The sequence below is a fragment of the Microvirga sp. jy35 genome (genome assembly GCF_056148915.1).
Genome location: NZ_JBWBEW010000010.1, coordinates 112,042 through 167,824, shown reverse-complemented (window position 1 = coordinate 167,824; position 55,783 = coordinate 112,042). Strand labels below are relative to the sequence as shown.

Here is a 55,783-nt window from a genome sequence, read left to right as displayed (position 1 = left end):
GGCAGGGGCGGCGGAGGCATAGCGGGCGAGCAGGTCTTCCCGCCGGCCCGGAGCGGCCCAGCCCTCTACGGGCGCCGGACTTCTCTCGATGGCCACCACATTGACGAGCCTGCCGCCGGCGATGGGGTAATGCACCACATGGCCCCCCGACCCGAGCCAGAGGCCGGTCTCGTCGCCGGCGAGTTCGGCCGGGGCGGCGCTGCGCTCGAAGGTGGCCCGCCAGGCGATATGGCCGCGATAGGCAGGCGGCCTCCTGTCGCCAAGCTGCTGCCTGACCTTCGACCTGACCCCATCGGCCCCGACGATCAGGTCGGCCGTGAGGGTCTCCTGAGCACCGCCGGCGGAGATCCAGGTGAGGGAGGCCTGTGAGGGGCTGGTCTCGACGGTTTCCACCGTCCGACCCATGACAAGGCGGATCGATGGCTCCGAGCGGACGGCATCGAGCAGGAGCGTCTGGAGGTCGGCCCGATGCACCACCCAGTAGGGAGCTTCGAAACGCTCGCGGATGAAGGCGCCCAGGGCTACCTCGCCGATGGGCTTTCCCGACCTGATGGCGCGTACGACGACCCGTTGCGGCTCCGTCGCCACGCGGCGGAGGGCCGGGCCGAGGCCGAGCCTGATGAGGATCCGGCTGGCGTTGGGCGAGATCTGGAGGCCGGCCCCGACCTCGCTGAACCCGGTCCGACGCTCCACGAGCGTGACCGTGTGGCCCTGCCGGGCCAGGGCCAAGGCCGCCGTCAGGCCGCCGATGCCGGCGCCGACGACTGCGATCGACAGATTAGGCACTTATCGGGAAGAGGCGGAGTTCGCGAAATCGGGCTCCCAGACGCATTCGGCCGGGCGGGCCTCGTCGAACTTCAGGGAAGGGTCGTACTTGAACAGGGTCGAGCAGTAGGAGCAGATCGTCTCCGTGTCATAGCCCATGTCGATGAACACATGAGGATGATCGAAGGGCGGCGTCGCTCCGATGCACATGAACTCCTTCGAGCCCACGTGAATGACGGGAACGCCCGGATCGTTGTGGAAGTGGGGAGTGCCTTTGTCAGCCATTGCCGTTGCTCTGAAGCGATGAAATTTGCGCGCACCATAATGGCCGATCGGCCATGCGCCTAGAGCAAATTTCCGCAGATTGCATCTGGCTTCCCGGGTGCTTAGGTTGCGCCAGCTTTCTCTTCAGGCTCCAACCCCGGCCGGTCCGATGCGCTATTTCAATTCCAACGGCGTCAGCATCGCCTATATCGACGTGCCGCCCCATGAGGGGCAGGGCGATCCGATCCTGCTCATCCACGGCTTCGCCTCGAACCACGCGGTGAACTGGGTCAACACCCTTTGGGTGAAGACCCTGACGCGGGCCGGATACCGGGTCGTCGCCTTCGACAACCGGGGGCATGGGCAGAGCGAGAAGCTCTACGATCTGGAGGTTTACAATTCCTACCGTATGGCGGAGGACGGCTGCCGACTTCTCGACCATCTCGGCATCGAGCGGGCCGACGTGATGGGTTATTCCATGGGCGCGCGGATCACCGCCCACATGGCGCTCACCGCTCCGGAGCGGATGCGCTCCATGCTCCTTGGTGGCCTGGGCATCCATCTCGTCGAGGGCGTCGGCCTGCCGCTCGGGATCGCCGATGCCATGGAGGTGCCCTCCCTCGACAGCCTGACAGACCCCATGCAGCGCATGTTCCGGGCCTTCGCCGAGCAGACGGGCAGCGATCTCAAGGCCTTGGCCGCCTGCATCCGCGGGTCGCGGCAGGTGCTGACCCCGGAGGAGGTCGCCTCCATCACGCTGCCGACCCTGGTCTCGGTCGGCACCAGGGACGACGTGTCGGGCTCGGGGCCGGAACTTGCGAAGCTGATCCCGAACGCGACTGCGCTCGATATCCCAGGGCGGGACCACAACCTTGCCGTCGGCGACAAGGTCCACAAGCAGGGCGTGCTCGACTTCCTGGCGGAGCGTCCGTGAGGTGCGTGCCTCTGCTTTGTAGGGGTACTTTCCATATGCCTGCGGGCAGGAGCAACGAATGACCCGACTCGACTCTGTGATCAGGCGTCTGACCGCCCAGCGCGACCTCCTGAACTGGGCGGCTGAGGAAATCGGTCCGACCGGGCTTGTTCTCGAACTCGGCCTCGGCAACGGCCGCACCTACGATCACCTGCGGACCAAGCTGCCCGGCCGCGAGATCTACGCCTTCGAGCGCTCGCCGGCGGCCCATCCGGATTGCTACCCTCCCGAAGGCTACCTGATCGTCGGGGACATCTTCGAAACCCTGCCGGATTTCATCGAGCGCGTCGGGCACGGATCGGCGGCGCTGATCCACACGGATATCGGCACGGGAGACGAAGAGGCGAACCGCCGGCTCGCCCTGAGGCTATCGCCGCTGCTCGACTCCCTGCTCCAGCCCGGTGGGCTTCTGATTGCGGACAGGGCCTTCGAGATGCCCTCCTGCACCGACATTTCGTCCGAGACGAACGTGCCGGAGGGCCGCTACTTCGTGTATCGCCGGAACGCCTGAGACTATCGTCCGGTGAAGACAGGCCGGCGCTTCTGCAGAAAGGCCTCGCGCCCCTCCACCGCATCAGCGCTGTCGAAGCAGAGGTCGGCAAGAGCCAGGGGATCGGCATTCGGGTGCCCCACCCCGACCGCATCGTCGATGGCCGCCTTGGCGGCCCTGATCGTCAGGGGTGCGTTCTCCGCGATGCTCTCGGCAAGCGCCTGCGTGACCTGTTCCAGTTCGCCGTCGGGCACAAGCCGCTGCACGACGCCCAGGCGATGCGCCTCCTCGGCGCCGAGCCGCCGTGCGGTGAAGAACAGGTCCTTGGCGGCTGGCGCGCCGACGGCAGCGGTCACGAGCTTCATGGCACCGGGAGGGTATCCTACCCCGAGCCGGGCTGCCGGAATGCCGAATATGGCGGTCCCGGAGGCGATCCGCAGGTCGCAGGAGAGGGCAAGGCCGAAGCCTCCGCCGAGGCAGAAGCCGCGAATCATGGCGATGGTCGGCTTGGAGCAATGGGCGACGGCCCAGAAGGCCGCTTCGTTGGCGGCTTCGTAGAGACGCCCGCCCTCGGCATCGGCACGCACCGTCGCGAACTCGGCGATGTCCGCGCCGGAGGCGAAGGAATCCTGCCCCGCTCCCCTTAAGGTGACGACGCGGACTTCCGGATCCCTGTCGAGGGCCTCCATCAGCGGCGGAAAGGCCTTCCACATCTCAAGGTCCACGGCGTTGTGCTTGGGCGGATTGTCGATGGTGACCGTGGCAACGCCGTTGCTCAAGGAGACGACAAGCTTGGACGTTGCCGGCGAAAAAGAGTAGGTCATGGCTCGCTTGGATCTATGGTAAGGGGCATCGGCTTCTTATCTAGACCTGTGGCGATAACGAAGCCGGCAGGAGAGTACCATGACACAGACGCGCCTGAAGCCCGGAGCCACCGATGCCGTGGCCGGAAAGGTCGATCCGATCTGGGACCGCCTCCGCTTCGAGGCCGAGGCCGTCATCCAGGCCGAGCCGGCGATGGCCGGCTTCGTTCTCAGCGCCATTCTGCATCAGCCGAGCCTGGAGGCGGCGGTGATTCACCGGGTCGCTTCCCGTCTGGGCCACGCCGCTGTTCCGTCTGACATCATCGAGCAGATCTTCCTTGAGGCGGTGGAGAACGACAGCACCATCGGGGCGGCCATGCGGGCCGACATCAGCGCCGTGCTCGACCGGGACCCTGTGGTCACCCGGGCGATCGAGCCCGTGCTCTATTTCAAGGGATTCCACGCCATCCAGACCCATCGTCTGGCTCACTGGCTGTGGAAGAGGGGGCGGCAGGACTTCGCTCTCTACCTTCAGAGCCGCTCGTCCGAGACGTTCCAGACCGACATCCATCCGGCAGCCCGCATCGGGCGCGGCATCTTCCTCGACCACGCCACGGGGCTGGTGGTCGGCGCTACCGCCGTCATCGAGGACAACGTCTCCATGCTCCAGGACGTGACGCTGGGCGGAACCGGCAAGGAGCGGGGCGACCGGCACCCCAAGATCCGCCATGGCGTGCTCATCGGCGCCGGCGCTAAAATCCTCGGCAATATCGAGGTCGGCCATTGCGCGAGAATCGCCGCGGGGTCTGTCGTGCTCAAGCCCGTGCCCCATAATGCCACGGTGGCCGGCGTTCCTGCCAAGGTTGTCGGTACGGCCGGCTGCGAGGAGCCGGCCCGGTCCATGGATCACTGCTTCTCGGATACGGACGGAATCTGAGGAAGCGGTCCGTTCGGGACCTAACGTCGCTTGCTCGCGTTTGCCGGGCATGGCAAGTGCAGCATCCGTGACACCAAGAAAGGACCTGTAGTGGATAAAAACGAGATGGCTAAAGTCGAGCGCTACCTGCGCCAGACATTTGCGAACCACTCGATCCGCGTCGTCGGGCGGCCGAAGAAGACCGATTCGGCGGAAGTTTACATCGGTGAGGAATTCGTCGGCGTTCTCTTCGTCGATGACGAGGATGGGGACCGCTCCTTCAACTTCACCATGGCGATCCTCGATACGGATCTCGAGGACTAGGCGCTTTTTCGCAGCAGACCTTTCCCGAGGTTCTGCTGCTCTTCTCTGCTGGACCATCGATGCCTGTCTACAGCCTCGACGACGATGAACCGATCCTTCCCGAACCCGGCCGATTCTGGATCGCCCCGGATGCCTATGTGATCGGCAAGGTCCGGCTGGGGCAGGATGTGGGCGTCTGGTTCGGGGCCGTGCTGCGGGGCGACAACGAGCTGATCGACGTCGGAGAGGCCACCAACATCCAGGAAGGGGCGCTCCTCCATACCGATATGGGTACGCCCTTGACGGTTGGTGCAGGCTGCACCATCGGCCACAAGGCCATCCTTCACGGCTGCACCATCGGCGAGAACTCGCTGATCGGCATGGGAGCTACGGTCCTCAACCATGCGCGCATCGGCGCCAATTGCCTGGTGGGAGCGAATGCGCTCATCACCGAGGGCAAGGAGTTTCCTGACAATTCCCTGATCGTGGGAGCTCCGGCCAAGGCCATTCGCGTGCTCGATGCCGAGTCCATCGAGCGGCTTCGCTGGTCGGCCAGGAATTATGTCGAGAACTGGCAGCGTTTTGCCAAAAAAATGAGGCGGATCGACTGATCCGCCCCAAGTCTCCTCACATCGATAAAAGAAGTCAGAAACAGCGTCTTGCGCTGGTTCGGATTGTTAGCGGTTCGCGGTCGTTGTAGGCGACGAGACGATGCCGCCCAGCGACACCCAGCCGATCGCGTCCTGGCTCTCCCGCTTGATGTAGACATAGCCCGTGCGGTGCCAGGGGAGGACCGAGGAAGTCTTGTTGTCGAGAACGAAGTCGCCCCGGTTGGTGCGGACCATCAGCACCGCGTGACCTTCGCCGAGCTCATCGATCACAACCGTCATGCGCATGGCGCGGCGCGGCAGGCCAGCCTCGACCAAGAGGCGACGCTTCAGGAGCTGGAAGTCCTCGCAGTCACCCTTGCCGTCGTCCGGGAAGCCCCAGGTATCGACGACACCGAAATGATCCGCGTCCGTCACGGCCTTGATGCCCGAGTTCACGCGCTGGTTGACCGACACGATGGTCTTCCACGTCTGAGGCGTCAGCTCGATCCTGTCGGCTTCCGTCACATCGACAGTGCACTCGGAGCGGAACTTCTCGCAGAACTGCGACCAGCCGATGAGCGGCTTGGCGACCCCGACGCTGGAGATCGGGGCGCTGTTGACGGGCAGGGACGCCAGGGTTTGAGCCTGAGCGGCAGCGCCGAAAACCAGAAGGGAGAGTCCAAGGAAAACTGTTTTGATGAACTTGCCGGTAAGTGCCGACTTCTCATTTACGCCACAGAAAAGGCCGTTCTTGAAATAATCCTGCCGCATGCCCCACCAGCCGGTTAACGTTCTTTTAACCAAACTGACATGGTTACATTTTGGGCTCAAGCGGAAAGTAAAAGGTGAGTTAACGCGTCGCGCTCCAGTCGGTTCCGTTATGGTTAACAAAAATCTTGGAAGTCGCAAATCCGAAGGGGCGGGCTTCCTCTCCGTTAAGCTTGGCCAGTGCTAAGTTGTTGGTTTTTCTCGACTGGATGGCCAAATAGGGATTAGGTCGCAAACGCATTCAAGCTCGGTGACCTGAAAAGGCGTCATCGCCCGCCTCATACAAAAGTATTGCATGTCTCCACACCCGCCCCGTGCCCGTGAGCCGATCCTCAACCTTCCGGCCATCATAGCCCTTTGCCTTCTGGCGCTGATTGGCATCCATGCCGTCAGGCTGCTCCTGTCCGACGAATCGGATTTCATGCTGATCATCGATTGGTCCGTGATCCCGGCCCGATGGTCGGTGGCCTTTGGGAGCGTCCAGGTCGAAGAGGTCATGAGACCCCTGCGCGAAGGGGTGCCGGAAGACACGATCACCCCGCTGATGGCCCTGGCGCAGTACGTTCTGGAAGGAGAGGAGGGGCGGCCCTGGACGGCCTTGTCCTATGCTTTCCTGCATGGATCCTGGGCGCATGTGCTGATCAACAGCGTCTGGCTGGCAGCTTTCGGAACGCCCATTGTCCGTCGCTGCGGCGCCGGGCGGTTCCTCGTCCTGTGCGCGGTCTCCGCCATTGCCGGAGCGGTTCTCTACGTGGTCATCAATCCCCTGCAGGTACTGCCGATGATCGGCGCGTCCGGTGCTGTGTCCGGGCTCATGGCGGCGGCCTCCTGGTTCATGTTCGCGCCCACAACATGGCACTGGGAGGGGAGGCTGACGCAGCCCCATGAGCGGCCCCGGGAAACCCTGGGACACATGGTTCGAAACCGGCAGGTTCTGATCTTCCTCGGCATATGGTTCGCCGCGAACTATGTGTTCGCCTTCGTACAGCCTCTGGGGATGACGGATGCGAGCATCGCCTGGGAGGCGCATCTCGGCGGATTCCTCGCAGGCCTGGTGCTTTTCCCCCTCGTCGACCCGCTCCCCGCAAGGGCCAAGCGCATCTCGGCTTGAAAGAGAAGCTGTTTGCGCCGATGATTCCCTCACTGATGCAGGGTTGTCGCCCAAGGCCATGGGGGATGAGCCCGACTTCAGCCTGCGGATGCAAGGACTGACGGTCCTTCGCCGTTCGCGCAATGGGAGGGAAACCATGATCGTCAATCGCATTCTTTCGCTCAAAGGCCGTGACGTCGCGACCATTGAACCGAGCCGGACGTTAAGCGAAGCGGCCAAGGTTCTCGCCGAGCGCAGGATAGGCGCCCTTCTCATCGTGGATGGTCAAAGGCCCGTGTCGGGCATCATTTCCGAACGGGACATCGTGCGGGCGGTTGCCAGCCATGGCGCCAAGGCCCTGGAGGAGCCCGTCTCCCGCTTCATGACGGAGAAGGTTTTGACCTGCACGGGGGAGACCCCCATTCCTGACGTGATGGAGCTGATGACCCAGCAGAAGTTCCGGCACGTCCCCGTCGTCGAGGGCGGGCGCCTTGTCGGCATCGTGTCGATCGGCGACGTGGTGAAGGAGCGCCTCGAGGAGGTCGAGGCTGAGGCCGAGGCGATCAAGGAATATATCGCGACAGCTTAGAGCATCGGGTCCAAAGGCGGATTCCGCTTTGGGATCCATGCGATGCAATTTTTCCAACCTGCGCATGGTCGGGCGCGGCTCTCCGGGCCCGCACGATGCTCCAGATCAGCGCGGTTGCGACTCCTGCAGCAGTTCGAGAACATCGGGCAGGGCGCGCTCCGTGGCCTGCCGGCCCAGGGTGATGCATTCCTGGGCCCGGTGAAATTCGAACAGCCCCATCTTGGCGAGTTTCGGCGCGATCATGATGTCCGGGGGATCGCCTGCGAGCCGGGAACGGGCGATGCGGTCCTGGGTGATGTTGAAGGCGTCCACCATCACGGTGGCCATTCCCGGGGCATTCGGCTTGCGCAGCTTCTCCCCCCTGTTGCCTGGAAAGATGCCCCAGCGCCGTGGAGCATCCTCGATCACTTCCTCGATCTCCTTCTCGTCGCTCGTTCCGGCATCGTAGGACTGGATGACCGTGCCGCGGACGCGGACCTCGCCATTGAGGTTCACGCAGATCACGATATCCGCTCCCAGAGCGCGGGCCGCCGTGATCGGAATGGGATTGACCAGGGCGCCGTCCATGAGCCAGCGCCCGCCGATCAGGACCGGGTCGAACACCCCCGGAAGGGCATAGGACGCCCGCATGGCCTGAACGAGAGGGCCCCGCGTCAGCCAGATTTCGTGGCCGCTCACGAGCTCGGTCGCGATCGTGCAGAACTTGACCGGGAGGGCTTCGACCCGCTGGTCGGTCAGGTCGTGGTCGAGCAGGCGCTGCAGGCGCCCGCCGGCGATGAGTCCGGCTCCGCTGAAGTGGAAGTCGAGAAGGCCCATGACGCGACGCTTGGTGAGGGAGAGGGCGAAGGCCTCCAGCTCGTCGAGTTTTCCGGCCGCGTAGCAGCCGCCCACGACGGCGCCGATCGAGCACCCGGCGATCACGTCAGGAACAATGCCGGCTTCCTCGAGAACTCTGAGGACGCCGATATGGGACCAGCCCCGAGCTGCGCCTCCGCCGAGTGCCAAGCCGATCCGGGGCCTTGCTCGAGGATCGCGCTCGACAGGTGCCTTGATTTCCGTCAATCCTCCACCGCCCCCCAAACCGGCGCTGCGCCGGGCAATCCCGTCCCACAACATTGATCGACTCCAAGGCACACTGTCCATAATGCCGGCTTCTCATGAAACCCGCATGAACATGCCCTCAAGTTTCAATTAGGACTGGTTCATGAAAACTGAACAGTGGAGCGCTGAAGAGCCCGCTGCGACATTATGATGATGACGAAGGTGAAGACGATGAGCAGGCCCAGCATCGCGCGCAGGCTGAGCATTTCTCCGCCGAAGCCGATCAGCGGCGGCCCGAGCAGCAATCCGCCATAGCCCAGCGTCGCCACCATGGCGACACCCATGCTGGCCGGGATGCCCTTCATCTGGCCCGCCGTACTGAACAGCACCGGCACCGTGTTGGCCAATCCGATGCCCACCAGGGCAAAGCCGATGGAGGCGGGCAGGGGCGAGGGCAAGATCATCGCGAGGGCGAGGCCGAGGGCGGAGAGCAGGCCGCCGAGCTGGAGGGTGCGTGCGCGCCCGAGATGGCGCACGGCAAAATCGCCCATGAACCGGCAGACGGTCATGGTCAGCGAGAAGGCGGCGAAGCCCGAAACGGCCGCTTCCAGGCTGGCACCGGCAACGGTCTGGAGATAGATCGCCGACCAGTCGACGATGGCGCCCTCGACGATGAAGCAAAACATGGCGAGCACCGCGAGGAGGATGACCGGACCCCGCGGCCAGGCGAAGCCGTGGCCCTCCGATGTCCTCTCCGTCTCTCCCATGGTCCAGAAGCCCGTCACCAGGAAGAGCAGCCCCATCCCGAGACAGGAGATCAGCAGCGTCGAGACGATCCCCACATCGAGCGCGATGAGAAGGCCGGACACCGCCGCTCCCGCCAGTCCGCCGAGGCTGAAAAAGGCGTGGAACGACGACATGATCGCAGCCCCCCAGGCCTTCTCCACCACGGTGGCATTGGTGTTCATGGCAATGTCCATGGTGCCGTTGCAGGCGCCGGCCACGAGGGAAGCGGCGATGAAGAGCGGCAGGCTTGGCGCGAGGCCCGGCAGAAACAGGGCAGCCGCGAAGGAGAAGGCCGCGAACAGAGTCATCGTCCGGCTGCCGACCACGGCGACGGCCCAGCCGATCACCGGCATGAGGGCGACGGCGCCGAGCGAGAAGGCCAGGAGTCCGAGGCTGAGCTCTCCGTCGGACAGGCCCAGCGACACCTTGAACCGGGGCAGCTGCGCCGCCCAGGTGCCGATGCCGAAGCCGTTGCCGAAGAAGATGGCGCTGGCCGCCACCCGCGCGAGGAGAAGGTCACGTCGTGTCATGGGGCGTTCCTAGCGCGGATGCCCGGCATGTGCACTCGTTTCCTGAACGATGGCAGCCCCGCGTTTCAGAAGGGCTGCGGCTCTCAGTCGATGACCAGACGCGGCTCGCCGTTAGTGAGTTCGACCTTTCGGTAGAAGCAGGATCGCCGCCCGGTATGGCAACAGCCGCCGTCGCCCGCGACCTTCACCTTCAGCAGAAGCGCGTCCTGGTCGCAGTCGACCCGCATGTCCAGAACCGTCTGGACCTGCCCGCTGGTCGCGCCCTTGTGCCAGAGCTCTTTGCGGGAGCGGGACCAGTACCAGGCTTCGCCTGTCTCAAGGGTCTTCGAGAGCGCCTGCGCGTTCATATGCGCCACCATGAGGATCTCGCCCGTCGCGGCATCCGTGGTGATGCAGGTGACCAGCCCGTCCGCTCCGAATCGGGGAGACAGGATGCTGCCCTCCTCGAGCTCAGTCTTGGAGCCGGCAGGCGGAAACGGATTGGATATGGTCATGCAAGGGCCTCAGCCCCGGCCGTTGCGCACCAGGGTGAGGAAGCGCACCTGTTCGGCCGGTTCTTCCTTGAAGACACCCGTGAACTGGGTCGTCAAGGTCAAAGCTCCCGCCTTCTGGATGCCGCGCATGGACATGCACATGTGCTCGGCCTCGATCATCACGGCCACGCCGCGCGGGGCGAGCGCCTTGACCATGGCGGAGGCGATCTGGGCCGTCATGGTCTCCTGCGTCTGCAGGCGGCGAGCATAGGCGTCCACAAGGCGGGCGAGTTTGGAGAGGCCGACCACGCCTCTGGTGGGGTAATAGGCCACGTGCGCCACCCCGAAGAACGGCACCATGTGATGTTCGCAATGGGAATAGAACGGGATGTCGCGCACGAGGACGATGTCGTCGTAGCCTTCGACCTCGCTGAACACCTTGTCGAGGATTTCGGAAGGATCCTCCCCGTAACCCGAATAGAGTTCCCGGAAGGCTTTGGCCACACGCTTCGGCGTATCCTGAAGCCCCTCGCGCGACGGGTCGTCTCCAGCCCAGCGCAGCAGGGTGCGGACAGCCGCTTCGGCTTCTTCGCGGGTCGGGGCTGCAACAGACTTGTCGGCCGCTGGATTCAGGCGTGCGGACCAGGACTTGACAGCATCACTCACTCGGAAGCCCCTTTCTCAACTCTTCGCTTAAGGAAGCCAGGCAAGCTTCCAATGTTCGCATGTTTTCCTGCACACAAGATCGTTGGGCCGTCTCATGCGGGAGTTTGGAGGTACCACGTTGTGTAGTAGATACCCATATAGAGTGAAAGGGTATATTCCCAACCGTAATGTCACATCCCGTTATGCTGAACGATATCTACAGCCGGCGCATTCTTGAACTCGCAGCCGATATTCCGCATCTCGGGCGTCTGCCCGATCCCGACGCATCCGCAACTGCCCGCTCCAAGCTCTGCGGTTCGGCGGTGACGATTGACCTGAAGCTTGAGGGTAATCTGGTGACGGCTTTCGCTCATGACGTTAAGGCCTGCGCCCTGGGCCAGGCGTCCTCCTCCATCCTCGGGCGTCATGTGATCGGCTCTACTGTGGAGGAATTGCGTGACATCCGGGAGACGGCGACCCGCCTTCTCAAGGCCGGCGGCGAGGCGCCGGAGGGCAAGTGGGACGATCTCAAGGTCCTGGAGCCTCTGCGGGACCACAAGGCCCGTCATGCCTCCATCCTGCTCACCTTCGACGCTGTCGTGGACGCGCTGAACCAGATTGAGGCGCGGCGGGTCGCAGGCATCGAATAGATGCCGAGCCCTGTCCAAAAGGCCGCTCACTGGGCCATCCGCGGCTATCAGCTGAGCCTGTCCGGCCTCATCGGCCGTCAGTGCCGCCATCTCCCGTCCTGCTCGGAATATACTGACGAGGCAATCCAGCGGCACGGGCTCTGGCCAGGGGGCTGGATGGGCTTCGCGCGGATCTGCCGGTGCGGGCCCTTCGGCACTCACGGGCTCGATCTGGTGCCTGAAACGTTGCCCGAGGCTGCCTCCTGGTATAAGCCGTGGGCATATGGTCGCTGGCGGGGCGTCAACGCGCCGGAAAATCCCTCCGCGATCACCTGCGAGGCAGCCGAATCTGACGGTGGCTGACTTCGCCTTTCTTCCAGCAAACCGTCGGCCCCGCTTACCTGCTCCGTTGGCAGGAGTGAGCCAGGAGACACTTTGACATGATTACCCTGACATTTCCCGATGGCGCCCAGCGCCAGTACGAATCCGGCATCACCGGCCGCGAGATCGTGGAAGGCATCGCCAAGTCGCTCGCCAAGCGCACGATCGCCATGGCGCTCGACGGCACGGTCGCCGACCTCGCCGATCCGATTACCCACGATGCCAAGATCGAATTTTTGAGCCGCGAAGACCCGCGCTCGCTCGAGCTGATCCGGCACGATTGCGCGCACGTGCTGGCAGAAGCCGTGCAGGAGCTGTTTCCGGGAACCCAGGTGACCATCGGTCCCGTGATCGAGAACGGCTTCTACTACGACTTTGCCCGCAACGAGCCCTTCACCCCCGAGGACTTCCCGGCCATCGAGGCGAAGATGCGCGAGATCATCGCGCGCGATAAGCCTTTTACGAAGGAAGTGTGGAACCGCGACAAGGCCAAGCAGGTGTTTGCCGACAAGGGCGAGACCTACAAGGTCGAGCTCGTCGACGCTATCCCCGATGGCCAGGACCTCAAGATCTACTCCCAGGGCGACTGGTTCGACCTCTGCCGTGGTCCGCACATGACCTCCACGGGGAAAATCGGCAACGCCTTCAAGCTCATGAAGGTGGCGGGCGCCTATTGGCGCGGCGACTCGAACAACGCGATGCTGACCCGCATCTATGCGACCGCCTGGGCAAGCCAGGAGGAATTGGACACCTACATCCGCCAGCTCGAGGAGGCCGAGAAGCGCGACCATCGCCGCCTCGGCCGCGAGATGGGCCTGTTCCACTTCCAGGAGGAGGGGCCGGGCGTCGTCTTCTGGCACCCGAAGGGCTGGACGGTGTTCCAGGAGCTGATCTCCTACATGCGACGCCGCCTGAAGGGCACCTATCAGGAGGTCAACGCACCGCAAATCTTGGACAAGTCGCTCTGGGAGACCTCCGGGCATTGGGGCTGGTACTCGGACAACATGTTCGCCGTAAAGTCGGCATCCGCCTTCCTGCGACCCAACGATCCGGAGGCGGACCAGCGCCTGTTCGCCCTCAAGCCGATGAACTGCCCGGGCCACGTGCAGATCTTCAAGCATGGTCTGAAGTCGTATCGGGATCTGCCGCTGCGCCTCGCCGAGTTCGGCAACGTGCACCGCTACGAGCCGTCGGGCGCGCTGCATGGCCTCATGCGCGTGCGCGGCTTCACGCAGGACGATGCGCATATCTTCTGCACGGAAGAGCAGTTGGCTGCCGAATGCCTGAAGATCAACGACCTGATTCTCTCCACTTACGCTGATTTCGGCTTCGACGAGATCGTCGTGAAGCTCTCGACACGGCCCGAGAAGCGCGTGGGCACGGACGAGATGTGGGACCATGCGGAAGACGTGATGACCCGCGTCCTGAAGCAGATCGAGGATCAGTCCGGCGGGCGCATCAAGACCTCGATCAACCCGGGCGAAGGCGCGTTCTACGGGCCGAAGTTCGAGTACGTGCTGCGCGATGCCATCGGGCGCGACTGGCAGTGCGGCACCACGCAGGTGGACTTCAACCTGCCTGAGCGGTTCGGCGCGTTCTATGTCGATGCGGACGGCCAGAAGAAGACCCCGGTCATGGTGCACCGGGCGATCTGCGGCTCCATGGAGCGTTTCACCGGCATCCTCATCGAGCACTTCGCCGGCTATTTCCCGCTCTGGCTCGCGCCGGTTCAGGCGGTGGTGGCCACCATCACGTCCGAGGGCGATGAATACGCCATGGAAGTGGTGCGCGCCGCCGAGGCCGCAGGCCTTCGGGTCGAGGCCGATCTGCGCAACGAGAAGATCAACTACAAGGTCCGCGAGCACTCGCTTGTGAAGGTGCCGGTTCTTCTCGTGGTGGGTCGCAAGGAGTCCGCCGAGCGGACGGTCTCCATCCGCCGCCTGGGAAGCCCCGAGCAGAAGACCATGACCCTGGACGAGGCCTTGAAGGCGCTTGCCGCCGAGGCCGTGACGCCGGACCTCAAGCGGGTGGCGAAAGCGGTGTCCGCGCCGGAAGGCCACGCGACCCTCGACGGACATCACGTGGTCGAGCGGACGGTGGCGTAAAAATACCGTGCGTACTCTCCTCCCCCTTGTGGGGAGGAGTTGGAGGTGGGGGTGTGAGCGAGTGCCTATGAAGGTCAGGCGCCCACACCCCCACCCTTGATCCCTCCCCACAAGGGGGAGGGGAATGGCGCTTAGGTTTCTAGCTCGGCTGCCGCTGCCGTCCGCCAGTGCGGCCACCCGGTGCGGTGCCGGCCGTCGTTCCCGCCGTTCCGCTGCCGGGATTGCCGGTCGCTGCGCCCGCATCGCCGGCCTCCGTGCCGGAGGCGTGCCCTCCCTGGCGCTGGCCGACCCGCAGGTTGTTCTGCACATGGGACACGCCGGAGACGGATTCCGCGATATCCTCGGCCCGGCGCCTCTCGTTGCGGTCGCGTACCGTGCCGGTGAGGGTCACCTCGCGGTTCTGGACCTGCACCTCGATCTCCGAGGCATCGATCATCGCATCGTCCGTGAGGCGCTCGCTGACGTCCTCTCGGATGCGTTCGTCGGAGCGCTGGTAGCTCTTCGGACCGCGGCCCTGATGCTCGCCCCGGCGGACTTCTCCGCGGCTCGCCGTGGCGTCGTTGCCGAAGCGGGTGTTGCCGGGCCCCATCCCGTAGTTGCTGTGATCGCGGCGCTCGTTCACGAGGCTCCAGGTGCGTTCACGATCCTGCATGCGGCGATCCTCCTCGCTGCTGTCGTCGCCCGGACGAGCGCGTTCTCCCGTGATCGTCGAAGCCCCATAACGCGGAGGATGGAAGCCTCTGCCAGCCGAGCCGCGGCCTGCGAACTCGTCGCCGTAGCTCTGGTACCCGTCGCCGCCGAAGCCGCCGCGCATGCGGGAGTTGCGGGCGCCTTCCTGGCCGGGATACCCGAAGCTGCCGAAGGCGGCGCGCACGTCGTCTTCCTCGCGGAAGCGGAACTGGTCGCGCCCCGGCCTGCGGGTGTTGTCTGTGGATCCGCGATTGCCGTTCTCGCGATAGTCATTGGGGCGGTGCCGGTAATCATCCCGGCCGGCGTCGTTCATGCGCCGCTCCAACTCACGGCGCTCATCGGCCGTCAGGCGAGCCTGTCCGCCGCCGCGGGTCTGGTCGGCGCGGGCACTCGTGGGCGTGCCGGAGCGGTCGGGCTCGGACGGGGTGGAAATGCGATGGAGCGCCCGGGTGGCCTCGCCTTCGACATCGGTCGCCAGATCACCGAGCGCCACGATGCCCACCAGATGCTTGTCATGATCAACCACGGGCAGACGGCGGATCTGGTGGTCGCTCATCAGCTGGACGATATGGTTCACATCATCGTCGTCGAAGCACCACCACACATTATCCGACATGACGTCCCGCACGCGGGTGGAATCGGGCGGGAGGCCTGCTGCCGTGGCCCTTACGGTGATGTCGCGGTCGGTCACCATGCCGCGCAGCCGCCGTCCGTCGCAGACGGGCAGGACGCCGACATTCATTTCATCCATCAGCCGTGCCGCTTCCTGGATGGTCCGGTCCGGACTTACCACGCGCACGTTGCGGGTCATGATCTCTGCGACTTTCATGAGCTTCCTCTCCTGCAAGGTCACGCCTTGGGAGTGCGGGCTCATGCGCGGCGCGACCTGTCACTGGTGTTCGGTCAATGCCGCCGGGCCGGAAAGGTTCAGGACGTCAGGGTTTGGCGAGAACCTCGATGTCGCGGTCAAGCCCGCTCTCGATCTTGAACTCGCGGGTGTGGACCTTGCCCTCATGGCGGGCGATCAGGACGTACTCGCCCTCGGCCAGCGTCACGGACGGGAAGGCGCCGATGGCCTCCCGGATCACGTCGCCGCCGGGGGTCAGCACGCTGAAGGCCGTGCCGGCAAAGGCTTCGCCGCCTTCGGATGCGACCAGCTTCATGGTCACGGTGGCGGCGCGGTGGTTGAGGGTTGCCTCTGTGACCCGGCCGGACTCCACTTTCAGGTCGCTGCGCATGATAGCGTTGGCATCGCCATAGGTGGAGACGATGTGGTAGGTGCCTTCGGGCAGGCGGATCATCTCGTTCGCCTTGGCTTCGGCGATCACGAGCCGGCCTTCCGAGTTCTGCGCCTCCGGCACGTAAACCGAGAACGCGAGGCGGTTTGCCGGAATTGGGCTCCCGCTGACCGCGCCTTTGAGCTGAAGGGCGCCTGCATTGATCGCGAGACGTTCGTTCAGATTGCCGCGCTGCACGCTGATGCGCTTCGAGGCGCTCGCGAACCCATAGGCTACATGGATGATGTAGTTACCCGGGGAAAGGGTGAAGCTCGGCGCAGGGCTGGTGGAGCGGGCGATGATCACCGGCTGGGAGGCGTCCCCGCGGTCCTCATAGATCCGCCAGACGAGGCCGGAGCGGATCGGCTCGTTGCTTCCGGCAAAGGTCGCCCCCGCATTCACCGTCACCTGTCCGATGGAGATCGGAGGCTGGTTTTGGGACATGGACGGCACGGCAGGAGACTGAGCCACAGCCGTAGACGCGGCCAGAAGAGCCAGAAGACCAAGGGTGGAAAAGCGTGGGTTCAACACAAGGAGCATCGTTCGAAAATTCGCTCGTTACCGGAGCGGAGCGGCAATGGCCGTTTGAATCGGCTCGTCCTCGCTCTTCACCATATCGGAAGCGGCTGCAACTAGATTTTCCAGGGACATCGGACGGAAGTGGAACTCGACCCGGTGACGCCCCGAGCCCACCTCGACCCCGCGGAACAGGAGATTGGTTCTCAGGATTGGGCGGCGCTCGCCGTCCACCCAGGCCTCCCAGCCGGGATAGTGGATGTCGTGCAGCACCAGCACGCCGTTGGCGCTGCTCTCGACCTCGATCGTGACCGAGTTCCGCTGGTAGCTGACGATGCGCGCCTCGCCCTTGGCCCGTTCGGGCTTCGACCCGGCCGGGGCGTATCGGGCCTTGAGGAGCGGCAGGCTCTCGTAGTCGATGAGGGCTTCCGTCTCGCGGTTGAACTCCGGCAGTTCCTCCTCGCCGAGCACGGCCTCGGAATCCACCGGGCTCACATGATGCGCCACATAGGCGCGGGGCCCCGAGGAGTTGAGGCGGTAGATCCACATTCGCCCGGTGCCGTAGACGACTTCGGCATCGGTCAGGCGCGGGAAGTGGCGCGGCAGCTTGTCGGCAGGACGGTCGAGAACGATGTAGTCGAGCCCGAGTAGGCTCGCGAGCTCGCATTCATAGCCGCGGAAGCTCGTCGGGAACTGGCGCAGGTTGGGATCCTCCGCGTTTTCCCCCGGACCGATGGCCCGCTCGTAGTCGGCGAGCCGCAACGGGTTGTAGCCGATGATGTCCTCGATCCCGAGCACCATGGAGGCGTTCTGCCAGGCTCCCTTCAAGCCGAGAATTTCCACCCGGGGATACTCGCCGCGGGCGTTCCGCTCGGCGAGTTCGCGCTTGAGAATCTGGAGGCCCTGCAGCTGCTCCGGCGGCAGCTTGGTGAAGACGGTGTAGCGCTCGGCCGGCTCCGCGTTGAGGGCCGAGGCAGCGTGGCGGCCGATCAGCTCCGCGCCCGTGAACGTTACCAGCACGAGCGCCATGGCTCCCCGCCAGCGCGGAGCGCCGCTCACCTTTGCAATCACCAGAACCGCGGCAGCCGCTGCGGCCAGGCTCATGCCGATTTCGATGAGGGCTGACGGGACATGCCCGCCCCTGACCGCAAAGGACAGAGCGCTGGCAACGGCTGCTATCACAAGACCCAAGGCGAGCAGTGGCAGAAACGCCCAGAAGCGTCCGAGGGAGGCACGGTTCCACCTGGGGAGCCCCTCTGCCATATAGCGATGCACGAGGTAGCCGCCCGCAAAGGCGAGGGCGATGTTGACCAGGAAGGTGGCATCCGCCGGCCTGCGGTAGAGGTTCACGCCCGGTACGTAGTCGAAGATGAACTCGAAGCCGGGGGTGTAGCGCCCAAGGGCGTAGAGCAGGGCGGCAATGCCCATGGCAAGGAAGAATCGGAACTCGCGGGCGAACAGGCGCCCGCCGGCGACGCCGTGCCAGATCAGCAGGAGAGCCGGGATCGTGCCGATGAACAGGTAGTTCGTCGCCCGGTCGGTCCAGGTTCCTTCCGCAAGGCTGTGCCAGTCAGGCCCCCAGTAGTCGTAGGTCCAGCGCAGGGAGCCGAAGACATTGCCGAAGAGCACGGTCGCCAGGCTCTCCGGGGGCAGGGACCCCATGGCCGCCACGCCGAAGCCGAAGGAAGGGCGCGTCGAGGTGGCGAGGAACTGCATCGTCAAGGCGATTGGAACGGCCAGAAGTGCGCCGCCGATCGCTCCCATGAAGATCACAAGCCCCAGGTGCGACCTGAGATAGGCGCCGGAGCGGGGAGCGGTCCAGATTTTGTGAAGGGCGACCGCAATGAGGGTCAGAGCGCAGAGGAAGGCGACCTGGTCCCGTCCGATGACCATCAGGACGGCGCTCAGCGCGAACAGGACGCCATAGCGGTAGGAGCGGCGGTCGAGCGCCTCTTCCAGGAGCCAGAAGGCCAGGGGGAAGAAGCCGTAGCTGAAGATCATGCCCGTATGCTGGAGCCGCGCCGTGGCGGAGCCTCCGAGCATGAAGATCAGCGCGGCCGCCACGGCGCCGGCCGAGTGCCAGCCGCGTCGACGGAAGATCGGCACGAAGGCGAGGGCGCCGGGGAGGAAGTGAGCGAACACGACCACGTCGAACAACTGCATGGAGGGTTCGGGCACGAGCCATCCGAACAGCAGCATGGTGGGCGTGAAAAGCAGGGACTGGGGATCGGCTGCCGATGGGTGGCCGCCGAAATGGTAGGGGTTCCAGAGGGGCAGTTCCCCATGTGCCAGGGCGGTGCCCAGGTAGCGCAGGGTCGGGTAGAACTGGTTCTTGGAGTCCCACGGAACGACCGTTCCCGTCAGGGGCCAGATGGAAACGGCGAGAGCCCAGGCCGCCAGGATGAGGCCAAAGGCAATGAGCGTCTCGCGCCTCGACCAAGCGATGGGCGCAGGGGGACTGTCGTGTCCGAAAATGGATGTCTGCATCGCTTTCAAGCGGCGTCCCGCCGGCTCACCTCGCCCTCCGGCGCCGCCCCTCAAGCCTGCTCGCGCAGGCTGTCGGGTCCGCCAGGGTTGAAACCTGCTTGGCGTCTGACCGCACTCCCCCTATACATCCGCTGCTGTTTCTTCTGTGGCAGCGGCCCGCCCTTGGGACGCCCGCGCTCCCTCAAGCGCATCAAGACGGCGAGACGATGGCGGGCTTGAGGCCCATCCTGCTCGCAGCCTTCGTGAGCATCCACCTTCATTGTTCCACATTATCCAAGCTGGATGAAGAGCCCATGAACGAAAGCCTTTCCCGCCTTCTGCAGCGCCGCTCGGTCCCATCGCGCTGGCTGGGCGAGCCGGGACCGAGCGAGCAGGAGATCGAGACCCTCCTGAGGGCCGCCTCCCGGGTGCCTGACCACGGCAAGCTGGTTCCCTGGCGCTTCATCCTCATCCAGGGCGATGCCCGTCAGCGCCTCGGCGAAGTGCTGGCGACGGCCTTCCAGGCGGATAACCCCGAGGCCGGAGAGGACAAGGTCGCCGCTGAGCGGGATCGCTTCGCCCAGGCCCCCCTGGTGATTGCCGTGGTGTCCCGCGTCGTGCCGCATGTGAAGATCCCGGAATGGGAGCAGGTTCTCTCGGCTGGCGCCGTGTGCATGAATCTTCTCAACGCCGCAATGTTCCTCGGCTATGGGGCCTCGTGGATCACCGGCTGGGCCGCCTTCGACCGGCGGGTGCTCGACGCGCTGGGGCTGAAGCCCAACGAGCGGATCGCCGGCTTCATCCACATCGGCACGGCCAAGGAAACGCCGGCCGACCGAGACCGGCCCAGCCTCAACGATATCGTGACCCGGTTCTGAATGTCTTTCGTTCGTCGCATTCCTGCGGCGAACCGGTATCCACTTCGCCGGGAAATGCTCCGCTATGTTCTACGAAACCGCCTCTAACGCCCATGGCCTGCCGCACGATCCGTTCAAGGCCATCGTCACGCCCCGGCCCATCGGCTGGATCACCGCCTTGAGCGCCAGGGGGGAGGTGAACCTCTCGCCCTATTCGTTCTTCAACGCCGTCTCCGAGCGGCCGCCCATGGTGGCCTTTTCCTCGGCAGGCAGGAAGGACGCGCTCACCTTCATCGAGGAGACGGGGGAGTTCGTCTGCAGCCTGGCGACCTACGATCTGCGGGACAGGATGAACCTCACCTCGGCGCCTCTCCCCCGCGGCGAAAACGAGATGGAGCATGCCGGCCTCGAGGCCGCACCGTCCCGGTTGGTCAAGCCGCCCCGGGTCGCCGAGGCTCCGGCCGCGCTCGAATGCAGGTGGCTCCAGACCGTGCCGCTCGAGCCCCTCGGAGGCGGCGATCCATCCTACTACCTCGTGATCGGGCAGGTGGTGGGGATCCATATCGACGACCGCTACATCGTCGACGGCCTCGTCGACACGGCCGCCATGCGCCCCATCGCCCGGTCGGGCTACCGCGACTACTTCGTGGCCACCCCGGAGACGAAGTTCTCGATCACGCGGCCCGGAGGGTGAGAGGCCTTATCACAGGCTACGAATCGGCGCGATTGATCAGGTCCGCAACAAAAAAGCGGCCCGCGATGGTTTCCCATCGCGGGCCGCTTCTTTTCTTAGGTTTCAATCGTCGCCAGGATTAGATGACGAAGAAGTCCTTGTTGGTAAGGGCAAGGTTCTTGGACAGCTGAGCGAACTCAATAGCCTTGCCTTTGCCCGAGCCGTCGGCATCGTATGACAGCACGCCCGTCTTGTCGTTGTAGATGACGTAGTCGTTCTTGTCGTTGGCCTTGTTGCCGATCGTGAAGAAGGACTTGCTCAGCTGCTTCGGGCTGGTGGGCGTACCTGAGCCAAGCTTCTTGAAGATGGCATTGTCCAGGTAGATGCTGTCGTCCTTGACCGAGAAGTCCTTGATCGTGTCGAAGTTGACCTTGCGGTCCGTGCTCGACGTGCCGAGCTTCGAGTCGAAGACGAAGACGTCCTTGCCCTTGTCGCCCCACAGGGTGTCGTTGCCTTCGCCGCCGGACAGCTTGTCGTTGCCGAGGCCACCCTTGAACACGTCCTTGCCGGCGCCGCCCACGAGGACATCCTTACCGGCTGTGCCGGTGACCGACTCGCTCGTGTCGTCCGTCACATCGATGGTGATGGCTTCTTCATAGGTTGCACCTGCCGAGTCCTTCACCTGAACCCTGATCGTGTGCGACTTTGCCTGCTCGTAGTCGAGAGCGAAGTTGCTGGCGACCTTGATGCTTCCGGTCGTTGCATCGAAAGCAAAACGTCCGCCTGCGTTGTCGAGCAGCGTATAGGTGAAGGTGCCGCCCTCCGGATCCGAGGCCGTCAGCTTGCCGATCTCAGTTCCAGCTGCCGAATTCTCGAGAATCGAGTTTTTCGACAGAAGGATGTCCCGCGGCGCATCGTTGACGGCATTGACGGTCAGCTTGAAGGTCTGAGGTGCGCTCTTCGCACCGGCGGCATCCACCACGCGGTACTGGAACTCGACAGGGCCGTTGGCGTCAGCTGCCGGAACGTAGCGGAAGGTACCATCAGCATTGAGCGTCAGCCCGGCTACAGAAGCAACCAGCTCGTACTTGAGAGAGTCGCCATTATCCACATCGGAACCGGATGGAATAGTGCCGGTGATGGCCGTATCCTCATTACCCGATGCACTATTGCCGGTGTTGGCTGCGACAGGAGCCTCGTTCACGCTCGTCAGGTTGACGGTAACCTCACGTGCCTCAACGTTGCCAGCTTCATCCTCGGCAGTGATCATCAGCACGAAGCTCTTCTGGTCGGACGTGCTCTCGAAATCGAGCGCACCGTCGATATAGACGAGCTTGCCGTCGACAATGTTGAACAGGTCTTTGTCTGCACCTCCGGTGATCGTGAATGTCACGTCCTCATCGGTGCTGAGCGTTGCAACCTCGACCGGTGTTGTCCTGCCGTCCGCATTTTCTGCAAGCGCCAGGGGAGAAGGTGCTTCTGGTGCGGTGGTGTCGAGCGTGAAGGTGAAAGTCGTCGCCGCTGACACATTGCCGGCCGCATCCGTCTGGCGGACGTACACCGTGTTCTGACCTTCCTCAGCCTCGAAGGAGTTGCTCCAGGTGGTGCCATCGGTCGAGTATTCTACCGTCGCGCCTTCCTCGGTGCCAGTGACCGCCAGTTCACCGTCATTGGTGATCTGGTCGCCATTCGTACCCGTGTCGTTCGTCAGTGCCACAGCCGGAGCCAACACTGTCTTATCGATGGTGACTGAGATTGGGCCAGTGGTAGTGCTGTTGCCGGCCTGGTCAGTCACAATAGCCCGGAACGTGTAGCTGCCATCGGCTAGGTCTGATTGGCTTGCGGTTGTGGTCGTCCATGCACCGCCGTCCTTTGAGACCTGATAGACTGCCGACGAGCCTGTCTCGTTGCCGGCGAGGGTCAGATTGAAAGAGTTATCGTTAGAAATGCGATCCGTGCTGCTGGAGCCGGTGTCGTCAAGGTCCGCGATGGACAGGGTGCCAGCCACTGGCGCAAACCTGTCGACGAAGTGGTCGGATCCGATCGGCTCGATCCCGACATTGTCCACGATGGCCGCATCGACCTTGAAGCCGACATCGCCTGCATCCAGATTGCCGTTGCCGTTGACGTCCACGTAGATATTGTACGTATTGTCTGCATTGCGCACGTAGACGAACGAAACCTGATCGCCGATTTCCAGATCAGCGCCCGGGGTCTTTCCGTCTCCCGATACCATCTTGAAGAAGTCGGACGTAGCTGCCGTGGGATTGACGAAGCGGACGAGGCCGCCCTCGCTGATCGCACCGGTGGTGCGACCGTTCGAGGCACCTGCGAAGTCCGGGCCATCGAAGGCGATCTTGATTGAAGATGGCAGGCCTGTTCCGACCTTGAGCACGTCAGGATCCGTCCACAGGGACTGGCTTGCTGCCGTAAGGGTGATCTCCACCGGTTTATTGGCTTCGGTTTGATAGGTCTGCGAGCCGTCGGCAGGGGTGCCGGCCAAGTTGGTCGGGACTCCTGAATCGCCAGTAGCGCTGTTGAATTCTGAAGCAATATTGACAGACATTAAATCTCCCATGTGCCCCATTTGGACACAGTTCTCGTGACTGCAGCCGCACAGTTGCGGCTTTTGTCGTTCTTGCTTGCCCTGCCGCTTCCAACCACGCGGAAAGAGGGCGATGTGTGGTTTCGTAACGTTAAAGAGCACACCATGGGGGAGTCGCTCATTACCCAGATGGGTAGTTGATAACGTTTCAAAAGCTACGTATATGGGGTGTGTTGAGGAGGCGGCCTACCTGTTTGGGGAGGTGCCTCAGGGGCATCCAGCGTGATAGAGGCTCGAACAGCCCTGATGCGGTAACAGCTTTAGGTTGCAGAATTTAACAGACACTTTTCGGGCTGGTCCGTATTACCTTCTAGCGTAGAGTTGTCCGCTGATGCCGGTAACAGAAGCTGTCTATGAGGCTGCAATCGTTCCAGAATTGTGGAAGGAGGCGCTGAACCGTGCGAGCGATGCATGGGATGCGGACGGGGTCGCCGTCTCCTCGTATCCTGACTGTCTGAGCGGCTATCTCAGCTCAGATGGAGTCGAGGACTTTTGCGCCCGCTTTGTGAGCGAGGGATGGTACAAGCGTGACATCAGGGCCGTCCGGGGGCTAGCCTTCGTGCGCAAAGGCAACGAACTCGTCACCGATCTCGACCTGTTTACGCCGGACGAGTTGACGCAGCTTCCGTTCTACACCGACTTTCTTGAGCCGCTAGGGTTCCAATGGTTCGTGGGCGGTCTCTTGACCGAGGTAGGCGCGTCCCAGATTACGCTCTCCGTTCACCGCAAGGCTGGCCGGGATCCCTTCATGCAGACTGATCTGGCTCGCATTCAGCGGGACCTTCCCCATGTGAGAAGGGCCGCTCGCCTGGCCTCAAAAGCTCGCATGTCCTATGCCGAGGGATTGGTCGACAGTCTCGAGCGATTGACCTGTGGCGCCATCCTGATCGACTGGCTGGGCCGGGTCATCCGCATGAACACGAAGGCCGAGGGTTACATCGGAAGCCATCTTCAGGTGACCTCGTCCCGCCTTCGGTCCCAGCATCGGGAGAACAACAAGGCTTTGCAGGAGCTTGTAGAGACCTGTACCCAGCCGATCATGGAGCGAAACCCGGATGCCGTGACATCCGTTCTGCTTTACCGGACGAATGAACTTCCTCTCGTCGTCCATGCTCATCCGATCGTTCGTCGAGCGTCAGACGTTTTCCAGGGGGCTGCCGGCCTTCTGCTGCTCAGCGATCCGAAAGACGAGCGGGATCTGGATACCTTGACCATCCAGAAGATGTTTCAGCTGACGCCCTCCGAGGTCAGGATCTCCAAAGGACTTGCGAAGGGACTCGACACGCAGCAGATCGCAAGCCAGCATGGGATCGGGGCCGATACCGTCCGCTACCATCTCAAATCGATCTTCGCCAAGACCAGCACGCGTCATCAGGCGCAGTTGATCAGCCTGCTGTCCCGTTTCTCCGACCCATCCGACCTCAACTGAGGGCCTGTACAATGCCCTAGATGACGAAGAAGTCCTTCTCGGTCATCCTGAGGTTCTTGGAAAGGGTGGCGACCTCGACTGCCTTGCCCCTGCCGGAACCGTCCGCATCGTAGAGCAGAACGCCTTTCTTCTTGTCATAGAGCACGTAGTCGTTCTTGTCCTTGGCCTTGCTGCCGATGAAGAGGAACTCCTTCTTCAGCTGCAGCGGCGCCGTCTCGGATCCCCCTTTGCCCAGCTTGGTGAAAACCTTGTTGTCGAGCCAGATCGCGTCATGCTTGACCTCGAAATCGACGATCCTGTCCTTGTTGTTGCTCTTGTGCGCCTTCGTGTCGAACACGAATATGTCCTTGCCCGATCCGCCCGTCAGCTGATCGTTGCCAAGGCTTCCCCAAAGCGTGTCGCTGCCTGAGCCGCCCTTCAGCAGATCAGCAGAGGACGAGCCGATGATTCTCTCATTCGTGTCGTCGTTCACGAGGATGATGAAAGTCTCCTGGTGAGTGCCATTGGAGCCATCCTTCACCTGGATGGTGATCGTATGCGATGTCGCCTGCTCATGGTCGAGCCTGAACCCGTCCCTGATGACGAGCCGGTCCTTGCTGATGGCGAAGCGCCCGCTCGCATCGTCCGTCAGGGAGAAGGCGAGGGTGTCACCATCGGCGTCATACCCCGTGAGAGTGCCCACGACAGTTCCTTCACTGGCGTTCTCCTGCACATGGGAATTTGCGAGAACGATATTGTGCGGTCTGTCGTTTACGGGATTGACCGTGATGGTGAATGTCCTCGTCTGGCTCTCGGCGCGTTCCGCATCCACTGCCCTATACTGGAAAGTCACCGCACCGCTGAAGTTGGCCGCCGGCTGATAGCTGAAGGTTCCATCATCATCGAACGTCAACCCCGAGACGGGCTGCACCAGCGTGTAGGTCAGATCGTCACCATCGACATCCGTACCCGCAGGGACCTGCCCCATGATCCTGGTGTCTTCAAAGCCAGACACGCTGTTGCCTGAGTCGGCAGCCTCAGGGGCATCGTTTCGCCCTGTGATCGTGACCATGATGGTCGCGGTCGCACTTCCGTCCAGAGATACGATCGTCAGCGTTTGGTGGACCTGCTGATTGCCTTTGAGAGATTGCGCCGCGCCGTTGAGCGCGAAGCTCCACTCCCCGGTGATGCTGTTGAACGCAAACGTCCCGTACTGTTTCTGAAGCTCACTTTCAGCGACGGTCTTGAACCTGTTTTCGCCCCAGTCCCCATCCTCGACGGTCACCACTCCGCCGACACTGTGAGGGTCACCTTCGTTGACGGAGGCGGAACCGGTGCCTGAGATTGCCGCATCGTAGGTAGCGTCTATGGCCCTGTCGACCATGTCGAGGGCGGCGATCAGAGCGTCGATGTGGAGGAATGAACTGCCCTGACGTGCTGATTGCATCCTCACGGCCATTTCCGCCAGATAGGCTTCATCGCCGAGATGCGAACTGACTTCATCCAGGATGATCGTATAGGCCTCACCCTCCAGCTCATCTGCACGGGCAACAGCATCCTGATCGCCGCTGGCACGCCACCCGGCGATCAGGTCCTGCCGGAGCTGGTTGAGGCGCGCGACGTGAAGGCTCAGAGCCGCTGCCATTGAGCCCGCGTCCCGTGCGCTGTTGATCGCCTGAAGGCCTGCGAAGCGGCCATGCGCCATATCGATCTGCTTCTCCACGGCCGCTGTGATTTGATCCGCCGAGGTGAAGTCGCCAAACAGCGCTCTGACTTCGGCGACACCCAGCCCGATAGCCTGCTCATAGACGCCTTCATCGGAAAGCTCACCGAGTTTGGCAACATGACCGGGGTCGAGCAGAGCCGACGCATTGTCTTTGATCGCAGCGAGCATCGCTTCCCAGCCTGCCGCCTCATTGAAGGATCTGACGATGCTCTCGAACCCGATCGCATCAGTGGCCTCGTCGAGAGCTTGGATTAGGCTGCCGAGTGTGCCAAGGGGCCCATGTTCCTCTTGGACTGACATGATCTGTGTCGCCAAGGCGTCGAGGTAGGCTCCGTCGCCGAGACGGGCTGCAACCTTCCTCAAAGTTAAAGTGTAGGGTTCGGCTGCGAGTTCGGCGGCTCGCTCCCTGACGGCCTGATCATCGCTCGAGGACCATTCCTGAATGATGGTTTCACGGTCGTCGTGGAGCAACTGCACCCGCCCGAGGGCGATCCGCAAGTCCTCAAGACTGTTCGCCGTTCTAACAACCTGGACGAACTCATGCTTGGCATATTCGATATCGATCTGCCGCTCGACGACGGCCTTGATCTGCGGAACGGAGGTGAAATCCCCAAACAGGCTCTTGATCTGGTTGACGCTGGCTCCGAGGGCCTGCTCGCGGTCCGCATCGATGAGCAGCGCACTGAACCTCTCGAGATGCGAATCATCAAGCAGTGCCGCAGCATTGCTTTCGATGGCGGCTAAAGCTTCGTACCAAGTCTCAGCATCGTTGAAGGCTGCGATAACAGCATCCGACATCCGAAGGCCCCATGTCACCGACGCGCGGCGATTGCTGACGATTCCAAGAACATTCGCTCGTTTGCTGTTTAGGCACTCAGCTGAGGAGCGAGTTGGCTCTTATATCGTTGGGTGCTGGGATGGATGTCGACTATACATTCAGGGAGGGGCGGGTTTGTTTTTGCGATTTTAACTGTGCGTTGCTTCGCTTTCTCAGCAGAGTTCGAAATGCAGTGATGACAATTGTAACTTTAAGTTGATGAAATGCTTACAATTATTTACAAGTAGTGAACGGCCGCCTCAGCTCTATCCGACAAGACGAACAAAGCCGTTTCAATACCTTCCGGCACGCCTCAGGAGCCGCTCGGCCCGCAGCAGATGCGGTCGATCCAGCATCTCGCCATTGACGCCGACAACGCCTGCGCCAGGATTGGCCTTGAAGGCCTTGATCACCGCTTGAGCTCGTTCAATCGCCTCCTGCGACGGGGTGAAGGCTTCGTTGATGACAGGCACCTGGGCCGGATGGATCGCCATCTTGGCCGCGAAGCCGTCGCGCCGCGCCTCACGGCACTCCGCCTCCAGGCCCGCCATGTCGCGGAAGTTGGTGAAAACGGAGTCGATTGCATCAACGCTGGCGGCCGTGGCGCCCAGCAGGGTCAGCGAGCGGGCGAGGCGGTAGGGATCGGTATAGGAACCCCCATCGTCCCTGTTCGTCTCGGCTCCCAAATCAGCCGACAGATCCTCGCCGCCCCAGCTGATGCCCATGAGGCGATGGCTCGCCCCCGCGAAGGTGCCGAGCGCAAAGACCCCGGCGGCGTTCTCCGTCGCGATGGCGAGGATGCGGGTGACGCCGTCCTCGAGACCGAACTCGGCCTCTCGCACGGCGAGCTTGGCACCGAGATGCGACACGTCGGTGCCACCGACCGTCTTCGGCAGCACGATGCCGTCGGGACCGGCCTGCATCACACCGTCGAGATCGGCGTCGATGAGGCCCGTGGTCAATCCGTTGACGCGCACGAAGAGGCGCGGGCGCCCAGTCTTCGTGCGGTTCTCGTTCAGAAATGCCGCCGTGATCTGCCGCGCCTCCTCCTTGGCGGAGAGGGCCACCGAATCCTCGAGGTCGATGAGGAGAACGTCCGCTCCGGACGTCAGCCCCTTCTCGAGCTTCCTGGCGCTGTCGCCCGGCACGAAGAGCAGGGAGCGCATCAGGCGTTCCTCTTGCGCATGAAGGCCTGCCGGCGGCACTCGGCCACGAGGGTGCCGTCCTGCTTGAAGGCCCGGTGAATGAACTCCACGATGCCGGCGTCAGCGCGCGACTTCGACTCGCGCTTGGCTACGATCTCGGTCGTCGCGTTGATCGTGTCGCCTTCGAAGAGTGGCGCCGGGAACTTCACATCCGTCATGCCGAGATTGGCGATGGTGGTGCCCACCGTCGTGTCGTTGACGGAGATGCCGATGAGCAGGCCAAGGGTGAACAGGGAGTTCATGAGTGGCTTGCCCCATTCCGTCTCCGTGGCGCAGAAATGCGCATCGATGTGGAGCGGCTGCGGGTTCAGGGTCATGTTGGAGAACAGCATGTTGTCCATCTGCGTCACCGTGCGGGTCAGACGGTGGTTGATGGTGGTGCCGACGGTGAAATCCTCGAAGTAGAGGCCGCCTCTCGGGTGCTTGCTCTCATCGCTCATGATGGTGACCTCTCGTTCTTGTCCGGCACGTTGAAGTCCGCGCCTTCTGCTGTCGTCAATAGCCGAACTGCTCCCGCAGGATGCGCTCGTCCAGGCTGTGGCCTGGGTCGTGCAGCATCACGAGATCGACGCTGCGGTCCATGGAGACATCCACCCGGGAGACATTGCGGAATTCGGTGTGGTCCGCGACCGCGCTCACGGGCCGGTTTCCGGCCTCCAGAACCTCGATCTGGATCTTGGCATAATCCGGCAGCAGGGCCCCGCGCCAGCGGCGCGGGCGGAAGGCGGAAATCGGCGTGAGAGCGAGCAGCGGCGCATTCAGCGGCAGGATCGGCCCACCGACGGAAAGATTGTAGGCCGTCGACCCGGCCGGGGTCGCGACCAGAATGCCGTCGGCACTGAGTTCGGGGATGCGCACCCGGTTGTCGACGCTCACCCGCAGCTTGCCTGCCTGATAGGTCTGGCGCAGCATGGAAACCTCGTTGATGGCCCGCGCCGTGTGCGACACGCCCATCACGTCCCAGGCCACCATCAGCAGCGGGTGGACCACGCTCCGTCCGGCCGCCTCGAGACGGTCGAACAGGTCCTCTTCCCGGAATTCGTTCATCAGGAAGCCGACGGTGCCCTTGTTCATGCCGTAGATGGGCTTGGCCGTGCCCATGAAACGGTGGAGGCTCTGCAGCATCAGGCCGTCGCCCCCGAGGGCTACGATGACGTCGGCCTGTTCGGGAGCGACGTTCGGGTATCGGTCCTGCAGGATCTGGAGTGCGTCCTGCGCGTCGGGCGCGGCACTGGCCGCGAATGCGATGTTGTTGAAACGACGGGCCATGCCCAGTTACCCTCGCTGCGTCCACCAAGCATCGGATCCAAAGATGGACCCCACTTTTGGGATCCATCCGATGCTCAATCCTTCAAGCAGCGCATCGTTCGGCGCGGTAAACCGGATCCACTTTTCCCGCACGATGCGCTAGGATGAGGAGGAAAGGCATAGCATGGATCGCCCGCTTCTCGTCTATACGACCTTTCCCGATGTGGACATCGCGCTCTCGATCGGGGAGGGGCTCGTTCGCGACCGGCTGATTGCCTGCATCAATGTGCTGCCGGGGATGCGGTCCGTCTATGCCTGGAAAGGTGCCGTCGAACGGGGGCAGGAGGCAGTTGCCATCCTGAAGACCCGCAGAGGGCTCCAGGATCAGGTGCATCGGGCGCTGAAGGAGCGCCACCCCTATGAGACGCCGGTCGTTCTCTTCTTCGAGCCGACCGGCGGAGATGCGGCCACCCTGGAGTGGCTTTTCACGGAAACAGGTATGGGGCAGCCTTAGACGGCCGGGTTCCACTGGACGGGCACGAAGCGGAAGCCGTTGCCGTCCTTGGCGATGTGCCCTGTCGCCGGGAAGGGGGCATGGTAGAAGGCAACCTGCGCCCGCTCGGAGGCGGCCATGTCCAACAGGCGGCGGCGGGTGGCGCGGGCTTGGTCCGCATCCATGTCGAACACGGCCGACCAGTCCGGATTGCGCACGAACAGGGCCGGATGGTTCGTGGTGTCTGACATGATCATCAGCTTGCCGCTGCCGGAGGAGAGCATGTACACCGTATGGCCAGGGGTGTGCCCCGGGGCTGCCACTGCAGTCAGGCCCGGCACGACCTCCTTGTCCATCTCGTAGCGCTTCACGTTATTGGCGATGGGGCCGAACACGCGGCGTGCCCCCTGAAAGGCGCCCTTCATGGCCTCCGGCGCCTGATTCATGCGCGCATCGTCCATCCAGAAGGCCCATTCCGCGGCTGGGACCATCACTTCGGCATTCGGGAAGACGGCTGTGCCGTCCTTCAGGCGCAGGCCGTTGATGTGATCACCGTGAAAGTGGCTGATCACGACCGTGTTCACCTGAGCCGGATCGAAGCCGGCGGCGCGGAAGTTTGCCATCCAGCGGCCGGAGGTCGGAGCTCCCATGTCGCCATTGCCGGTGTCGATCAGGGTCAGGCGGCCCCCATTGTTGAGCACGAGCGTGTTGAAGGTGATAGGCAGGGCATTGCCGGGAAGGAAGGCCTCCTGCATCGCCTGCTGCACCTGGGACAATTCCGCGTTGCGGACGAAGCCCTCGAGGGGACGCTGCGCGAAGCCATCGTTGATCGCGGTCACCTCGATGTCGCCGACCTTGTATCGGTAGAAGCCAGGCGCTTGGCGCGGACCCGATCCCTGGGCGGGAGCCGGCGTGGACGGAGCGGTCTGGGCCAGGGCTGGCCCGACAATGGGAGCGGCGGCAAGAGCGGTGCTGGCAAGAATGGTGCGGCGTGTGATGGTCATGAGGGTCTCCAGGCGTGAGAGCAAAAGCCTAGAACGGCCCCGCTTTCATGCAAGGGCACACCCTTTCACAAGTCAGCGAGCAGGGCAGAGCCTCAGCTCCTTATCTGCCCTGGGTGAGGTGGTGCAGGGCGATGCCGCTGGTGGTGGCGACGTTGAGGGAATCGAAGCCGCTGCTCATCGGGATGGACACGCTCCGGGTCCGCGCCAGGAGATCCGGCGGCAGGCCGGGGCCCTCCGCACCCAGGAGCAGGGCCGTGCGCCGGGAAGGCTGGACCTGCGCGAGGGTCTCCGCACCGGCCGGAGAGAGAGCGATCACCTGGAAAGAGGCTTCCTCCAGCGCCCGCACCAAGGCATCTGTTGATGGAGCACGGGTGAAGGGGACCACCAAGGCCCCGCCGACAGAGACCCGGATGGCCTTGCGGTACAGAGGATCGCAGGTCTCCGGATCGAGGAGAACCGCATCGGCCCCGAAGGCAGCCGCATTCCTGAAGATGCCGCCCACATTGTCGTGGTTGGCAAGGCCGACCAGCCCGACCACGAGGGCTTTTCCCGGCAGACCAGCCAAGACGGTCTCGGCCGAAGGCAGCGGCGGGCGCCGGGCTACGGCAAGAATGCCCCGGTGGATCGGAAAGCCGACGATCGCGTCCATCACCTGCCGGTTCGCGACGTAGATGGGGACCTCTTGTGGCAGGAGGTGGAGCACGTCACCCAGGCTCTCCACGCGGCCTTCAGCCAGGAGGAGTGATTCGGCTTCGAAACGGGATTGTCCGAGCAGGACCCTCAGCACCACCTCACCCTCGGCAATGAAGCGGTGCTGGCGACCCAGGAGATCCCGCTCCTTTACGGCCCGGTAAGGTTCGATTCGCAGGTCGTCAGGATCGGAGATAGCAATCAGCATCGGTTCAGATCGGGAGGTCGTAAGGTTCGGCATCCTGCCTGTCTAATGCGGGATCTCGGCTTTTCCTATGCATGGCTGTCGAGCGGAACAACGCGTTTGCATGCCGGTTAGCCCTGCAAGGATAGTCGGGGCCGTCTCAGGCGGCCCTCCGCTAGGAGCAGGATGATGTGGGACATAGCCGATGGTTGGGTCTGGGGATTGGTGATCATCGGCGGCCCGTTGCTGATCGGCATCTTCATGGCCGTTGCCAGCAGCCGGCGCCGGAGGTTGACGCGGACAGAGCAGAAGACCTCCGACGAGGTCGCGCACAAGAACTGGGGCAAGGAGCAGATCCGGTAAAAGACCGGCCTCATTCCAGAAGGATGCTCTCGCTGCCGCCTCTCGGCACTGCGGCTGCGACGTGCTGCTCAATCGATGGCGCGCCGGTTTGGCCTGGGGTGCGCCGGACGGCTGTGGGATGCACGAGCGATTTCCCGTGACAGCCGCGTCGACATCATTCCGGCTATGGCAGCCGAGGCCATCGCAGCCGAGCCCATCACGTTCAGCAGGAACACTTCCATGCGTGCCTCCAGCACAACCGGAGGCAGCTTAGGATGGATCGTGGCGGATCCTTCCTGATAAGACGGGCTAACCCCGCCGGATGGCAGGAGCCCTCGGAAGCATCGGAGGGCTGAATGGGCAAGAAGCGGCCGAGGCGGTAAACGTCCAGACGGCCCCTGCCAGGCGACCTTGTCAAACGGGTGAGCGGGAAATCGGCGGTTTATGCCAGCCTCTGACCGGGACGTCCGACCGGCCGGGCAGCAAGGTCCAGCAGCCCAATACGATGGGTAGCTCCATATGCATCGCGACGGGCAATCAGAACACGGGCGGCTCGGGTGGGCAGGGCGGCGGCTGATGGATGCCCCAATCCTGAAAGATCCTGAAGCGAGGCAGGTTGCCTGGGCTTTTTCGGAGCATCCACTATTGAGAGGGGGAAAGAATTGGTGCCGGTGGAGAGGATCGAACTCCCGACCTTCGGTTTACAAAACCGCTGCACTACCGCTGTGCTACACCGGCTGACTTCACAAGGCTGAGGTAGCAGCACCCGGAGCGGGACGCAAGTTCCATTGAAATGTAAATATTAAGTGCTCCAGCACACCGAAACTAACCCTCGATTTTGGAATTGTCAGGCAAACAGCAATCCAGGAGTTGGTGCTATGAAGACCCTAGGGGCTTCCGTTCAGACGAGGATCCTGCCGCGAGGCGTCCTCAAGGTTCTCGCCGTTCTGTGCGTCTTTGCGGGTGCAGGCCTGGTTGGAGCAGCCGAAGCTGCGCCCACCAGCCACGGTGCGGCTGCAAAACCCTCCAAAGAAGCCATGACCTCCGTTTCGGCCAAGGATGTGGAAACCACGTCGTCGGTTCAGCCCAACACGGGCAGCGATGCGCACTGCGATATCTCGCGCAAGCGCATGTTCGTCGAGGGCGAGGGCTGGATCGTCCGCCGCGTGACCACCTGCTACTGACGCCGGCAGCTCGGTTATAAAGAAAAGCCCCGCCTTTCGGCGGGGCTTTCCTGTTTGCTGAGGGGCTCGCGGGAGGCTTAACGCCTCGGGCTGGCGCCCTCGAAGGTCATGATATCCCGGTCCTTGGTCTCCGGCACGAAGAGGAGGCCGACCACGAAGGTCACCAGGGCAATCACGATCGGGTACCACAGGCCATAGTAGATGTCGCCGGTGGCTGCCACCATGGCGAAGGCCGTGGGAGGCAGCAGGCCGCCGAACCAGCCGTTGGCGATGTGGTAGGGGAGCGACATCGCGGTGTAGCGGATGCGGGTGGGGAAGAACTCCACCAGAGCCGCCGCGATCGGACCGTAGACCATCGTGACGTAGATCACGAGGATCCACAGGATGCCGATGGCCTTCAGGGCCTGAGGATTGCTGAGGGCGTCGAAGAAGCCGTTCACCTTCAGAATGCTCGGATCGCCGGCCTTCGGGTAGCCTACTTCGGTCGCCGCAGCCGAGAACGCCGTGATGTTGGCCGGAATGGCCGGAGCGATCGGGACTTCCTTGCCGTTGAAGGTCACTTTCGGAACGGTGCCGGCGGCAGCCGGAACGAGCTCGTACTTGACCGCCGAGCGGGCCAGGGCCACGCGGGCGATGTCGCACGGAGCCGTGAAGGTGCGGATGCCGACCGGGTCGAACACCGAGCCGCAGGCCGCAGGGTCGGCCACGACCTGAACCTTCGCCGTTTCTAGAGCCTTGTTCAGGTTCGGGCTGGCGACATTCGTGAGCGCGCCGAAGAGCGGGAAGTAGGTGATCGCCGCGATGAGGCAGCCCCCGAGAATCACCGGCTTGCGGCCGATCTTGTCGGAAAGGATGCCGAACACGATGAATCCGCCGGTGCCGAGGATCAGCGACCAGGCGATCAGCACGTTGGACGTGAGCAGGTCGACCTTCAGGATGCTCTGGAGGAAGAACAGGGCGTAGAACTGACCCGTGTACCACACCACGGCCTGGCCGATGGCGAGACCGATGAGGGCGATGAGCACCATCTTGGCGTTGCCCCACTGGCCGAACGCCTCCTTCAGGGGAGCCTTCGACTGGGTGCCTTCTTCCTTCATCTTCTTGAAGGCCGGCGATTCGTTCATCTGGAGACGAATCCAGACCGAAATGCCAAGCAGCACCACTGACAGCAGGAACGGAATGCGCCAGCCGGCGATCGGCCAGCCTTCGCCGGTCTGGAAGCCCTGCTCGCCCATCCAGGTGCGGAGAACCAGGATGACCGCCAAGGACAGCAGCAGGCCGACTGTGGCCGTGGTCTGGATGAAGCTGGTGTAGAACCCGCGACGGCCGACCGGGGCATGCTCGGCCACGTAAACCGCAGCGCCGCCGTATTCGCCGCCCAGGGCGAGGCCTTGGAGCATGCGCAGCGCGATCAGGATGACGGGAGCGATCCAGCCGATCTGATTGTAGCTGGGAAGCAGGCCGACCAGGAAGGTCGAGAAGCCCATGATCAGGATCGTGACCAGGAAGGTGTACTTGCGGCCGACGAGGTCGCCGATGCGGCCGAAGAAGATGGCGCCGAATGGGCGGACCAGGAAGCCCGCCGCGAAGGCGAGGAGCGCGAAGACGTTACGCGTCGTCACGTCGAAGGCGGAGAAGAACTGCGCGCCGATGATCGTGGCGAGAGAGCCGTAGAGATAGAAATCGTACCACTCGAAGACGGTGCCAAGGGAGGAGGCCAGAATGACCTTCCTCTCCTCACGCGTCATCGGCCGCGATGCGGCAGCCGAATGCGGCGTAGTTGCTGCTGTTGCCATAGGGTTCCCTTCCATATGATGTGCCCGGTCTGATCCGGGTTCTGAGCCGCAAGCCCGCATACCGGGCTTTCAGCCGAGGCATCGTGACTGCTCATCGCAGCCAAGAATCCATCGAACGGGAGGCTAACTCCGGCCTTTCTTTCCACAATTCCCAATTGGTATTTGCGACTTCCGTCTAAGAAGTTGCTGCTGGATCAGAAATGGTCTACGAATTCAGAGACTTAGCCAAAATTTTAGGGTTGTTGCTTGACGTTGCGAGAGGCGCCGTTGACCACAGCAAAAAGGGAAATCGCAGCGGCATTCGAGACGTTGAGGCTCTTGATGGCACCTGGCATGTCCAGGCGACCGATCACATCACAGCATTCCCGCGTTCTCTGCCTCAATCCCTTCCCTTCGGAGCCAAGCACGAGAACGACGGGCAGCCGGATGTCCACCTCGCCCAGATTGGTCTCGCCTGTTGAATCAAGCCCGATCCGTTGATAGCCGCGCTCCCCCAGGGCCATCAGCGTGTCGCCGAGGTTGCGGACGATCATGAAGGGCACATGCTCGAGGCCGCCCGAAGCGGATTTGGCCAGGACGCCCGTTGCGGCCGGACTGTGTCTGGCCGTCGTGATGATGGCTTCCACGTCGAACGCCGCGGCCGTGCGGACGATGGCTCCGACATTGTGGGGATCGGTGATCTGGTCGAGGACCAGTACAACCCGCTTGCCGCTCAAGGTATCAACCGACGGAGAGGGCAGGGGATCCGCCTCGGCGTAGAGCCCCTGATGGACGGCGTCCGGCTCGACGAGGTGGTTGATCTCGTCCGGCCGTACGATCTCAGGTTCGATAGGCAGTGGAGCGCCCAACTCCTCGCTCAGGCGGCGGGCGGAGTTCTCGGTTGCCAGCAGGCGCCGGATCGTTCGTCTGCCGTTACGTAAAGCTTCGAAGACCGGATGCCAGCCATAGAGAATGGTCGTGTCGATCTCGAAATTGGGCCGCCAGGCTTTGGGATCTCGGCGGCCCGGCTTTCCGTGATGGCGCTGAAACCGGGGCTTGCGGGAGGGGAAAGGGCGCTCGCTCATGCTCTCTGAATCTCACGTGTTGTCTGGAGGCCATAGCATAGGGAAACGCCATTCACGACCATCCGATTTCATTGCGCATTGAGGTTGACACCGGCGATCCACCTCAGCATAAGAGCGCCACGGAGCGCCGAGCCTCAGGCGAAGCGATCCGCGGAACAGCCTCGGCGTTGTGCGTTCGGGTTGGGTTCTAAGGGGGAATGTCCCGAGCGGCAAAGGGGGCGGACTGTAAATCCGCTGGCTATGCCTTCGTAGGTTCGAGTCCTACTTCCCCCACCACCCAACCGAAGGGCATGCGGGTGTAGCTCAATGGTAGAGCAGCAGCCTTCCAAGCTGAATACGAGGGTTCGATTCCCTTCACCCGCTCCACCTTTCTCCCTAGGGCTTTTCCAGGCTTCCATGGCCTGACACGACAAAAAACCTCTTTTGCAGACTGATATGTGCCCCCGATCGGCACGTTGCCGACCGTCAGTCGTGGCGCTCGACGACCGTATACTCGGCATCGATCACGTCATCCTTCGTCTTGCGCCTCTCTGTACGGAGCTTGCGGCGGAGATAGGCATACATGGCGAGGCCGCTGAGCAGCACCAGGGGCAGGACGACGATCAGTCCGACCAGAGCGATGATCAGCAACGCGGCGGCGGCCGCGAACCCCATTATGAGCTTGGCGATTGTATTCCAGGGCCGTCTCGGACCCGTTCGGGCGGCGTGGGTCAAGTAGATCATCCGCATGAATGCATCCTTGAAGGTGTGCCCCCTTTCGAAAACCGGCTTTCCACTAGGCCGGTTCTAAAAGGATGGGAAGGGGCGGGCAGGAGGGAGCCGCATCTCACCGCCCATTCTGGCTCATCATGGGGCCGGAAACTAGTGATGGTCGACCTGTGACATCCGGTCCACATAGGCGATGCCGATGGCGGAAAGAATGAAGACCGAGTGGATCACCGTCTGCAGGGTTATGCCGGTTTCGGTATAGGTGCTCCTGGAGGTCCCGACATAGCCGGCCTCGATGAAGGTGCGCAGGAGGTGAATCGAAGAGATGCCGATGATCGCCATGGCCAGCTTCACCTTGAGAACGCCGGCATTGACATGGCTCAGCCATTCCGGCTGGTCCGGATGCCCGTGGAGATTCAAACGGGAGACGAAGGTCTCGTAACCGCCGACGATCACCATCACCAGGAGGTTCGAGATCATCACGACGTCGATCAGGCCGAGCACCACCAGCATGATCTGCAGCTCCGCGAACTCTCCGGCGTGCAGCACGAGATGGATCAGCTCCTTGATGAACAGGAAAACGTAGACGCATTGCGCCACGATCAGCCCCATGTAGAGCGGAAGCTGGAGCCAGCGGGAGCTGAAGATGAGGGCGGGCAATGGCCGAAGGGCTGCTGAAGGCTTTTCGCGCATGTGATCCACGGGACTTCGTTTGGCGCGAGGAGGCGTGTCGCAAGCTTGGCCGCGAGCCGGCTCGGCCGGATATGGTAGGAGGGTGGTAGGGGCACAAGCCTTGAGCTGAACCTGGTAGCTGATCGGTCAGGAAGAGCTCCGGAGCAGGTGCTTCCCGGGTGGCGAGCATCCTGCCGGAGCGGCATGGCCGGTCCGGCTTGAAATCGAAGCAGCGGATATCGAAATAGCTTCTTCGCCTGTGGCGACTGTGAGTGACACCGATGCCTGTTCCTGGCCCATTTGGTTTGGGTTGACAAAGCACGCTGCGGTCGCTCAAAGCGGGCGGGGGCAGGGGATGAACTCCCTTGGACCGCCCATCCGCATAGGCTGATCGACCGGGTCATTCAAAACTATGTGACCCGATATCGAAATTGGCTCTTGCACAAAGAGCGCAACCGCAATATCGGACGCCCCTGGGTTTTTTGTTCCTGGCCTCTGTAAGGTAGAGATCAATGGCGAAGGAAAAGTTTGAGCGGACTAAGCCGCACTGCAACATTGGGACGATTGGTCACGTGGACCATGGCAAGACGTCTCTGACGGCGGCGATCACGAAGGTTCTGGCGGAGTCGGGCGGGGCGACGTTTACGGCCTACGACCAGATCGACAAGGCGCCTGAAGAGAAGGCGCGCGGGATCACGATCTCCACCGCCCACGTGGAGTACGAGACCAAGAACCGGCACTATGCCCACGTGGACTGCCCGGGCCACGCCGACTACGTGAAGAACATGATCACGGGTGCGGCCCAGATGGACGGGGCGATCCTGGTGGTGTCGTCGGCCGACGGCCCGATGCCGCAGACCCGCGAGCACATCCTTCTGGCCCGCCAGGTGGGCGTGCCGGCGCTTGTGGTGTTCATGAACAAGGTCGACATGGTGGACGACGCCGAGCTTCTCGACCTGGTCGAGCTCGAGGTGCGCGAGCTTCTGTCGAAGTACGACTTCCCGGGCGACGACATCCCGATCGTGAAGGGCTCGGCCCTTTGCGCCCTGGAGGACCGCCAGCCTGAGATCGGCCGCGACGCGGTTCTCAAGCTGATGGCCGAGGTGGATGCCTACATCCCGCAGCCGGAGCGTCCGATCGACCAGCCGTTCCTGATGCCGATCGAGGACGTGTTCTCGATCTCGGGCCGCGGCACGGTGGTGACGGGTCGCGTGGAGCGCGGCGTTGTGAAGGTCGGTGAGGAAGTGGAGATCGTGGGCCTGAAGGCCACGGTCAAGACGACGGTCACGGGTGTTGAGATGTTCCGCAAGCTGCTCGACCAGGGCCAGGCGGGCGACAACGTGGGCGTTCTCTTGCGCGGCACGAAGCGCGAGGACGTGGAGCGCGGCCAGGTGCTGTGCAAGCCCGGCTCGATCAAGCCGCACACGAAGTTCAAGGCCGAGGCGTACATCCTGACCAAGGAAGAGGGCGGGCGTCATACGCCGTTCTTCGGCAACTACCGTCCGCAGTTCTACTTCCGCACGACGGACGTGACGGGAGTGGTGACGCTGCCGGAGGGCACCGAGATGGTGATGCCGGGCGACAACATCACCATGGAGGTGACGCTGATTGCGCCGATCGCCATGGAGGAGAAGCTGCGCTTTGCCATCCGTGAGGGCGGCCGCACCGTCGGCGCCGGCGTCGTCGCCGCCGTAATGGATTGATGAGATCCAGGTGGCGGGTTTCCGCCACCTGTTGACCGCCGGAGGAGTGTAGCTCAATCGGCTAGAGCACCGGTCTCCAAAACCGGGGGTTGGGGGTTCGAGTCCCTCCACTCCTGCCAGCGGTCGACAAAGCGGGCGTTTTGCTCTAAAGAGCGCCCCGTAGATGGTTTGAACAGGTGGCGCGAGGCTTGAAAACAGCCTCGCGCCCCTTCAATTTGGGCACACGGGTGCCCTCAGAGGACGTTCGTCGCCGCTCTCAAAGGCGGTGCGGGCGCAGAGAAATGGCGAAGACGAACCCGTTCGATTTCATACAGCAGGTCCGCTCGGAAGCCGCGAAGGTGACCTGGCCGACGCGCAAGGAGACCATGATCACGACCGCCATGGTGTTCGTGATGGTGGTGCTTGCCAGCATCTTCTTCCTGGTCGTCGATCAGGCGATCGGTTGGGGCGTCCGCTCGGTGATTCTTGGGCTCGGCGGTTAAGGGGTGGATGCAATGACGAAGCGTTGGTACATCGTCCACGCCTATTCGAACTTCGAGAACAAGGTCGCCCAGTCGATCAAGGATCAGGCGGCGCAGCGCGGCCTGGAGGACAAGTTCGACGAGGTCATGGTTCCGACCGAGAAGGTCGTCGAGGTGCGCCGCGGCCGCAAGGTCGACACCGAGCGCAAGTTCTTCCCGGGCTATGTCCTGGTGAAGTGCGACCTGACCGACGAGGTCTACCACCTCATCAAGAACACCCCGAAGGTCACGGGCTTCCTGGGGGCCGACAAGTCCAAGCCGGTTCCGATCCCGGATCGTGAGGCCGAGCGGATCAAGGGCCAGGTGGCCGAGGGTGTCGAACACCCGAAGCCCTCCGTGAGCTTTGAGATCGGCGAGCAGGTCCGCGTCTCCGACGGGCCGTTCGCCTCGTTCAACGGCGTCGTCGAGGAAGTCGACCACGCCCGGGCCCGCCTCAAGGTGGCGGTGTCCATCTTCGGCCGCGCGACGCCGGTCGAACTCGAATACGGTCAGGTCGAAAAGGTCTGATCGGAAGGGAGGTGGCACCTTGATGGTGGCGCTTCTCAGGTCCTCTGAGAGGACCTTTCATCCGCGGGAGGCCTGCCCGGTCGCCAGCCGGGCCTTCAAGAGGCCGCACCGCGATCTGCAACTGCCATGTCGCTCGGTTGGCCCCGGGTGCGTGGTCCATTAGGAGCAGTCCTATGGCAAAGAAAATCTCGGGCTACGTTAAGCTTCAAGTGCCCGCAGGCGCAGCCAACCCGTCGCCGCCGATCGGTCCGGCGCTCGGTCAGCGCGGCCTGAACATCATGGAATTCTGCAAGGCCTTCAATGCTAAGACCGCGCAGATGGAGAAGGGGACCCCGATCCCGGTGATCATCACCGCGTATCAGGACCGCTCCTTCACCTTCGAGATGAAGCAGCCCCCGGTCTCGTACTGGCTCAAGAAGGCCGCGAAGATCGACAAGGGTTCGCAGACCCCCGGCAAGGGCGGCAATGTGGGCCGCGTGACCCGCGACCAGATCCGCGAGATCGCCGAGAAGAAGATGGTCGATCTCAACTGCGACACCGTTGAATCCGCCATGGCCATGATCGAGGGCTCCGCGCGCTCGATGGGCATGGAAGTGGCATAAGGAGGGCATGATGGCTGTGAAAGAAGGTAAGCGCATCCGCGCCGCCCGTGAGGGCGTTGATGCCACCAAGCTTTATCCGATCCAGGACGCGGTGAAGCTGATCAAGGACCGCGCCAAGGCGAAGTTCGACGAGACCATCGAGATCTCGATGAACCTTGGCGTGGATCCCCGTCACGCCGACCAGATGGTCCGCGGCGTCTGCAACCTGCCGAACGGCTCCGGCCGTACGGTTCGCGTGGCCGTTTTCGCCCGCGGCGCCAAGGCTGACGAGGCCAAGGCTGCCGGTGCCGATATCGTGGGCGCCGAGGAGCTCTTCGAGAGCGTCAACGGCGGCACCATCGACTTCGACCGCTGCATCGCCACCCCGGACATGATGCCGCTCGTCGGCCGTCTCGGTAAGGTTCTCGGCCCGCGCGGCCTGATGCCGAACCCGAAGGTCGGAACGGTGACCATGGACGTGAAGGGTGCCGTCGAGGCCGCCAAGGGCGGCGCCGTCGAGTTCCGCGTCGAGAAGGCTGGCATCGTCCATGCCGGCATTGGCAAGGCCTCGTTCGACGAGGCCAAGCTCGTGGAGAACATCAAAGCTTTCGCAGATGCCGTCTCCAAGGCGAAGCCTTCAGGCGCCAAGGGCACCTACATCCAGCGCGTCGCCGTCTCCTCGACGATGGGCCCGGGCGTGAAGGTTGATCCCGCTTCGGTGCTCAACGCCTAAGGTTGTCTTGGCTCAGGACTTGGAAGGGCTGGCGCCTCAGGGTGCCAGCCCTTTTCCATTGGGGCTGGAGAGCTTATATGACGTTAGGACAGGGGCCGGACCGGAGCCGGCCTTAAGGCCACAAAATCCTTAAAAGTTATCCTACTCTGCCCCTTGGCAAGAGAGGAAAAAGGGATTATAGGGGTTCTTTGAGTTTCCAACATAGGCCGAGGCTGCGCTTTCGCGTGAGCTTCAGGCTGCGAATCCGTCCCGGAGACGGGGCGGTGACAGGCCGGCGAGCCAAGAGGTAACTTTTGGCGCGTTCCGGCTATGTCCTGTCCAAGACTGCAGGTGCCGGCCTAGCCGGTTTAATTCGAAAGGGCCTGCATAGACGGGGAAGCCGAGTTTACCATCTGCTAACGCAGATGACGGGAGTCGGTTCGAACCATCTCACCCGGTGCGCCGCCAGGCGTCATTTGGGGGACAGGGCTTGCGAGAGCGTCGTTCAAGATGCCTCGGATGCAAGTCCGGGCCTTGAGCGGCAAATGCAACCGGCGGAAATCTTCCGCCAACCGGAGAGAGCCCAGTGGAAAGAGCAGCAAAGCGCGAGCTCGTCTCGACTCTCAACGACGTGTTTAGCACCACGAGCGTTGTCGTCGTCGCCCACTATGCTGGCCTCACGGTCGCCGACATGCAGAAGCTGCGCGCGCAGATGAAGCAGGCCGGCGCCACCGTGAAGGTCGCAAAAAACAGCCTCGCCAAAATCGCTCTCGAAGGCAAGGACGTCGCGTCCATCTCGGGCCTCATGAAAGGCCCGACCCTGATCGCTTATTCGAGCGATCCGGTCGCGGCGCCAAAGGTCGCTGTTGATTTCGCCAAGGGGAACGACAAGCTCGTGATCCTCGGCGGCGCAATGGGCGCGACCTCCCTGAACGTGGACGGAGTGAAGGCACTTGCCACTCTGCCGTCCCTTGATGAACTGCGCGGCAAGCTGGTCGGCCTTATCCAGGCTCCGGCTACCAAGATCGCTCAGCTCAGCACTGCGCCGGCGGCGAAGCTCGCCCGCGTATTCGGGGCCTATGCCAAGACAGGCGAAGCGGCGTGAGGCCGTACCTCAAAACTATCAATCGTTCGAACCGAACCTAAGGAACTAAGAAATGGCTGATCTTGCCAAGCTCGTTGACGATCTGTCGTCGCTGACCGTTCTCGAGGCCGCTGAGCTCTCGAAGATGCTTGAAGAAAAGTGGGGCGTTTCCGCTGCTGCGGCTGTTGCCGTTGCTGCTGCTCCTGGCGCTGGCGCCGGTGCTCCGGCTGCTGAAGAGCAGACCGAGTTCACGGTCGTTCTGGCTGCTACCGGCGACAAGAAGATCGAGGTCATCAAGGAAGTCCGTGGCATCACGGGCCTGGGCCTCAAGGAAGCTAAGGACCTCGTCGAAGGCGCGCCGAAGCCCGTTAAGGAAGGCGTTTCCAAGGACGAAGCCGAGAAGATCAAGGCGACCCTCGAGAAGGTCGGCGCCAAGGTCGAGCTCAAGTAATTTTGCGGCCGTCACGGCCGCAGGGTTACCCCCGAGCATTCGGGGTTCAAAAACACACGGTCCCGGGCGTTTTTGCCTGGGGCCGTTGTGTCGTCAAAGAGGCCAGGCTTCTTTGGCGGTGTTCAGAAGGGCTCGCCATGAGCCCGGATAGGTTCGAAAACCGGCGCTTTTCGCCGGGCGGCTCATCCAGGGTCCCGATCCCGGGATTCACGATTAGCCGTGTATGAGGAACGAGGTCCAGATGGCCAACACACTGATCGGCCGGAAGCGCATTCGCAAGTTCTTCGGAAAAATCAAGGAAGTGGCGGAGATGCCGAACCTCATCGAGGTTCAGAAGGCATCCTACGACCAGTTCCTGATGGTCGAAGAGCCAAAGGGCGGCCGGCCGGAAGAGGGCTTGCAAGCCGTCTTCAAATCGGTTTTCCCGATTTCGGACTTTTCGAATACTGCCCTGCTCGAGTTCGTGAAGTATACGTTCGAGCCCCCGAAATACGACGTGGACGAGTGCCGCCAGCGGGGCATGACCTTCGCTGCGCCGCTCAAGGTCACGCTGCGCCTCATCGTATTCGATGTGGACCCGGATACCGGCGCCCGCTCCGTGAAGGACATCAAGGAGCAGGACGTCTACATGGGCGACATGCCGCTCATGACCGACAACGGCACCTTCATCGTCAACGGCACCGAGCGCGTCATCGTCTCCCAGATGCACCGTTCGCCGGGCGTGTTCTTCGACCACGACAAGGGCAAGACCCATTCGTCGGGCAAGCTGCTGTTCGCCGCCCGCATCATCCCTTATCGCGGTTCCTGGCTCGACATCGAGTTCGACGCCAAGGACATCGTGTATGCCCGTATCGACCGCAAGCGTAAGCTCCCGGTCACGTCCCTGCTCTACGCCCTCGGTCTCGACGGCGAGGAGATCCTCACCACCTTCTACAACCGCATCACCTATGCCCGCGACGGCGCCGCCTGGTCGGTGCCGTTCGATGCGGAGCGCATGAAGGGCTTCAAGGCCTCAGTGGACCTGATCGACGCCAAGTCGGGCGAGGTCGTGCTCGAGGCCGGCAAGAAGCTGACCGCACGCACCGCTCGCCAGCTCGCCGAGAAGGGCCTCAAGAACCTGCGCGCGACCGACGAGGACCTCTACGGTCAGTATATCGGCGAGGACCTGGTCAACCCGGCCACCGGCGAGATCTACGCCGAGGCCGGCGACGAGATCACCGAGAAACTGCTGAAGGGTCTGGGCGAAGCCGGCTTCACCGAGATCCCTGTTCTCGACATCGACCACGTCACCGTGGGCCCGTATATCCGCAACACGCTCGCCATCGACAAGGCTTCCTCCCGTGAGGACGCCCTGTTCGACATCTATCGCGTCATGCGTCCGGGAGAGCCGCCGATCCTCGACACGGCGGAAGCCATGTTCAACTCGCTGTTCTTCGATGCCGAGCGCTACGACCTCTCGGCCGTGGGTCGCGTGAAGATGAACATGCGCCTCGACCTCGATGCCGAGGACACCGTGCGCACCCTTCGCCGCGAGGACATCCTCGCGGTCACGAAGGCCCTCGTGGACCTGCGCGACGGCAAGGGCGAGATCGACGACATCGACCACCTCGGCAACCGTCGCGTGCGCTCGGTCGGCGAGCTCATGGAGAACCAGTACCGCCTGGGCCTGCTGCGCATGGAGCGCGCGATCAAGGAGCGCATGTCGTCGGTCGATATCGACACCGTTATGCCGCAGGACCTGATCAACGCGAAGCCTGCCGCTGCCGCCGTGCGCGAGTTCTTCGGCTCCTCGCAGCTCTCGCAGTTCATGGACCAGACCAACCCGCTCTCCGAGGTCACGCACAAGCGTCGCCTCTCGGCCCTCGGCCCGGGCGGTCTGACCCGCGAGCGCGCCGGCTTCGAGGTGCGCGACGTGCACCCGACGCACTACGGCCGCATCTGCCCGATCGAGACGCCGGAAGGCCCGAACATCGGTCTGATCAACTCGCTGGCCACCTTTGCCCGCGTGAACAAGTACGGCTTCATCGAGACGCCGTTCCGCCGGGTGCGCGACAGCCGCGTGACCGACGAGGTGATCTACCTCTCGGCCATGGAAGAGGCGAAGTACAACATCGCCCAGGCCAACTCGCTGCTCGATGACAACGGCACGCTCACGGAAGAGCTCGTGATCTGCCGCCGCGCCGGTGAGAACATCGTCGTGGCTCCGGATCGCGTGGACCTCATGGAGGTTTCGCCGAAGCAGCTCGTTTCCGTTGCGGCCGCGCTCATCCCGTTCCTCGAGAACGACGACGCGAACCGCGCGCTCATGGGATCGAACATGCAGCGTCAGGCCGTGCCGCTCGTGCAGGCGGACGCTCCGTTCGTCGGCACCGGCATGGAAGCGATCGTGGCCCGTGACTCCGGTGCCGCCATTGCGGCCCGCCGCACCGGCGTCGTCGACCAGGTGGACGCGACCCGTATCGTCGTCCGCGCGACGGAGAATACGGATCCGACCCGTCCGGGCGTCGACATCTACCGCCTGCAGAAGTTCCAGCGCTCCAACCAGTCGACCTGCATCACGCAGAAGCCGCTGGTCCGCGCCGGCGACCTCGTGCGCAAGGGCGACATCATCGCCGACGGCCCGTCGACCGAGTACGGCGAGCTGGCGCTCGGCCGGAACGTGCTCGTCGCGTTCATGCCGTGGAACGGCTACAACTTCGAAGACTCGATCCTGCTCTCCGAGCGGATCGTGAAGGAAGACGTCTTCACCTCGATCCACATCGAGGAGTTCGAGGTGATGGCCCGCGACACGAAGCTGGGTCCTGAGGAAATCACGCGCGACATTCCGAACGTGTCGGAGGAGGCGTTGAAGAACCTCGACGAGGCCGGCATCGTCTATATCGGCGCCGAGGTCCATGCGGGCGACATCCTCGTCGGCAAGATCACGCCGAAGGGCGAGAGCCCGATGACGCCGGAAGAGAAGCTTCTGCGCGCCATCTTCGGCGAGAAGGCTTCGGACGTTCGCGATACCTCGTTGCGCGTGCCCCCGGGCGTGACCGGCACCATCGTGGAAGTCCGCGTCTTCAACCGTCACGGCGTCGACAAGGACGAGCGCGCCCAGGCCATCGAGCGCGAGGAGATCGAGCGTCTCGCGAAGGACCGGGACGACGAGCAGGCGATCCTCGACCGCAACACCTATGCGCGTCTGGCTGAAATCCTCACCGGCAGGAGCGCCGTTGCGGGCCCGAAGGGCTTCAAGAAGGACACGAAGATCAGCCGCGAGCTCCTCAACGAGCACCCGCGGTCCCAGTGGTGGCAGTTCGCGGTCGAAGACGATGCTCTGATGACCGAGATCGAGGCCATGCAGAAGCAGTACGACGAGTCGAAGAAGCGCCTCGAGCAGCGCTTCCTCGACAAGGTCGAGAAGCTGCAGCGCGGCGACGAGCTTCCTCCGGGCGTCATGAAGATGGTCAAGGTCTTCGTGGCCGTGAAGCGCAAGATCCAGCCGGGCGACAAGATGGCCGGCCGTCACGGCAACAAGGGTGTCGTGTCGCGCATCGTCCCCATCGAGGACATGCCGTTCCTCGAGGACGGCACGCATGCGGACATCGTGCTCAACCCGCTGGGCGTGCCGAGCCGCATGAACGTCGGTCAGATCCTCGAGACGCACCTCGGCTGGGCTGCTGCCGGTCTCGGCAAGCAGGTCGCCCAGGCAGTCGATGCCTACATGCGGTCGGGCCAGTCGAAGGGGCTTCGCGATCAGCTCGTGTCGATCTACGGCAACCTGCCCGAGATCGAGCAGGCTTCCGACGAGGAACTGGCCGAGCTCGGCAACAAGCTGCGTCGCGGCGTTCCGTTCGCAACCCCCGTCTTCGACGGCGCGAAGGAATCGGACATCGAGTTCATGCTGCAGAAGGCCGGCCTCGACCCGTCGGGTCAGGTGACGCTCTATGACGGCAAGACCGGTGAGCCGTTCGACCGCAAGGTGACAGTGGGCTACATCTACATGCTGAAGCTCCACCACCTCGTGGACGACAAGATCCACGCCCGCTCCATTGGCCCCTACAGCCTCGTCACCCAGCAGCCGCTGGGCGGCAAGGCCCAGTTCGGCGGCCAGCGCTTCGGCGAAATGGAGGTGTGGGCTCTGGAGGCTTACGGTGCCGCCTACACCCTTCAGGAGATGCTCACGGTCAAGTCCGACGACGTGGCCGGCCGCACGAAGGTCTACGAAGCCATCGTTCGTGGCGACGACACCTTCGAGTCGGGCATTCCGGAGAGCTTCAACGTTCTCGTGAAGGAAATGCGGTCGCTCGGCCTCAACGTGGAGCTGACCAATTCCAAGAAGGCCGCAAACGAGGCGGGGCAGCTGCCCCCGTCCGAGGCTGCCGAGTAAGCCGACCGCTCAAGTTAGACGTTTGGCCGCGGCGATGATGCCGCGGCCCCATGCAATTGCCGGTGAGGGTGCTTATCTAGCGCCCTCCAGCCCAGGAGACGGCGATGAATCAAGAGGTCATGAATCTCTTCAACCAGACGGCCCAGCCGCAGAGCTTCGATCAGATCAAGATCTCGATCGCGAGCCCTGAGAAGATTCTGTCCTGGTCCTACGGCGAGATCAAGAAGCCGGAGACCATCAACTACCGCACGTTCAAGCCCGAGCGCGACGGCTTGTTCTGCGCGCGCATCTTTGGCCCGATCAAGGATTACGAGTGCCTGTGCGGCAAGTACAAGCGCATGAAGTACAAGGGCGTGATCTGCGAGAAGTGCGGCGTCGAGGTGACGCTGGCCCGCGTCCGTCGCGACCGCATGGGCCACATCGAGCTCGCCGCGCCCGTCGCCCACATCTGGTTCCTCAAGTCCCTGCCGAGCCGCATCGGTCTGCTGCTCGACATGACCCTGAAGGATCTGGAGCGCATCCTCTATTTCGAATCCTACATCGTCGTCGATGCGGGCCTGACGCCCATGAAGGACCGTCAGCTCCTCACCGAGGAGGAGTACATCCGTGCTCAGGACGAGTTCGGTGAGGACTCGTTCACGGCCATGATCGGCGCGGAGGCCATCCGCCGGATCCTGCAGGAGCTCGACCTCGAGAAGACCGCGCAGGAGATCCGCGAGGAGATCGCGGTCACCACGTCCGAGCTGAAGCCCAAGAAGCTCATGAAGCGCCTCAAGATCATCGAGGCCTTCGTTCAGTCGGGCAACAAGCCCGAGTGGATGATCATGACCGTCGTTCCGGTGATCCCGCCGGACCTGCGTCCGCTCGTGCCGCTGGACGGCGGCCGCTTTGCGACCTCGGACCTGAACGACCTCTACCGCCGCGTCATCAACCGCAACAACCGCCTCAAGCGGCTCATGGAGCTTCGCGCGCCGGACATCATCGTCCGCAACGAGAAGCGCATGCTCCAGGAGGCCGTCGACGCCCTGTTCGACAACGGCCGCCGCGGCCGCGTCATCACGGGCGCCAATAAGCGTCCGCTGAAGTCGCTCGCCGACATGCTGAAGGGCAAGCAGGGCCGGTTCCGTCAGAACCTGCTCGGCAAGCGCGTCGACTACTCCGGCCGCTCGGTGATCGTGGTCGGTCCCGAGCTCAAGCTTCATCAGTGCGGCCTGCCGAAGAAGATGGCGCTCGAGCTCTTCAAGCCGTTCATCTACGCCAAGCTCGACGCCCGCGGCCTGTCCGCCACCGTCAAGCAGGCGAAGAAGCTCGTCGAGAAGGAGAAGCCCGAGGTCTGGGACATCCTGGACGAGGTCATCCGCGAGCATCCGGTTCTCCTGAACCGCGCCCCGACGCTCCACCGCCTCGGCATCCAGGCCTTCGAGCCCACCCTCATCGAGGGCAAGGCGATCCAGCTGCACCCGCTCGTCTGCGCCGCATTCAACGCGGACTTCGACGGCGACCAGATGGCCGTCCACGTGCCGCTCTCGCTCGAGGCTCAGCTCGAGGCCCGCGTGCTGATGATGTCGACCAACAATATCCTGCACCCGGCCAACGGTCAGCCGATCATCGTGCCGTCTCAGGACATCGTTCTCGGTCTCTACTACCTCTCCATCGTGTCGGACGGCCAGCCCGGACAGGGCAAGGCCTTCTCCGACATGGGCGAGATCGAGCATGCCCTGAACGAGAAGGTCATCACGCTCCACACCAAGATCCGCTACCGCTGGGAAGGCTTGGATGAGGACGGCAAGCCGGTGTCGAAGATCGTCGACACCACGGCAGGCCGCGTGATGCTCTCCCGTCTCCTGCCCAAGCACCCCATGCTGCCCTTCGACGTCGTGAACAAGCTCATGACCAAGAAGGAGATCTCCAACATGATCGATGCCGTCTACCGGCACTGCGGTCAGAAGGAATCGGTGATCTTCTGCGATCGCATCATGGGCCTCGGCTTCTACAATGCGTTCAAGGCCGGCATCTCGTTCGGCAAGGACGACATGGTGATCCCGGAGAACAAGTGGGACATCGTCGAGGAGACCCGTTCCCTCGCGAAGGACTACGAGCAGCAGTACCAGGACGGCCTCATCACCCAGGGCGAGAAGTACAACAAGGTTGTCGACGCCTGGGCGAAGTGCTCCGACCGTCTCGCCGGCGAGATGATGAACCGCATCTCCACGGTGCAGAAGGACGAGAACGGCCGCGACAAGCCGGTCAACTCGATCTACATGATGTCCCACTCGGGCGCTCGTGGTTCGCCGGCCCAGATGAAGCAGCTCGCGGCGATGCGCGGCCTCATGGCCAAGCCGTCGGGCGAGATCATCGAGACGCCGATCATCTCGAACTTCAAGGAAGGCCTCGACGTTCTCGAGTACTTCAACTCGACCCACGGCGCCCGCAAGGGTCTGGCCGACACTGCGCTCAAGACGGCGAACTCGGGTTATCTGACCCGCCGCCTCGTCGACGTGGCGCAGGACGCGGTCATCCGTGAGCCGGATTGCGGCACCGAGCGTGGCATCAAGATGCGCGCCATCATCGACGCCGGCCAGGTGGTCGCATCGCTGGCCTCGCGCATCCTCGGCCGCTCGACGGCAGAGGATCTGACGGCCCAGGACGGCGCGATCATCGTACCAAAAGGCACGATGATCGAGGAGCATCATCTCGAGGCGATCGGCGCTGCCGGCATCCAGGAGGTGAAGATCCGCTCCGTGCTCGTCTGCGAGTCGAAGAACGGCGTCTGCGCCACCTGCTATGGTCGCGACCTGGCCCGGGGCACCCCGGTCAACCACGGCGAGGCTGTCGGCGTGATCGCGGCGCAGTCCATCGGTGAGCCGGGCACGCAGTTGACCATGCGTACCTTCCACATCGGTGGCGCGGCTCAGATCGCCGACTCGTCCTTCATCGAGTCGAGCTTCGAGGGCACCATCGGCTTCCGCAACAAGAACATTGCGCGCAACTCCGACGGCGACCTCGTCGTCATGGGCCGCAACGTGGCTGTTGTGATCATCGGCCAGGACGGCACGGAGCGGGCGGTTCACCGCCTGCAATACGGATCCCGCCTGAAGGTGGACGAGGGCGACACGATCAAGCGCGGCCAGCGCATCGCCGAGTGGGATCCCTACTCCCGTCCGATCCTCACGGAGATCGACGGCACCGTGGGCTACGAGGACCTTGTGGACGGCGCCTCGATGATCGAGTCGATGGACGAGTCGACCGGCATCGCCAAGCGCGTGGTCATCGACTGGCGCGGTTCCCCGCGTACGGCCGATCTGCGTCCGGCGGTGGTCATCCAGGGCGCCGGCGGCAAGGTGGCCAAGGTCGCCCGCGGCGGCGACGCCCGCTACCTGCTGCCTGTGGACGCGATCCTCGCGGCCGATCCGGGCTCGAAGGTCAAGGCCGGCGACATTCTCGCCCGCGTCTCGACCGAGAGCGCCAAGACCCGCGACATCACGGGCGGTCTGCCGCGCGTGGCGGAGCTGTTCGAGGCCCGTCGTCCGAAGGATGCGGCGATCATTGCGGAGAAGTCCGGCACGATCCAGTTCGGCCGCGACTACAAGAGCAAGCGTCGCCTGACCTTGAACCCGCACGACGGCTCCGAGCCGGTGGAGTACCTGATCCCGAAGGGCAAGCACATCCACCTGCAGGACGGCGACGTGGTCGAGACCGGAGACTTCATCGTCGACGGCAATCCGGCACCACACGACATCCTGGCGATCAAGGGCGTCGAGGAGCTCGCAGCCTATCTGGTGAACGAGATCCAGGAGGTCTACCGCCTCCAGGGCGTGCTCATCAACGACAAGCACATCGAGGTGATCGTTCGCCAGATGCTGCAGAAGGTCGAGATCACCGAGGGTGGCGACTCCGAGCTGCTCAACGGCGAGCAGGTGGATCGTCTCGAGTTCGAGGAGATCAACGAGCGTCTCGTGTCCGAGAAGAAGAAGCCCGCCGTCGGCGTGCCGGTTCTCCTCGGTATCACCAAGGCCTCACTGCAGACCCGCTCCTTCATCTCGGCGGCGTCCTTCCAGGAGACCACCCGCGTCCTCACGGAGGCGGCGGTCAACGGCAAGGTCGACACCCTCGAGGGCCTCAAGGAGAACGTCATCGTCGGCAGCCTGATCCCGGCCGGTACGGGTGCGCTCACTGCTCAGATCAAGGCTGTTGCGACCCATCGCGACGAGCTGATCCTGCAGCAGAAGCGCTCAGAGTCCCAGGCTCAGGTCAGCGAGCTGCCCCCGGCAGCTGAGTAACCTGCCGCAGCATGGCAATACTGAGAAAGGCCGCCTCCGGGCGGCCTTTTTTCGTCAGCGCCGGTTTATGAACGCTGATCCAAGGGCACGATTGTGAGCAGGCCGAGCTTCGCAAGCCACAGGAGGGCTCTGACCACAAGGGCCGGCGAAGAGTTCTGGTGTGCGGCGAGAATATCTCGGACTGTTGTGCCTTGCCCGCCAGCCAGCTTCCACAAAGCCAGGAGGAGGGTGGAAGATACATCCGGTGATGCATTCACCAGCGACACCTTCAGGCTCAGCCGCTCCAGCACCTCGGTCTCACCAATGCCGGCTGCCTGGGACACAACATGACGGCTGGAGAAGGGGAGCGAAGGAAAGCTGGCAAAGAGTTCGAAGGGGTCGGGACGGGCAGGCCAGAAGCCGCGCATGGCCTCAGGGGAGGGAGTTGCCTGCCCGGCATGTCTCAAGGCGGCCAATTCCCGCCACAGCTCTTCATAGGCTCCGACGATGACCTTCCAGTCAAAGCGCTCCCTGGCACGGGCCACCCCGTTCACGCCCATTCTTCGACGCAGGTCCGGATCAGAGGCAAGACGCTCGAAGGCTGCCGCCGTTGCGTCCACGTCTACCGCAACGGCAGTCGATGCCTGGCCGATATAGGAGTCATAGCTGTCGACTTCGAGCGCATGGCGTATCGCAAGATGCTGTCCCGCTTCCGGAGGGGCAGCCATGGTTGGTACGGCAAACCCGTCGATGCCGTTTCTAATTGTATCCCTGTACCCGTCCCAGTCGGTCACCACCACAGGCAGCCCGGCCGCCATGGCTTCGATGGGAGTGAGGCCGAAAGTTTCCTGAATGTTGTCGGACAGGGAGCAGAACACGTCCGCCGCCGCCCATGCCGTATCCCGGATGTCATTGATCCGGCCGTCGAGCACGATGGACCGTACGGACGGGCACAACTTGGCCCTTGCCTCCGAGAAGGCCTGAGCGATCTGCTCGTTGGCCGTCCAGCCGCATTCGATCAGGACGACCCGATGGCGATGGGTAAGGCGCTCCAAGGCCAGGTACATGGGAGTAGGGTTTGCCTTGGCATGAAAGGACAGGCGCCCGAGAAACTGGACGACGAAGTCACCCGGTTCGATCCCGAGGGATGAACGCGCCTCGTCCCTGCGCTCCGACCGTCGAGCTTGGGCATGACAGTCCACCCCTAGAGGAATCACCGGGAGTTGCGGCCTGACGAATCGGGTGGCGCCCAGGCGCCGCGACAGCTGATTCTCCTGTCGCGAGAACAGGGTCTCTATGACCGAACGGGCGGCGATCGATGTACAGATGATCGCATCCCAGGGCTGCACCGCAGCGGTGAGGAGGGAGGTAAGGCCATCCATGGCGCGAGCGGAAGAGAGGGTATGGTTCACCCCGCACAGGCTCCACGATCCGGCCCCATGAAGCTCCCGCTGCCAGGTTTGAGCAGCATTGATCGGACTGGGCGTGAAAAGGCAGCCGATCTGCCTGAGAGCGCCGGCTTTGGCAGTCATGACGTAACGGGGCGAGCTCTCCGGGCGGAAGCTCTTGATGAAGCTGCAGAATTCGCCGCCAAGCTTCGCATTGCTGACATATCCGACGGGGTCATCCCTGGACGAATGGCGGGCGAAGGCTGAGAGAAAGCCATGACCGGCGAAGTGGCGGCCCATGGGCTTGCCATGAGACACATCGTAAGCTTCGGTCTCGAAATGAATCGCAGCCGTCACCGCTTGCTCCAAATTGCCGTTACCGTATAACCTTGTGCTGCCCGGGAAGAAACCCATATAGAAGACACAGGCCCGGCAGCATCCCGTCATCAGGGCGCCTTTCTGGATCGTTACCGAAAAGTGTTGACTTTGCACGACTCGGACGCTAGAGAGACCGGACTTTCCGGCTGGCCGTAGGTTTTCGCCAGTCGAGGCGCCTAGCTTCGACGGATGCCACCTAAACGCTGCCGAACTCAACCTTGACTGACACTAGTCAGATTTAGGGCACGACCGCGGTCTCACGATCGTGGTCCTCTGCAATCGCACCGCGCCAGGGGCTTACCAAAGTCAATGGCGTGGCTTCGTTTTGTGCAACCTGAAAAGGTCCGCAGGGGCGAAGAGCGGCGTTCAACCGTTGAAGACACATTCATGGCCACCTGCCGGGTGGCCGGTCAAAGAGGGCACAGGATGCCAACGATCTCTCAGCTGATCCGCAAGCCGCGGACTGCGCAAAAGAGCCGGAATAAGGTTCCCGCGCTTGAGGCCTGCCCGCAGAAGCGTGGCGTGTGCACGCGCGTTTATACGACGACTCCGAAGAAGCCCAACTCGGCTCTGCGTAAGGTCGCCAAGGTTCGTCTGACGAACGGGTTTGAAGTCATCGGGTACATCCCGGGTGAGGGCCACAACCTTCAAGAGCACTCCGTGGTCATGATCCGCGGCGGCCGGGTGAAGGACCTTCCGGGTGTCCGCTATCACATCCTCCGCGGTGTCCTCGACACCCAGGGCGTGAAGAATCGTAAGCAGCGTCGTTCGAAGTACGGCGCAAAGCGGCCGAAGTAAGCCGTCAACTGTCATTGAGGTCAGCTCATGTCCCGTCGCCATAGCGCCGAAAAGCGTGAGATCATCCCGGACGCCAAGTTCGGAGATGTGGTCGTCACGAAGTTCATGAATTCCATCATGTACGACGGCAAGAAGTCCGCTGCAGAAAGCATCGTCTACGGTGCGTTCGACAGCATCGAGAGCCGCGCCAAGGCTAACCCGCTGGAAGTGTTCAAGCAGGCCCTCGACAACGTCGCTCCGGCGATCGAGGTCCGCTCCCGCCGCGTTGGCGGTGCGACCTACCAGGTCCCGGTCGAAGTCCGCACGGAGCGCCGTCAGGCTCTCGCGATCCGCTGGATCATCCAGGCCGCTCGCGGCCGCAACGACAAGACCATGGTCGAGCGTCTCTCCGCCGAGCTGCTCGATGCCTCGAACAACCGCGGCAATGCCGTGAAGAAGCGCGAAGACACCCACCGTATGGCGGAAGCCAACCGTGCGTTCTCGCATTACCGCTGGTAAAGGTCTGAGGAGCTGAGCGATGCCACGCACGCACGCGATTGAGGACTACCGCAACTTCGGCATCATGGCCCACATCGATGCCGGCAAGACCACCACGACCGAGCGCATCCTCTACTACACCGGTAAGTCCCACAAGATCGGTGAAGTGCACGAGGGTGCCGCCACCATGGACTGGATGGAGCAGGAGCAGGAGCGTGGCATCACGATCACGTCCGCTGCGACCACCTGCTTCTGGCGCGACAAGCGCCTGAACATCATCGACACCCCCGGCCACGTCGACTTCACCATCGAAGTCGAGCGTTCCCTGCGCGTGCTCGATGGCGCTGTCTGCGTTCTCGACGGCAACCAGGGCGTTGAGCCCCAGACCGAGACCGTGTGGCGCCAGGCCGACAAGTACGACGTTCCTCGTGTCGTGTTCGTCAACAAGATGGACAAGACCGGCGCGAACTTCTTCAACTGCGTCGCCGACATCGTGAAGCGCGTGGCCGGCAAGCCCGTCTGCCTTCAGATCCCGATCGGAGCGGAGAGCGATTTCCGCGGCATGGTCGATCTGATCAAGATGAAGGCCCTCGTCTGGTCCGGCGAGGCGCTCGGCGCCAACTTCGACGAAGTCGAGATCCCGGACGACCTGAAGGATCAGGCCCTCGAGTATCGTGGCAAGCTGGTCGAAGCTGCCGTGGAAATGGACGACGAGGCCATGATGGCCTACCTGGACGGCCAGGAGCCGGACGAGGCCACCCTGCGCCGCCTGATCCGCACGGCCGT

At 63.1% G+C, this 55,783-nt stretch carries 52 protein-coding genes and 4 tRNA genes (2 of these 56 running past the window's edge); 31 read left to right on the top strand and 25 right to left on the bottom strand.

The window, feature by feature from the left end; translation table 11 throughout:
• Together AC0QTX_RS10850 and AC0QTX_RS10845 are read right to left on the bottom strand one after the other, a co-directional pair.
• Positions 1-786, bottom strand: the 5' portion of a protein-coding gene (locus tag AC0QTX_RS10850; protein ID WP_474603831.1) for an FAD-dependent oxidoreductase. Its footprint begins 402 nt before the window's first position; the window shows 786 of its 1,188 coding nt (coding positions 1-786); its start codon is at positions 784-786; the stop codon falls past the left edge of the window.
• On the bottom strand, positions 787-1,050 hold the full coding sequence (locus AC0QTX_RS10845) for a zinc-finger domain-containing protein (protein WP_474603830.1): 264 nt from the start codon (positions 1,048-1,050) through the stop codon (positions 787-789).
• Positions 1,051-1,198: 148 nt separating this feature from the next.
• Here AC0QTX_RS10845 and AC0QTX_RS10840 point away from each other — a divergent pair, with 148 nt between their 5' ends.
• Both AC0QTX_RS10840 and AC0QTX_RS10835 read left to right on the top strand, forming a co-directional pair.
• Positions 1,199-1,963, top strand: a complete 765-nt coding sequence (locus AC0QTX_RS10840; protein WP_474603848.1) for an alpha/beta fold hydrolase — start codon at positions 1,199-1,201, stop codon at positions 1,961-1,963.
• Positions 1,964-2,021: 58 nt separating this feature from the next.
• Positions 2,022-2,513, top strand: a complete 492-nt coding sequence (locus tag AC0QTX_RS10835) for a class I SAM-dependent methyltransferase (RefSeq protein WP_474603829.1) — start codon at positions 2,022-2,024, stop codon at positions 2,511-2,513.
• Positions 2,514-2,515: 2 nt separating this feature from the next.
• On the opposite strand, the gene AC0QTX_RS10830 is transcribed toward AC0QTX_RS10835, so the two are convergent.
• Positions 2,516-3,316 carry an enoyl-CoA hydratase gene (locus AC0QTX_RS10830; protein ID WP_474603828.1) on the bottom strand — a complete coding sequence of 267 codons (801 nt, stop codon included), beginning with the start codon at positions 3,314-3,316 and terminating at the stop codon, positions 2,516-2,518.
• Positions 3,317-3,395: 79 nt separating this feature from the next.
• Between AC0QTX_RS10830 and cysE the strand changes: the two genes are divergently transcribed.
• The 3 genes from cysE to AC0QTX_RS10815 all read left to right on the top strand — a co-directional run bounded on the left by cysE (position 3,396) and on the right by AC0QTX_RS10815 (position 5,125).
• Positions 3,396-4,232: a serine O-acetyltransferase gene (cysE, locus tag AC0QTX_RS10825; RefSeq protein WP_474603827.1), complete on the top strand. Its 837-nt coding sequence runs from the start codon at positions 3,396-3,398 to the stop codon at positions 4,230-4,232.
• A 105-nt stretch (positions 4,233-4,337) separates the two neighbouring features.
• Positions 4,338-4,535: a DUF3126 family protein gene (locus AC0QTX_RS10820; RefSeq protein WP_201752112.1), complete on the top strand. Its 198-nt coding sequence runs from the start codon at positions 4,338-4,340 to the stop codon at positions 4,533-4,535.
• A gap of 59 nt (positions 4,536-4,594) precedes the next feature.
• A complete protein-coding gene (locus AC0QTX_RS10815) occupies positions 4,595-5,125 on the top strand; it encodes a gamma carbonic anhydrase family protein (RefSeq protein WP_474603826.1) in 531 nt (176 codons plus the stop codon).
• 66 nt (positions 5,126-5,191) lie between these two features.
• On the opposite strand, the gene AC0QTX_RS10810 is transcribed toward AC0QTX_RS10815, so the two are convergent.
• Complete coding sequence (locus tag AC0QTX_RS10810; protein WP_474603825.1) at positions 5,192-5,875, bottom strand: transglutaminase-like cysteine peptidase; 684 nt, start codon at positions 5,873-5,875, stop codon at positions 5,192-5,194.
• Positions 5,876-6,167: 292 nt separating this feature from the next.
• On the opposite strand from AC0QTX_RS10810, the gene AC0QTX_RS10805 reads away from it, so the two are divergent.
• Positions 6,168-6,983 (top strand): rhomboid family intramembrane serine protease, encoded by an 816-nt coding sequence (locus AC0QTX_RS10805; RefSeq protein ID WP_474603824.1) that lies wholly within the window; start codon positions 6,168-6,170, stop codon positions 6,981-6,983.
• A gap of 136 nt (positions 6,984-7,119) precedes the next feature.
• Entirely contained in the window at positions 7,120-7,551 is a 432-nt protein-coding gene (locus AC0QTX_RS10800; RefSeq protein ID WP_474603823.1) for a CBS domain-containing protein, read from the top strand.
• 105 nt (positions 7,552-7,656) lie between these two features.
• Here the strand turns inward: AC0QTX_RS10800 and AC0QTX_RS10795 are convergent, their stop codons facing one another.
• From AC0QTX_RS10795 to folE, 4 genes are all read right to left on the bottom strand, one after another.
• Positions 7,657-8,667 carry a patatin-like phospholipase family protein gene (locus AC0QTX_RS10795; RefSeq protein WP_474603822.1) on the bottom strand — a complete coding sequence of 337 codons (1,011 nt, stop codon included), beginning with the start codon at positions 8,665-8,667 and terminating at the stop codon, positions 7,657-7,659.
• Positions 8,668-8,753: 86 nt separating this feature from the next.
• A complete protein-coding gene (locus AC0QTX_RS10790; RefSeq protein WP_474603821.1) occupies positions 8,754-9,908 on the bottom strand; it encodes an MFS transporter in 1,155 nt (384 codons plus the stop codon).
• Positions 9,909-9,991: 83 nt separating this feature from the next.
• Positions 9,992-10,402 carry a phosphoribosyl-AMP cyclohydrolase gene (gene hisI / locus AC0QTX_RS10785; RefSeq protein WP_474603820.1) on the bottom strand — a complete coding sequence of 137 codons (411 nt, stop codon included), beginning with the start codon at positions 10,400-10,402 and terminating at the stop codon, positions 9,992-9,994.
• A 9-nt stretch (positions 10,403-10,411) separates the two neighbouring features.
• Complete coding sequence (folE, locus tag AC0QTX_RS10780) at positions 10,412-11,047, bottom strand: GTP cyclohydrolase I FolE (protein WP_474603819.1); 636 nt, start codon at positions 11,045-11,047, stop codon at positions 10,412-10,414.
• 182 nt (positions 11,048-11,229) lie between these two features.
• Here folE and AC0QTX_RS10775 point away from each other — a divergent pair, with 182 nt between their 5' ends.
• The 3 genes from AC0QTX_RS10775 to thrS all read left to right on the top strand — a co-directional run bounded on the left by AC0QTX_RS10775 (position 11,230) and on the right by thrS (position 14,141).
• Positions 11,230-11,676, top strand: a complete 447-nt coding sequence (locus tag AC0QTX_RS10775) for an iron-sulfur cluster assembly scaffold protein (RefSeq protein ID WP_474603847.1) — start codon at positions 11,230-11,232, stop codon at positions 11,674-11,676.
• Positions 11,677-12,018 carry a membrane protein insertion efficiency factor YidD gene (yidD, locus tag AC0QTX_RS10770; protein ID WP_474603818.1) on the top strand — a complete coding sequence of 114 codons (342 nt, stop codon included), beginning with the start codon at positions 11,677-11,679 and terminating at the stop codon, positions 12,016-12,018.
• Positions 12,019-12,095: 77 nt separating this feature from the next.
• On the top strand, positions 12,096-14,141 hold the full coding sequence (gene thrS, locus AC0QTX_RS10765) for a threonine--tRNA ligase (protein WP_474603817.1): 2,046 nt from the start codon (positions 12,096-12,098) through the stop codon (positions 14,139-14,141).
• Between the two features lie 139 nt (positions 14,142-14,280).
• On the opposite strand, the gene AC0QTX_RS10760 is transcribed toward thrS, so the two are convergent.
• The 3 genes from AC0QTX_RS10760 to AC0QTX_RS10750 all read right to left on the bottom strand — a co-directional run bounded on the left by AC0QTX_RS10760 (position 14,281) and on the right by AC0QTX_RS10750 (position 19,111).
• Positions 14,281-15,660, bottom strand: coding sequence for a CBS domain-containing protein (locus tag AC0QTX_RS10760; protein ID WP_474603816.1), 1,380 nt, complete (start codon positions 15,658-15,660; stop codon positions 14,281-14,283).
• 106 nt (positions 15,661-15,766) lie between these two features.
• Positions 15,767-16,648 (bottom strand): hypothetical protein, encoded by an 882-nt coding sequence (locus AC0QTX_RS10755; RefSeq protein ID WP_474603815.1) that lies wholly within the window; start codon positions 16,646-16,648, stop codon positions 15,767-15,769.
• Between the two features lie 18 nt (positions 16,649-16,666).
• Positions 16,667-19,111 carry a YfhO family protein gene (locus AC0QTX_RS10750; RefSeq protein WP_474603814.1) on the bottom strand — a complete coding sequence of 815 codons (2,445 nt, stop codon included), beginning with the start codon at positions 19,109-19,111 and terminating at the stop codon, positions 16,667-16,669.
• A 293-nt stretch (positions 19,112-19,404) separates the two neighbouring features.
• Between AC0QTX_RS10750 and AC0QTX_RS10745 the strand changes: the two genes are divergently transcribed.
• Positions 19,405-19,968: a nitroreductase family protein gene (locus AC0QTX_RS10745; protein ID WP_474603813.1), complete on the top strand. Its 564-nt coding sequence runs from the start codon at positions 19,405-19,407 to the stop codon at positions 19,966-19,968.
• Positions 19,969-20,032: 64 nt separating this feature from the next.
• The gene (locus AC0QTX_RS10740) at positions 20,033-20,641 is read left to right on the top strand and encodes a flavin reductase family protein (RefSeq protein ID WP_474603812.1); all 609 of its coding nucleotides are present in this window, start codon (positions 20,033-20,035) and stop codon (positions 20,639-20,641) included.
• A 118-nt stretch (positions 20,642-20,759) separates the two neighbouring features.
• Here the strand turns inward: AC0QTX_RS10740 and AC0QTX_RS10735 are convergent, their stop codons facing one another.
• Entirely contained in the window at positions 20,760-23,123 is a 2,364-nt protein-coding gene (locus tag AC0QTX_RS10735; protein WP_474603811.1) for an Ig-like domain-containing protein, read from the bottom strand.
• Positions 23,124-23,556: 433 nt separating this feature from the next.
• On the opposite strand from AC0QTX_RS10735, the gene AC0QTX_RS10730 reads away from it, so the two are divergent.
• On the top strand, positions 23,557-24,654 hold the full coding sequence (locus AC0QTX_RS10730; protein ID WP_474603810.1) for a helix-turn-helix transcriptional regulator: 1,098 nt from the start codon (positions 23,557-23,559) through the stop codon (positions 24,652-24,654).
• A gap of 16 nt (positions 24,655-24,670) precedes the next feature.
• Here the strand turns inward: AC0QTX_RS10730 and AC0QTX_RS10725 are convergent, their stop codons facing one another.
• From AC0QTX_RS10725 to AC0QTX_RS10710, 4 genes are all read right to left on the bottom strand, one after another.
• A complete protein-coding gene (locus AC0QTX_RS10725) occupies positions 24,671-27,157 on the bottom strand; it encodes a cadherin-like domain-containing protein (protein ID WP_474603809.1) in 2,487 nt (828 codons plus the stop codon).
• Positions 27,158-27,469: 312 nt separating this feature from the next.
• A complete protein-coding gene (locus AC0QTX_RS10720) occupies positions 27,470-28,342 on the bottom strand; it encodes an HpcH/HpaI aldolase/citrate lyase family protein (protein WP_474603808.1) in 873 nt (290 codons plus the stop codon).
• Positions 28,342-28,821, bottom strand: coding sequence for a MaoC family dehydratase (locus AC0QTX_RS10715; RefSeq protein ID WP_474603807.1), 480 nt, complete (start codon positions 28,819-28,821; stop codon positions 28,342-28,344). Before AC0QTX_RS10715 ends, AC0QTX_RS10720 begins: the two co-directional genes overlap by 1 nt.
• A 55-nt stretch (positions 28,822-28,876) precedes the next feature.
• On the bottom strand, positions 28,877-29,650 hold the full coding sequence (locus AC0QTX_RS10710; RefSeq protein WP_474603806.1) for an NAD kinase: 774 nt from the start codon (positions 29,648-29,650) through the stop codon (positions 28,877-28,879).
• A 163-nt stretch (positions 29,651-29,813) separates the two neighbouring features.
• On the opposite strand from AC0QTX_RS10710, the gene cutA reads away from it, so the two are divergent.
• A complete protein-coding gene (gene cutA, locus AC0QTX_RS10705; protein ID WP_474603805.1) occupies positions 29,814-30,143 on the top strand; it encodes a divalent-cation tolerance protein CutA in 330 nt (109 codons plus the stop codon).
• Here the strand turns inward: cutA and AC0QTX_RS10700 are convergent.
• Both AC0QTX_RS10700 and AC0QTX_RS10695 read right to left on the bottom strand, forming a co-directional pair.
• Positions 30,140-31,126, bottom strand: coding sequence for an MBL fold metallo-hydrolase (locus tag AC0QTX_RS10700; RefSeq protein ID WP_474603804.1), 987 nt, complete (start codon positions 31,124-31,126; stop codon positions 30,140-30,142). The genes cutA and AC0QTX_RS10700 overlap by 4 nt on opposite strands.
• Before the next feature lie 100 nt (positions 31,127-31,226).
• Positions 31,227-32,024: a TrmH family RNA methyltransferase gene (locus AC0QTX_RS10695; RefSeq protein WP_474603803.1), complete on the bottom strand. Its 798-nt coding sequence runs from the start codon at positions 32,022-32,024 to the stop codon at positions 31,227-31,229.
• Positions 32,025-32,186: 162 nt separating this feature from the next.
• On the opposite strand from AC0QTX_RS10695, the gene AC0QTX_RS10690 reads away from it, so the two are divergent.
• Positions 32,187-32,363 (top strand): hypothetical protein, encoded by a 177-nt coding sequence (locus AC0QTX_RS10690; protein ID WP_474603802.1) that lies wholly within the window; start codon positions 32,187-32,189, stop codon positions 32,361-32,363.
• A 68-nt stretch (positions 32,364-32,431) separates the two neighbouring features.
• Here the strand turns inward: AC0QTX_RS10690 and AC0QTX_RS10685 are convergent, their stop codons facing one another.
• The gene (locus tag AC0QTX_RS10685) at positions 32,432-32,584 is read right to left on the bottom strand and encodes a hypothetical protein (RefSeq protein WP_474603801.1); all 153 of its coding nucleotides are present in this window, start codon (positions 32,582-32,584) and stop codon (positions 32,432-32,434) included.
• Between the two features lie 421 nt (positions 32,585-33,005).
• Positions 33,006-33,080: transfer RNA gene (locus AC0QTX_RS10680), tRNA-Thr, on the bottom strand.
• 140 nt (positions 33,081-33,220) lie between these two features.
• Here AC0QTX_RS10680 and AC0QTX_RS10675 point away from each other — a divergent pair.
• Positions 33,221-33,526 carry a hypothetical protein gene (locus AC0QTX_RS10675; RefSeq protein WP_474603800.1) on the top strand — a complete coding sequence of 102 codons (306 nt, stop codon included), beginning with the start codon at positions 33,221-33,223 and terminating at the stop codon, positions 33,524-33,526.
• A gap of 77 nt (positions 33,527-33,603) precedes the next feature.
• Here the strand turns inward: AC0QTX_RS10675 and AC0QTX_RS10670 are convergent, their stop codons facing one another.
• Together AC0QTX_RS10670 and AC0QTX_RS10665 are read right to left on the bottom strand one after the other, a co-directional pair.
• Entirely contained in the window at positions 33,604-35,322 is a 1,719-nt protein-coding gene (locus tag AC0QTX_RS10670) for an MFS transporter (RefSeq protein ID WP_474603799.1), read from the bottom strand.
• A gap of 233 nt (positions 35,323-35,555) precedes the next feature.
• A complete protein-coding gene (locus AC0QTX_RS10665; RefSeq protein ID WP_474603798.1) occupies positions 35,556-36,386 on the bottom strand; it encodes a TrmH family RNA methyltransferase in 831 nt (276 codons plus the stop codon).
• Between the two features lie 191 nt (positions 36,387-36,577).
• Here AC0QTX_RS10665 and AC0QTX_RS10660 point away from each other — a divergent pair.
• Positions 36,578-36,662, top strand: a tRNA-Tyr gene (locus AC0QTX_RS10660).
• Between the two features lie 16 nt (positions 36,663-36,678).
• Positions 36,679-36,752: transfer RNA gene (locus tag AC0QTX_RS10655), tRNA-Gly, on the top strand.
• A 99-nt stretch (positions 36,753-36,851) separates the two neighbouring features.
• On the opposite strand, the gene AC0QTX_RS10650 is transcribed toward AC0QTX_RS10655, so the two are convergent.
• Positions 36,852-37,115: a hypothetical protein gene (locus tag AC0QTX_RS10650; protein WP_474603797.1), complete on the bottom strand. Its 264-nt coding sequence runs from the start codon at positions 37,113-37,115 to the stop codon at positions 36,852-36,854.
• A gap of 132 nt (positions 37,116-37,247) precedes the next feature.
• A complete protein-coding gene (locus AC0QTX_RS10645; RefSeq protein WP_474603796.1) occupies positions 37,248-37,787 on the bottom strand; it encodes a TIGR00645 family protein in 540 nt (179 codons plus the stop codon).
• 491 nt (positions 37,788-38,278) lie between these two features.
• Between AC0QTX_RS10645 and tuf the strand changes: the two genes are divergently transcribed.
• The 10 genes from tuf (at position 38,279) to rpoC (ending at position 51,977) form a co-directional block, all read left to right on the top strand.
• The gene (gene tuf, locus AC0QTX_RS10640) at positions 38,279-39,469 is read left to right on the top strand and encodes an elongation factor Tu (protein WP_474603788.1); all 1,191 of its coding nucleotides are present in this window, start codon (positions 38,279-38,281) and stop codon (positions 39,467-39,469) included.
• Between the two features lie 42 nt (positions 39,470-39,511).
• A tRNA-Trp gene (locus tag AC0QTX_RS10635) sits at positions 39,512-39,588 on the top strand.
• A gap of 162 nt (positions 39,589-39,750) precedes the next feature.
• Positions 39,751-39,951: a preprotein translocase subunit SecE gene (gene secE / locus AC0QTX_RS10630; protein ID WP_036350572.1), complete on the top strand. Its 201-nt coding sequence runs from the start codon at positions 39,751-39,753 to the stop codon at positions 39,949-39,951.
• 12 nt (positions 39,952-39,963) lie between these two features.
• Complete coding sequence (nusG, locus tag AC0QTX_RS10625; RefSeq protein ID WP_474603795.1) at positions 39,964-40,497, top strand: transcription termination/antitermination protein NusG; 534 nt, start codon at positions 39,964-39,966, stop codon at positions 40,495-40,497.
• A gap of 173 nt (positions 40,498-40,670) precedes the next feature.
• The gene (gene rplK / locus AC0QTX_RS10620) at positions 40,671-41,099 is read left to right on the top strand and encodes a 50S ribosomal protein L11 (protein ID WP_099511377.1); all 429 of its coding nucleotides are present in this window, start codon (positions 40,671-40,673) and stop codon (positions 41,097-41,099) included.
• A 10-nt stretch (positions 41,100-41,109) separates the two neighbouring features.
• Positions 41,110-41,811: a 50S ribosomal protein L1 gene (gene rplA, locus AC0QTX_RS10615; RefSeq protein ID WP_474603846.1), complete on the top strand. Its 702-nt coding sequence runs from the start codon at positions 41,110-41,112 to the stop codon at positions 41,809-41,811.
• Positions 41,812-42,376: 565 nt separating this feature from the next.
• Positions 42,377-42,895, top strand: coding sequence for a 50S ribosomal protein L10 (gene rplJ, locus AC0QTX_RS10610; RefSeq protein ID WP_474603794.1), 519 nt, complete (start codon positions 42,377-42,379; stop codon positions 42,893-42,895).
• A gap of 52 nt (positions 42,896-42,947) precedes the next feature.
• The gene (gene rplL / locus AC0QTX_RS10605; RefSeq protein WP_329798138.1) at positions 42,948-43,325 is read left to right on the top strand and encodes a 50S ribosomal protein L7/L12; all 378 of its coding nucleotides are present in this window, start codon (positions 42,948-42,950) and stop codon (positions 43,323-43,325) included.
• A gap of 241 nt (positions 43,326-43,566) precedes the next feature.
• Entirely contained in the window at positions 43,567-47,697 is a 4,131-nt protein-coding gene (gene rpoB / locus AC0QTX_RS10600; protein ID WP_474603793.1) for a DNA-directed RNA polymerase subunit beta, read from the top strand.
• A 104-nt stretch (positions 47,698-47,801) separates the two neighbouring features.
• Complete coding sequence (rpoC, locus tag AC0QTX_RS10595; protein ID WP_474603792.1) at positions 47,802-51,977, top strand: DNA-directed RNA polymerase subunit beta'; 4,176 nt, start codon at positions 47,802-47,804, stop codon at positions 51,975-51,977.
• Positions 51,978-52,042: 65 nt separating this feature from the next.
• Here the strand turns inward: rpoC and AC0QTX_RS10590 are convergent, their stop codons facing one another.
• A complete protein-coding gene (locus tag AC0QTX_RS10590) occupies positions 52,043-53,701 on the bottom strand; it encodes a glycosyltransferase family 4 protein (RefSeq protein ID WP_474603791.1) in 1,659 nt (552 codons plus the stop codon).
• Between the two features lie 447 nt (positions 53,702-54,148).
• Here AC0QTX_RS10590 and rpsL point away from each other — a divergent pair, with 447 nt between their 5' ends.
• The 3 genes in view from rpsL to fusA are tightly spaced (at most 27 nt apart) and all read left to right on the top strand, a layout consistent with a single transcriptional unit that may run on beyond the window.
• Complete coding sequence (gene rpsL, locus AC0QTX_RS10585; protein ID WP_009764294.1) at positions 54,149-54,520, top strand: 30S ribosomal protein S12; 372 nt, start codon at positions 54,149-54,151, stop codon at positions 54,518-54,520.
• 27 nt (positions 54,521-54,547) lie between these two features.
• Positions 54,548-55,018: a 30S ribosomal protein S7 gene (gene rpsG / locus AC0QTX_RS10580; protein ID WP_474603790.1), complete on the top strand. Its 471-nt coding sequence runs from the start codon at positions 54,548-54,550 to the stop codon at positions 55,016-55,018.
• 19 nt (positions 55,019-55,037) lie between these two features.
• Positions 55,038-55,783 carry the 5' portion of an elongation factor G gene (gene fusA, locus AC0QTX_RS10575; protein ID WP_474603789.1) on the top strand. 1,330 nt of this gene lie beyond the right edge of the window, so only the first 746 of its 2,076 coding nucleotides appear in the window; its start codon is at positions 55,038-55,040; the stop codon falls past the right edge of the window.

Excerpts from the sequence above, each read along its gene's own strand:
- AC0QTX_RS10845 (WP_474603830.1), bottom strand. The coding sequence starts at position 1,050 with ATGGCTGACAAAGGCACTCCCCACTTCCACAACGATCCGGGCGTTCCC.
- AC0QTX_RS10840 (WP_474603848.1), top strand. The coding sequence starts at position 1,199 with ATGCGCTATTTCAATTCCAACGGCGTCAGCATCGCCTATATCGACGTG.
- AC0QTX_RS10835 (WP_474603829.1), top strand. The coding sequence starts at position 2,022 with ATGACCCGACTCGACTCTGTGATCAGGCGTCTGACCGCCCAGCGCGAC.
- AC0QTX_RS10830 (WP_474603828.1), bottom strand. The coding sequence starts at position 3,316 with ATGACCTACTCTTTTTCGCCGGCAACGTCCAAGCTTGTCGTCTCCTTG.
- cysE (WP_474603827.1), top strand. The coding sequence starts at position 3,396 with ATGACACAGACGCGCCTGAAGCCCGGAGCCACCGATGCCGTGGCCGGA.
- AC0QTX_RS10820 (WP_201752112.1), top strand. The coding sequence starts at position 4,338 with ATGGCTAAAGTCGAGCGCTACCTGCGCCAGACATTTGCGAACCACTCG.
- AC0QTX_RS10815 (WP_474603826.1), top strand. The coding sequence starts at position 4,595 with ATGCCTGTCTACAGCCTCGACGACGATGAACCGATCCTTCCCGAACCC.
- AC0QTX_RS10810 (WP_474603825.1), bottom strand. The coding sequence starts at position 5,875 with ATGCGGCAGGATTATTTCAAGAACGGCCTTTTCTGTGGCGTAAATGAG.
- AC0QTX_RS10805 (WP_474603824.1), top strand. The coding sequence starts at position 6,168 with ATGTCTCCACACCCGCCCCGTGCCCGTGAGCCGATCCTCAACCTTCCG.
- AC0QTX_RS10800 (WP_474603823.1), top strand. The coding sequence starts at position 7,120 with ATGATCGTCAATCGCATTCTTTCGCTCAAAGGCCGTGACGTCGCGACC.
- AC0QTX_RS10795 (WP_474603822.1), bottom strand. The coding sequence starts at position 8,667 with ATGTTGTGGGACGGGATTGCCCGGCGCAGCGCCGGTTTGGGGGGCGGT.
- AC0QTX_RS10790 (WP_474603821.1), bottom strand. The coding sequence starts at position 9,908 with ATGACACGACGTGACCTTCTCCTCGCGCGGGTGGCGGCCAGCGCCATC.
- hisI (WP_474603820.1), bottom strand. The coding sequence starts at position 10,402 with ATGACCATATCCAATCCGTTTCCGCCTGCCGGCTCCAAGACTGAGCTC.
- AC0QTX_RS10775 (WP_474603847.1), top strand. The coding sequence starts at position 11,230 with ATGCTGAACGATATCTACAGCCGGCGCATTCTTGAACTCGCAGCCGAT.
- yidD (WP_474603818.1), top strand. The coding sequence starts at position 11,677 with ATGCCGAGCCCTGTCCAAAAGGCCGCTCACTGGGCCATCCGCGGCTAT.
- thrS (WP_474603817.1), top strand. The coding sequence starts at position 12,096 with ATGATTACCCTGACATTTCCCGATGGCGCCCAGCGCCAGTACGAATCC.
- AC0QTX_RS10760 (WP_474603816.1), bottom strand. The coding sequence starts at position 15,660 with ATGAAAGTCGCAGAGATCATGACCCGCAACGTGCGCGTGGTAAGTCCG.
- AC0QTX_RS10755 (WP_474603815.1), bottom strand. The coding sequence starts at position 16,648 with ATGCTCCTTGTGTTGAACCCACGCTTTTCCACCCTTGGTCTTCTGGCT.
- AC0QTX_RS10750 (WP_474603814.1), bottom strand. The coding sequence starts at position 19,111 with ATGCAGACATCCATTTTCGGACACGACAGTCCCCCTGCGCCCATCGCT.
- AC0QTX_RS10745 (WP_474603813.1), top strand. The coding sequence starts at position 19,405 with ATGAACGAAAGCCTTTCCCGCCTTCTGCAGCGCCGCTCGGTCCCATCG.
- AC0QTX_RS10740 (WP_474603812.1), top strand. The coding sequence starts at position 20,033 with ATGTTCTACGAAACCGCCTCTAACGCCCATGGCCTGCCGCACGATCCG.
- AC0QTX_RS10730 (WP_474603810.1), top strand. The coding sequence starts at position 23,557 with ATGCCGGTAACAGAAGCTGTCTATGAGGCTGCAATCGTTCCAGAATTG.
- AC0QTX_RS10725 (WP_474603809.1), bottom strand. The coding sequence starts at position 27,157 with ATGTCGGATGCTGTTATCGCAGCCTTCAACGATGCTGAGACTTGGTAC.
- AC0QTX_RS10720 (WP_474603808.1), bottom strand. The coding sequence starts at position 28,342 with ATGCGCTCCCTGCTCTTCGTGCCGGGCGACAGCGCCAGGAAGCTCGAG.
- AC0QTX_RS10715 (WP_474603807.1), bottom strand. The coding sequence starts at position 28,821 with ATGAGCGATGAGAGCAAGCACCCGAGAGGCGGCCTCTACTTCGAGGAT.
- AC0QTX_RS10710 (WP_474603806.1), bottom strand. The coding sequence starts at position 29,650 with ATGGCCCGTCGTTTCAACAACATCGCATTCGCGGCCAGTGCCGCGCCC.
- cutA (WP_474603805.1), top strand. The coding sequence starts at position 29,814 with ATGGATCGCCCGCTTCTCGTCTATACGACCTTTCCCGATGTGGACATC.
- AC0QTX_RS10700 (WP_474603804.1), bottom strand. The coding sequence starts at position 31,126 with ATGACCATCACACGCCGCACCATTCTTGCCAGCACCGCTCTTGCCGCC.
- AC0QTX_RS10695 (WP_474603803.1), bottom strand. The coding sequence starts at position 32,024 with ATGCTGATTGCTATCTCCGATCCTGACGACCTGCGAATCGAACCTTAC.
- AC0QTX_RS10690 (WP_474603802.1), top strand. The coding sequence starts at position 32,187 with ATGATGTGGGACATAGCCGATGGTTGGGTCTGGGGATTGGTGATCATC.
- AC0QTX_RS10685 (WP_474603801.1), bottom strand. The coding sequence starts at position 32,584 with ATGGAAGTGTTCCTGCTGAACGTGATGGGCTCGGCTGCGATGGCCTCG.
- AC0QTX_RS10675 (WP_474603800.1), top strand. The coding sequence starts at position 33,221 with ATGAAGACCCTAGGGGCTTCCGTTCAGACGAGGATCCTGCCGCGAGGC.
- AC0QTX_RS10670 (WP_474603799.1), bottom strand. The coding sequence starts at position 35,322 with ATGGCAACAGCAGCAACTACGCCGCATTCGGCTGCCGCATCGCGGCCG.
- AC0QTX_RS10665 (WP_474603798.1), bottom strand. The coding sequence starts at position 36,386 with ATGAGCGAGCGCCCTTTCCCCTCCCGCAAGCCCCGGTTTCAGCGCCAT.
- AC0QTX_RS10650 (WP_474603797.1), bottom strand. The coding sequence starts at position 37,115 with ATGCGGATGATCTACTTGACCCACGCCGCCCGAACGGGTCCGAGACGG.
- AC0QTX_RS10645 (WP_474603796.1), bottom strand. The coding sequence starts at position 37,787 with ATGCGCGAAAAGCCTTCAGCAGCCCTTCGGCCATTGCCCGCCCTCATC.
- tuf (WP_474603788.1), top strand. The coding sequence starts at position 38,279 with ATGGCGAAGGAAAAGTTTGAGCGGACTAAGCCGCACTGCAACATTGGG.
- secE (WP_036350572.1), top strand. The coding sequence starts at position 39,751 with ATGGCGAAGACGAACCCGTTCGATTTCATACAGCAGGTCCGCTCGGAA.
- nusG (WP_474603795.1), top strand. The coding sequence starts at position 39,964 with ATGACGAAGCGTTGGTACATCGTCCACGCCTATTCGAACTTCGAGAAC.
- rplK (WP_099511377.1), top strand. The coding sequence starts at position 40,671 with ATGGCAAAGAAAATCTCGGGCTACGTTAAGCTTCAAGTGCCCGCAGGC.
- rplA (WP_474603846.1), top strand. The coding sequence starts at position 41,110 with ATGGCTGTGAAAGAAGGTAAGCGCATCCGCGCCGCCCGTGAGGGCGTT.
- rplL (WP_329798138.1), top strand. The coding sequence starts at position 42,948 with ATGGCTGATCTTGCCAAGCTCGTTGACGATCTGTCGTCGCTGACCGTT.
- rpoB (WP_474603793.1), top strand. The coding sequence starts at position 43,567 with ATGGCCAACACACTGATCGGCCGGAAGCGCATTCGCAAGTTCTTCGGA.
- rpoC (WP_474603792.1), top strand. The coding sequence starts at position 47,802 with ATGAATCAAGAGGTCATGAATCTCTTCAACCAGACGGCCCAGCCGCAG.
- rpsL (WP_009764294.1), top strand. The coding sequence starts at position 54,149 with ATGCCAACGATCTCTCAGCTGATCCGCAAGCCGCGGACTGCGCAAAAG.
- rpsG (WP_474603790.1), top strand. The coding sequence starts at position 54,548 with ATGTCCCGTCGCCATAGCGCCGAAAAGCGTGAGATCATCCCGGACGCC.